Raw genomic sequence first — 57,671 nt, 5'->3', positions numbered from 1 at the left:
GATAACTTTTCACTGAATCTCAATACAGTACGCACCGTCAGGTCATATACAAACATAACAACCATGGATTGATGCACACTGCCTTTGTAAGTATAAATAACTTACCCATGAGTCAGTAATGTAATCCGCCGTCCAAGTAGCGTCAAGCAGCGATTCCTGTTGCGTCCGAATAGAATCTTGAACGGAATAATAAAGTCTTATATATCAATTAATAGTCAAACAATAAAATCTTGAACGGTCGCGACCTCACTGTTGAACCTAATTAGCAATGCTCATTAAATTAAGCATCCCAAATATAGAGGCTATTATGCCTATCACGCATATTCAGCTAGTTTTGAAATAGTTGCAGCACTTACATTTGCAATTGATCTTCAGCTACTTTGCCGAGCAACTTCAATCATTACAATCGCTTTGCGACAGAATGCAAAAATCAGTAGATCAAACATATGAATTTCGGAACAGACTGCAGACATATAACAGCCTACCTTTAGAAAAAATAAAGAAAGCCCTTCAACTTGCGAGGAAATTTATAAGCAATATACCCCGCAGTAGTAGGGCATCAATGTCCATTGTTAATACAATACTCGTGGAATTAAAATTGACTGGGCAAGCCCGTGTCCTGAGCGTACATTTTACAAAGCGGGCAAGGTCTACAGGCTAAGAACTTCACGCCAAGGCCCGATTGGCAAACGAACCTGCCTCTCCTGCTACAGCCGATTTCACTTACGTGTGGACTGGCGAAGGCTGGTTGTTTGTCGCGGTCGTCCTGGACCTGTATTCGCGCAGAGTTGTAGGCTGGTCGATGCAACCGATGATGACGGCGCAACTGGTGATGGATGCCTTGCTGATGGCCGTCTTTCGTCGAGGACGACCGCGGGCCGTGTTGCATCATTCCGACCAATGCTCTCAATACACCAGCGAGGACTTCCAATGTTTGCTTGAATCCCACGGCATCATTGCAGCATGAGCCGCCGTGGAAACTGCTGGGATAACGGCGCAATGGAGAGCGTCTTCTCGACACTCAAGACTGAACGCCTGAGTAAAAAGCATTACCGCACACGAGATGATTTACGTGCGGACGTGTTCGATTACATAGAAAGGTTTTACAATCCACGTCGGGGGCATTCCACTATCGGCTATCTCAGCCCAGTACAGTTTGAAAATCTAAAATCTGCCTAACGGAGATGTCCGTGACGTTGGGAGAAGGCCAATCCCCGCCCAGTTCAAGGATGTTCTTTCCCATGACGATGCCGAAGCGTTTGCGTAGCAGGATTAGATAAGTAGGAAACAGCTAATTTGATTTTCACACAGTTACGAATTGCTTAACATAAATAAATACTCAAGAGGTTCCGAAACGACTCAATCAGCCTAGTTCATTTCTGTACCAAGTATTCCCAGTTGAGTTGCAATCAATACAAGCTCCGCAAAAGAATTTGCTTGCATTTTTTCCATAATACTACTTCGTTGGGCTTTGATAGTACGTTCTGAATTTCCAAGTTGAAAAGCAATCTGTTTATTTAACAGACCACGTACAACCATATGAAAGACAGTGATTTCACGCTCTGTTAAATGATCATAACGTAGTCTCAACTCATTTAGATTGCTCCGAGCTATTTGAACATTCATATAACGCCGATTGGCCTCTTCAATCGCATTGACCAATTCGTCTTTAGATACTGGTTTACTTAAAAAATTTTCCGCACCTGCTTTCATTGCTCGTACGCTCATCGAAATGTCTCCATACGCAGTCAAAAAAATAATAGGTATGTGGCTATTTTTTGCCTTCAATTGCTCCTGCAATTGTAGGCCGCTAAAACCCAGCATATTGACATCCAATAATATGCAACTAGGCTCATCAGGTACAGAACACTCTAAAAATTGCGTGCCAGATTCGTAAGTAAACACACGGTAACCACAAGCAAGCAACAGTAAAGATATCGCTGTACGAACCGAGGTATCATCGTCAATTACATGAACAAGAAAAGCCGACTCAGTACTCATTTCAGCTCGCTTTGAGATAACGGCAGTTTAAAGCGGACAATACCCCCCTCTGTTGCATTCTCAGCCCAAATCTGACCGCCGTGAGCCTGGACGATTGCATCGGTGATAGAAAGCCCCAACCCCATTCCTTCTGGTTTTGTCGTAAAAAATGAATCAAACACTCTCGCAACGTTGTCATTAAAACCTGTCCCCGTATCTGCAATTGAGACCAATACTGCGTTTTTTCCAGAGATCTCCGTATGAATTGAAATGCGGCGTACAAAACTATCTTTTTCATGTATCGCGTCCATTCCATTGAGCAAAATATTCACAATTACTTGCTGCAGTTGTGCCACGTTCGCGGAAATAACAAAAGCCCTGGGAGCTAGGACCTCATTCAATTGCACATGACGGATTTTTGCTTCACCGGCGAGAAAATTTAAAACATTTCTTATTACTTGATGTATATCGATATTAATAACTTCTGATTCTGATTTCTTTAGTAAACCACGCATACTCTTGATTAAATCACTGGCACGAAGATCATCGCGTTGGATATTAACAAGTATCTGCCGCACCTGATCCAAAGATGGGGAATCGGCTTGCAAGAACATTTGTGCAGCTTCCACGTTACTCAATATAGCGGCTAAAGGCTGAATCAATTCATGAGCAATCATTTCAGAATAAATCGAAGCAGTAATTTTCCGATTCATATGTGCTACTTGTGCCAATCTTTGACGCGACTCCTCTACAGCTTTGGATCGTCGCTGACGCTCAATCAACAAAGCGATTAAAAGACCAAATAAAATCGTAATAACTGCTACTGTCGTCAAAATCTGCCAGCGGTAAAGTACCCAAACCGGGGGGGTATAAAAACGCACCTCACTTCCAGGAGGAAGTTTTTTTTCATCTACGCCCCATCGCTCTAACTGCCGCCAGTCAAGCAAAGCGGTATATTGGGAATTACTTACGCGAATATGCGAAATATCACTCCCGTTTAGGACCTTGCTTACCAACTGTGCAGTATCTTTCCCTTCCTTAATTGGATCAAAAGATGTTACGGCTAAAGGTCCTTGTCCTATGGTCGTTGGATCGTCAGTCAATATCGGACGGTTCGCGATATGGGCGATTTCTTCGAGCGCTTCAGCATGATCAATTCTTTTCTGCTGCTTGCTGTCATAAGTGAGTGTCGTAAAATAAATAACACTATCCTCGGGCAATGCTGAGACTAATTGCCTCAATTCCTCAATAGGCCGGCCTCGTAAATCGACGATATCGATTTGTCCTGACATACGTGCTATTTGCTCAGGCAGATAGGTTCTGTATATATCGAGAGACGGAACATTGCCAACCAAAGCGATGCGGCGGGTATCAGGTAAAACTGATTTTGCCAAACTGACGATATTGGCAAAGTCTGCCCTGATTGTTTTACCGGTCACATTGGTTGGCAAATGAATTTTAGTTATTTCCACATCGCTGGCCAGCGTGAAAAGGACTGGCACATCTGGCCATAGCGGTTTTTCATTTCTAAGCAAATAATTCAATGCTGTATGACCGATCACTACAACAACATCAATTTTTGTATGCCTGTATTTTTCTTTCAGCCACTTTCCAAGATTCGTTCTGTAATCGTCCTGATTGAAACGAGACAGATCTAAGTTCTCTGTATAGACAATGACCGATTCTGAGCGTCCTTTATTAAGCTGTGTTTTAAATGCGGAGTAAAAATCGTATAAATATGTGACATTGATCATATCCGGACTCAAAACAAGTACGGACTGCGGAGAGCTAGCGAGCGCTGCAGTCGAGGAAAAGCATAAACAATATAGCATCGCTATGCCGATCCAGTATTGTTGAAAAGTACATGGGCCAACGATTTCTTTGAACATAAATCTTGAATATGTAACTCGCTTAATAAGTAAACTCAATACACATCTTACTTATTCTTGACTACTTTATTAGTAGAGAAGTGGAATTGAAGGATCAGATATTTTCTAAAAAAAAAGAAAATAGGTGACTAAAATTTGACTGCGTCCCATCTTTCTAGTGAGACCGATCATCTCGGAAATCATGCCTTTTTGCGCACAGTAAAGAGCGAATTTAGGTATTGCTACAGGCTGTAGCATAGCAAGTTTCCCCGAATTTTCCCTTAAAAAATCATCGCTGTTAAAGATAGGGCAGTAACTTCACCGTGCCTGCTTATACTCGCCTCAATTTTATTGGATTCTTAACGGATCATCATTTCAATTCAATCGTCAGGTTTAAATAATCATCAAAAATTGCACCAAAGGACAATAGACATGAGTTGAGCCAAAGATGAATATACGGTCTAAATTTTTTATATTAGGCAGCACCATATCTTGGTGATTATTTTGTCAATATTTAAAAACGCCTTTGTTAATTTGAAATTTCACGGTCAAATAAATTTGATGGCCAGGTGCCGTCATTTAGCAAATAAGTGGCAACGGATCCGTGCTCATCAAAAATTTTCTATGAATAGTAAAAAACTCTTAATATCACTTGTAATTACAATGTTGAACGGATGTGGAGGTGGTGGTGATTCATTCATTGCACCTCCACAAACTATAACCCCAACACCGGATGGCGACCCGACTCATATTGTTCCTCCAGAAACACCTCCAACAGTGCCACCGGTCGTTGAGCCACCAGTCGTAGTCCCACCGGTCGATGTTCCTCCGGTCGTAGTTCCGCCAGTGGTAATTCCACCAGTCGAGGTTCCACCGGTCGTAGTTCCACCAGTCGTAGTTCCACCAGTCGTAGTTCCACCAGTCGTAGTTCCACCGGTCGTAGTTCCACCAGTCGTGGTTCCACCGGTCGTAGTTCCACCAGTCGTAGTTCCACCAGTCGTGGTTCCACCGGTCGTATCACCTGTTGCTCCTAACGATGCGATTGCGTTCGCTATGAAAAACGGAGATGTCTCCGGCCTTGATAGCAGTGCAAAACTGACTTTGCTACAACAAGCAAAAAAAATCGCTCTAGATGTTAGAAGTTTACAAGTGGGGACTCTAAGTAACATTTACAAACAAAATGGTAAGGATCTTGATCAGAGCCTTACCTTTACCAACAATAGCATATCGGTATCTCCGCAAAATTCAACTGCTGGAGTGAGTTTTCTCGCTTCAGACAGTGGTAACGGGATGGCTGTACTCTCTCAGGTTGGAAGCGGTCGAGCGATGGGGTATGGTGCAGACGTATTAAGCTGGATGGCGGGAACGACAATCCAACAGCAACACTTACCACTCTTTACGCGCGCGTTCACCTGGTTGGTTACTGGTGACACCAATGCGGCATTGCCAGCGACCATTAAATTTTCTCAAGCAGGATACAACGCAAATACAGTCAAAACATTTATCTCCCGTATTGGACGCCAATCACAGGAGCTTATTTGCGACCTCACAGACACGAAAAATAGTTGTTGGCAAAATGCTGATTTGCTCGTTTTTGGTGGGGGAACCAAGGACAACGTTAACCTAACTTCACTTGTGCAAAAGTATCTGGCAGCAGGTAAGCCTGTAATTTACATGGCGCCGAGTTGGGTGGAGTCTGCAGCAGGACGAAAAGTACTCAATGCCATGGGTATGGAATTAGGTGGTTACCCCGGCAACTACTATCAATCTGCGGCAGGCTTGTCTATTAGTGCTACCCGTACAGCAACTGATAGTTTGAATCGTGCCGACAAAATGGGAGCGCTAATTGGCACTATTCAAAAACTAATGGATGACAATCTGGATTGGGACTTCAAAGCAGATGCCACTCCAATCACACCTATTTCACAAATTCAATACGAATTGGGTACGCTTCATAGTAAAGGCCTCAATCTCTTCGATCAAAGTACGATGGATTTGCATAAGACGTTAGTCTTATGGGCGGATTTGTGGCGTCCTAGTATCGATAAGTACGGAAAAATGCCCCCAGAACAACGGTCAACAGCTAAGGATTTTTTGCGTGCTTATGCGTCAGATTCCTGGGTTGTGTTTAACAGAAAAAATACGACAATAGCACCTTTAGGTTATGGCGATTTCATGCCTAAAGAAGCAAAAAATATAGATGTAAGCTCTGATTTCGAGGGCATCGATGTCACCATCGCGCAAGGTAGTGGCATTACCTTAATTGGTCGCGCAGCTATTCCAGGGAAGACAGTTACTATACAAATAGTAGACGCTGCCGGTGGAACTATTGGTGTGCAGTCGGGCTATGCACGCACTTGGGGAAATCCACTCACCGATGGAACAAAATATAGTCGTCCACGTAATCCCATATCTTTTAACGTCCCGCTTAAAGCCGGCGTTGACAACCTGTTTATTACTCCTTTCGGAGGCCCACTGTATCTCAGCTATAGTGGTTTAGCTGCAGGAAAACTTGTGAAGTTGAAGATCAAGGGTGCCGCTAAATATGGACATTTTGATTTCACCAAAGAAATGAGTCAGGCTGAAATTGATGCTGCGTCTGCGGCTATCAAAGCAAAGACATTTGGATGGCAAACAAATAAATTTACCGGCGGTGAAGTACATCAAACAAATGCTTATGCTTTAAGTGTTATCGGGAACACCGAGCCTAAAGAATACATTCTTGGCAACTTAAAAGCGAGGATCTTTGATTCAAACCACGTCGCCAATGGCTATAGCAACATGGCTATGTCAACCGTTGTCAGCGATGTATGCGCCAAACTCTCATGGACGTGCGACGGGACTATGCATAAAGCACCGAACGTGCAACATTTTGTCGGCTGGATTGCGACCTGCGGTTTTTTGTGCTCAGGTAATCCATCAGATGGTTATGCAGGCATTTCCGCTGGCTGGGGATGGTGGCATGAACTAGGTCATAACACGGTACAAAGAGTGCATCACATTGTTCCACCTGGCACAACCGGTTGCGTAGTGGAATGTGACAATAATATTCTGTCGAGCGCATCCGCGTTGCGACAATATAGCTTGATCGGCATTGACGTAAATGGTGATCGGATTGATCACAAGGGCTTATACAAATTAATAAAAGATAGTCGTGCTACCGGAAAAACGAATGAAGCCTTGCGTCTGGAAATGCAAAACAAGCTTTGGAATGGCGATCAAAACGCCATGCGTGCTGTTCATTTTCAATTAAGTTTTTTATATACGAAGTATCGGCGTGGAATGAGCTCGCCGACACCTGATGCGAGCATCGAGTATCTGACTTTGTTGACGAAAGGTGACCGACTAGTATCTAAGGATTGGACTGTGACAAATGCGGCTAAATATGGCATGGGACGTTATAAAACGAACACCATCACCAATCACGATTTGCTGTACGTTCTAAGTTCAAAAATTATCGGTAAAGACATGCGAAAATATTTTGCAATGTATGGTATACCTCTTGATCAAACTGCTCTTGATTCTATCTCAGATTTAAAATTAGAAGTCGCACCTCTAATGTTTTATGCGCTGGCCCCAGGAAGGGGAAATCAGTTGAATACGGGTGTTTGGTTGGAGGTCGAATCGACATCCCCAGCTTATCCGTATTAATTTGGTTAACTAAACACGTTCTCTTTATATTTTACGAGGACGTGTTTCATTTATTTGTGACACGCCGTCGATGATGCTGTCGCAACTCGCGTTATACAAACTAATTTCATGCATGCGAAGAATATATTTAACTACCATTTTATGGTCGCAATGACTAAGTCAGTAAATTCAGTATCGAAATCGAATGTTGTACCTCAAGATAAAATGATCCCACCACATGAGTTTGTTTTTATTTATCAAGAGCAAGGTGTAGATAGCGCAAAGTGGACTGATTTTCAAAAAGCAATCCAAAGTCGATTATCGCTATGTAGTTATGGATTCCTCATTTTAGATATACAACAAGAACAGGGACAGAAAAGTATTGCAGTTACACATAAGGACGGACACAGAATAGTCCAGTCTATGATGTACGAAGGAGTTATTTGTGAGTTCAATCTTCAGCAAGTGCTTAAATTTGGATTCGCCCCTGTATTTATGCACTACATTGACTTATTGGATGCACTAAATACCCTTGAATATGTTTTGAAAAATGGTTATTGATTTCAAAAAATGTATTTGACTTTGACCTCACGCCAATGCGTGGCCTAAGTGAATTTATGACGGTCTACAAATCGGAAAAAATACCGCTATCAATAGCAGTATTTTTTGGTTTTCCAGCAAGGGGATTTCTTCACTAACGGTGAGACTTGTTTTTCATTTAGTTTGAGTCCCTAAATTTAGAAACAAATTATCCAGAAAAACAGGTCAATTTTAAGTACAAATTAACACTAATTGATTCAAGAATATATTCGGACGACACAGCGATTCCTGTGCATCATGCAAGAAAGGCAGCGGCAAAACCAGGCAAATGCGACAAAACTCCAAACTCTGCACTTAAAATGATGAACTGACGGCATCACCTGCATGCGGGTATTAGCCGTTCTACCAAGCGCAACGCCATCGCACTCTGGCTCATTAATCATTGGATGTCTAAGCAAGTATGAAAAGAATTCACGGTCGCAAGCCAACACGCGCAAATTCAGAGAATGCTGTTAACGCATTCCGCAGAACAATATCCGGCCAGTCCGCCTTATCCCCAAAAATGGATGCGATCCATGCAGTGTCGTGATGCTTGCGGTGCATGCTGTATCGCACCGTCGATTTCCAGCCCTATTCCTGGCATGCCTGAAGGGAAGCCTGCGGGCGTTAAATGTATACAACTGGCAGATGATCTGCGATGTCTGATTTTTGGGAAGCCTGAACGACCGGCCTGCTGTTCGGGCTTGCAGGCGTCGACTGACATGTGCGGAACAAATCGCGAACACGCAATGTTATGGTTGCATGAACTGGAAAAAGCGACCGCACCACAATGAACATCATGCAAACGCTGAACCCCGCATTATTCTTATTTCTGTGCCTTTACGATGCGGTTGCGTCCACTGTTTTTAGCCCGATACAGCGCTGCGTCGGCCTCCGCTAAAATGCTCTCTGGGCTGCCATTCAGTGGCGCGATACCTCCGCTCAAAGTGATTCTGATGATATGGCCTTCACCGGAATTGATCTTGCTGTCTTCCAGAGCAATACGTAAACGCTCAGCGACCATCATGCCGTCTTCAGCGCTGGTGTTCGGTAACAGCACAGCAAACTCCTCGCCCCCCAGACGGCCAGCCAGATCGTCTTTACGCATGGTATTGCCGTGCAGAAGACCGGCCAGATAAACCAGCACTGCGTCGCCGGCAGCGTGACCAAAGCTGTCATTCACATGTTTGAAGTGATCAAGGTCAAGCATAATCAGCATGCCGCCTTTTCCGCCTTGAGCGATCAATGTCAGCTCTGCCTGCAGACGCGCCATAAAGGCGCGGCGATTCGCCAATCCCGTGAGCGCATCCGTGGTCGCTAAATACTCCAGATTCTGCTCATGGCGTCGCCGCTCGGTGACGTCACTGACGATCATCAGGCGACCAATATTATCGTCGCCGTTTTTCAGCGGAATCAGATTAATTCTGATGGTGCGGCCATCCGGCAAACTGTATTCGCCATCTTCGACAGATTCTTCAAATATATCCAGAATGTCTTGCGAAATCATTTTGCGAAAGGCTTCCCGGTTGATCCCGGTCAGCGCCACAGGAGGCGTCTGCACCCCCAGAAGATCACAGATCACGCGGTTCGCCACAACAACGTCACCATTCTGATTTTGCGCCAGAACGCCACCCGGAAAATGTTGTATGACTTCAAATAAGTGCGCGCGGGTACTGCGTAATGCATCCTCTATCCGCCGGCGCTCGGTGGTATCCACCATGGTCCATATCAGATCACCCTCAGGGTTATCGGGATCCAGCAAACTGCCACGGACCGCAAACCAGCGCAACTCACCACCAACGATAAACTGTTGATAATCAATATTGATACCGCCATCCTGCCGCACCATTCTGTAATAGCCGCCAAAGGTATCAAAAGAATCGTCATCAGGATGGATGATACGCATACTCCTGCCGGTTAATGCCAATCCATCTTCAGAAAACGTATCAATCGCACGCTGATTTGCCAGACGGATAATGCGCTGCGGGGTAGTCACAAACAAAGCCGCCGCCGCATTATCGAGCAAGGCACGGCGCAAGGTTGTATCGGCCATGCGCTGACTGATGTCCGTCTGCGTTCCTATGACCTGTTGTCCTTTGCCATTGAGTTCCTGCGTAATCTGGCCGCGTATTTCTACCCAACACCAATCACCTTGTGATGTCAGCAGACGGGTTTCAACATGAAACGGCTCACTGCGCTCTATTTGTGCCTGTAATTGCTGTAGCACGCTCGTTCTGTCGTGCGGATGCAGCCACAGGCTCCAGTCATCAAATTGAATAGTGTCATCGTGTGCCGGATAACCCAGCATTTCGTGACAACGTGCATCCAGTTGCATCTGGCCACTGCCGATATCCCAGTTCCAAAGACCATCCTGCACCGCCAATACGGTCAGGCGTAAACGTTCTTCGCTTTGTTGCAATGCCTCATGCTCTGCATGCTGTTTGGTCACGTCTTGTATATAACCGTGCCACAAGGTATTGCCGTCCGCTTCACGCTCAGGATTAGAGCATCCGGCTAACCAGCGTATCTCACCGTTATCACGGACAAAGCGATATTCGTTGAACCAGGGTGTCAGCGCGCGGGCGGATTCGTCAATACTGGCGCGTAGTTGCGGCTGATCCTGGGGATGAACGTGCTCAAGCAGAAAAGTAATATCCTTTGCCGCTTCTTCCGGCGTCGTATCGTAAATATCCACGATATGCGGGCTGGCATACGGAAAATAGCCGCTACCGTCAGGGCGTTGACGATATTGATAAACGACACCCGGTACTTGCGCCACCAGTTTGGTCAGGCGTTGCTCTAATTCTATGCGCGCAGCCTCGACTTCACGACGCGCGGAAATATCGGTAAAAATACCAAACACCTTGCGTGCCCGGCCATCTTCATCATGCAGAATCACCCTGCCGCGCGCACTGATCCAACACCATCCGCCATCGCTACGCAGCATTCGATGTTCGTTCTCAAAGTTATCGGTTTTACCGTGGCGTACCTGTTCCAATTCGGCATACACCGCTGGCCAGTCATCCGGATGAATCAAACGCCGTATACCATCAATACTCTGTTCAAGGTCGTCCGGAGTAATACCCAATATGAAATGAATGCGAGTGTCGATGTTCATATGGTCGTTACTCAGATCCCAATCCCAGACACCGAATGCACCGCCTTCCAGCGCCATCTCGAAACGCTGCATATTCTCTTGCAGCAAAATCTGTTTGCGACGCACACGCTCGAATAAAGAAACAATCCACGACACCGCAGCCAGAATAAGAAGCGTACCCAGCGCATTTCTCCAGCGACTGTCAGAAATCGCCTCATGTAAATTCTCCAGTGCACGCTCACTATCGAGACCGACGCTGACCACGAGCGGATAGTTTTTCAAGCGGTTCCAGGCGTAGTAACGCTCAACACCATCAACCTTCGCCTTGACATGATATTCACCCTGGTTTTTTTGTGGCATCCGCACAAACTCACGTTCCGGCGCGACCCATTGCGTCATCGCCTTATCCTGCATGACCGAGCGCGCCAGATAGCTGCCATCGTTGCGCACGACAAATGCGACATCGCTGCCGCCAGAAAACACCTCACGGAAATAATTGGAAATGTAATCTGGTGAAATGGAGAGCACCAACACACCGGCAAATTGACCCGCACGCTCCACCGGATAAGAAAACTGAAGCGACCATTTACCTGAAACGCGCCCCATGATCGGACGGCTGATAAATAATTTTGCGGGGCCACCATGCGTATGCGCCTGGAAATGTTCACGGTCTGCAATCGACACTTTAGGTACAGCGCCCTGCGGGTCGGACAAACTCGAATAAACGAGATTTCCACTGGCATCAGCAACGGCAATTTGCAAGATGCTGTCACGCGGAAAAGTTTTGAGTGCGGTCTCAACTGAACGCGGAAAATCTGGTGCACGGTCAGTCACGAACTTCGTTGCGAGCGTGTGCGCCAGATATTCGAGGCTGGCGATCGACGAGCTGACCTGCGTCACCATCGCCGCCGACATTTGCACTGCCCGCAAACGCGTCTGATATTTATTGTCCTCTAATTCAGATGCCTGATAACGCAGTAACTGCGCCCAATACAACGCGCACAGCAGTAATGCCAGCGCAATCGCAATGAAGGGACGTAAAAATGCACGGTGACGGGGGAAAATTCTGCTGGATATCATTTTAATCATGCTTTCAACTACCGGGCATTCATATCCGGTAGCTTTCTGTTTCGCACGCGTTGACCTCAACACGTGCAACTAAGTTCAGAATAAGCGATTTGCTGACGAAACAGAACAGAGCAAAAACTCTATCTTTGCGGAAACTCAGGCTATATCAAACCATTGACACAATGATTGACATTTAGTCGTAAAAAATAGACGGAAGATTGATTCGGATTCAACATCTGCAAAAAAATGCATCGTCAAAAATTGACGATGCGCAAGGGGAATAATGCGATGAAGCGAAATAGTCCGATGACGCAATATAGAAAATGAAATTACAAGAGCGGTAGCTGTGCCGCAGGTCACATCAGGCGCATACGCATGGTGTCGCCATTCAGAAAGCAAAGAGAAACGCCGTCATCGTGCGCTTTCACCAGATCGACCTGTTGTTCGAGTACCGTTGCATAGATTTTCTTGCCATCCGCACGAAAAATTCCGAACCAGCATTTGCTATTGGAAATCAACTTAGATACTGAACGTGCCGCCAGAAATAAATACTCACTACCGCGCACATTCATGCTGGCGCTCAGTATCTGTCCGCGCGCAAATGGTGTTGGTAAATGTGCCGAAATAATCCGCGCGCCCTGATGATCAACTTCCATCACCGCACCTTTGGTCGGCCGGGATGGTTTCACTACAAATTGATACGGCCCCATATTTGTTGGCACCTTCGCCGCAATTTCTGCGGTTTCCGGAAAATCCTGAAAATACGACCCCGAATTTGCTTGCTGCTTCAGGGAAGCGCTGGTTTGTATGCCGGATTTTTGCATGGTGATATCTCCTCTGCTGGCAATGATGTGCAGACATCTGCATTCGTTTTCCATCTCATCACTCAACAAAGCAATCACGATGGATGTGCAAAGTATCTTTAAACCACACAAGAACAACAATAATTTTTAATTAAGTATTAAATTCCGATACCACCCGTAGCAATATCTGCACGGCATTGGTTTCACTGCCCCAACTGGGCGACACAGGCAAAAATATACTCCCCCCAGTATCTAAAATAGCCCAGCAAATACGCTGAGCTTAGGCGTATTTTTCAAAAATAGGGGGGGAGTATGTATCTCTGGCCGTATTTCCCGGGTCGCGGGCGGCAAAAACCGAAATTGAGTCGCGTCTGGCATGTTAAGCTTCGTGCCTGCTAAAACTGCGGTTTCTGTCCGGTTCAACATTGCCCGGTTCAACATCGATTACACAAGTGACAAACGCTATGGATTTACTGCTCGCCGTTAAAGTTATCATCATGGGCATCGTCGAAGGTCTGACGGAGTTTTTGCCTATCTCTTCCACCGGTCACCTGATCCTGACCGGCAGCCTGTTGAATTTCACCGGCGAGACGCAAAAAGTATTTGAAATCGTGATTCAAGCCGGTGCTATTTTCGCCGTCTGCTGGGAATACCGCGCCAAAATTGCCTCGGTGTTGTCTGGCCTCGGAAGCGACCCCAAAGCGCGCAAATTCACGCTCAATTTGCTGATCGCCTTTTTCCCGGCCGCGATTCTCGGCCTGCTGTTTTCCAAACACATCAAAGCTGTCTTATTTGCGCCGGTGCCAGTAGCGCTCGCCTTCATCATCGGTGGCCTGATTATTTTGTGGGTAGAACGTAATCAGAAAGGTGCCGATACGCATGACGACAGCCATGCAAGGATACAGACAGTCGATGACATGACACCACTCGATGCACTCAAAATCGGTATCGCACAAGCCTTTGCGCTGATCCCCGGCACCAGCCGTTCCGGTGCCACGATTATCGGCGGCATGCTGTTCGGACTGTCACGCAAAGCGGCAACCGAATTTTCTTTTTTCCTGGCGATACCAACCCTGCTGGGCGCCACGGTTTATTCGCTGTACAAAGCCAGAAACGAATTGTCGATGGCAGATTTGCCGATGTTCAGTCTTGGCACAGTAGCAGCGTTTATTTCTGCTTTCTTTTGCGTACGCTGGTTGTTGCGCTACATCAGCTCACACAATTTCAATGTGTTCGCGTGGTACCGCATCGCGTTCGGCATCATGATTCTGATCACCGCATATACCGGCATGATTCAATGGGTTGATTAAGCAGTGTCATCAGCAAGTTATCCCGCCAATACGGTTGATCAGGCGCTGCACCTGCTACAGACCGTATTTGGCTATCCCGCTTTCCGTTCGCAACAAGGCCAGATCGTAGAACATGTCGTGCACGGTGGTGACGCACTGGTACTCATGCCCACCGGCGGTGGCAAATCGCTGTGTTATCAGATTCCGGCACTGATCCGTCACGGCGTTGGTATCGTGGTGTCACCGCTGATCGCGCTGATGCAGGATCAGGTCGATGCACTGGCCGAAGTCGGCGTGCGCGCAGCATTTCTGAATTCCACCCAGAGTTTTGACGAGATCCTTGCGGTTGAAAAAAAGATGCGCGAAGGCGAGCTTGATCTGGTCTACATCGCTCCCGAACGTTTGCTGACACAGCGCTGCCTGGAATTGCTGGAAGTCGTCGATATCGCCTTGTTCGCGATTGACGAAGCGCATTGCGTATCGCAATGGGGACATGATTTCCGTCCTGAATATATCCGTCTGTCGATACTGCACGAACGCTTTCCACATGTACCGCGTATCGCGCTGACGGCCACCGCCGATCAGCAAACCCGCGATGAAATAATCCATCGTCTGCGCCTGGAAAATGCGCTGCAGTTTGTGTCCTCATTCGACCGCCCGAATATCCGTTATCAGATCGTCGAGAAAGGCAACGGGCGTAAGCAGTTGCTGGATTTTATTCAGGCGCAGCATGCGGGTGACGCCGGTATCGTGTATTGTCTGTCGCGCAAAAAAGTCGAGGAAACTGCCGAATTTCTCAATGAAAACGGCATCACATCCCTGCCCTATCATGCCGGTATGGACATGACTGAGCGCAGCCGCAATCAGGCGCGCTTCCTGCGCGAAGACGGCATCGTCATGTGCGCCACGATTGCGTTTGGCATGGGGATAGATAAGCCAGATGTCCGTTTCGTCGCGCATCTGGATCTGCCAAAAAGCGTCGAAGGTTATTATCAGGAAACCGGGCGTGCCGGGCGTGATGGCGCCAGCGCGAATGCCTGGATGGCGTATGGCTTGCAAGACGTGGTACAGCAGCGCCGCATGATCGATGAATCAGAAGCCAACGACACCTATAAACGCGTGCAAGGCGTCAAGCTTGATGCCATGTTATCACTGTGCGAAACTCTGAATTGCCGTCGCGTACATATCCTCGATTACTTCGGACAAGCATCCGAACCCTGCGGCAACTGCGACACCTGCATCAACCCTCCGACCTCGTTTGATGGCACGATCGCGGCACAAAAAATTCTGTCCACCATTTACCGCGTCGATCAGCGTTTTGCTGCTGGTCACATCGTCGATATCTTGCGCGGCATCGATACCGAGCGCGTGCAACAGTGGCGCCACGAACAGTTGTCAACGTATGGCATAGGATCAGACAAAAGCGAAGCCGAATGGCGCGCGATTCTGCGTCAATTGATTGCACTCGGCCTGATTGCCGTTGACTATGAAAATTACAGCTCGCTGAAACTGACCGAAGCATCGCGCGCTGTCTTACGCGGCGAAACCAAAGTTCAGTTGCGGCAATACAAAAAAGCAGAAAAAGCGGTGAAACATAAACGCCAGTCTGCGAAAGATTATGCCGAAGCCGAACTGGGCGCGGAAGAGCAGGCATTATTCGATAAACTGCGCTGGTGGCGCGTCGAAACAGCACGCACGCACAATGTTCCGGCGTATGTGATTTTCCCCGACGCCACGCTGCGTGAAATTGCCCGCAACGCACCGCAAACACTGACCGCGCTGCGCGCGATTTCGGGGGTCGGTGATAAAAAACTCGACAGTTATGGCGCAGAAATTTTGCAATTGATTGCAGAACTGCACGCGACCTGACATGACAATGGAGCATCTGGATATGCCCCCGTTTCAATCGGATCAACAACAGCGCTTTTCTGAAGCTGCAGCTATCCTGCTCCAACGCAGGCGTAATGGCAGCAAAGGCGAACGATTACCAGAGTCCTGCCGCCCGCAAAATCTGGATCAGGCACTGGCGATACAAACAGAAGTCAGTGCGCAATCTGGTGACAAAATAGCCGCATGGAAATGCGGAATGCCGGGTGCAAATACGGTGGTGCTCGCACCGATTTATGCCAACACCGTTTTTCAAGAAGCTGATACCTGTCCGGTCTGGAGCGATCAGCAATGCGCACGCATAGAACCGGAACTGGCCTTCATACTCGGACGTGATTTACCGGCTCGCGCAGAGTCTTATACGGTTGCCGAAATCGATGCGGCTATCCGGGAAACACGACTGGCGCTGGAATTGATAGGCACGCGTTACAGCTATCCCGACGCGGCTACTTTTGCCGAACATCTTGCCGATGGATTGTTTAATCAGGGCTTATGTCTTGGCCCGGTTATTCATACAGACATTCACACCGACATTCATACCGACGATGCGGCAAACTTACAAACGATGCCGATAAAGATCAGTTGCGCCGGACATACGCCACAAGAATTTTCTGGTGTGCATCCGGCAGGTAACCCGCGTGCACCGCTGTATTGGCTGGTGGAGTTTTTGCGCAACCGTGGTCAGGGCTTGCAGGCAGGTCAGGCCATTATTACCGGCTCTTATGCCGGCAGCCCCGATGTTCCGTTGCATGAAGATATCAGCGTCAGTTTCGGGCTGCTCGGTGAATTGCATGTGCGTTTTATCAGTAAAACGTCAGCATAAAAAAGGCAGCTCAGATTCACTGGCTGCCATTATTTAAGCTACTGCTGATATTATTTTTTACGGAACACCAGATCCCAGACGCCATGCCCTAAACGCAGACCACGGTTTTCAAATTTGGTCACCGGACGATAGTCAGGACGTGGCGCATAGCCATCTGCCGTATTTTCCAGCGCAGGCTCGGCGCTCAACACCTCAAGCATCTGCACGGCGTATTCTTCCCAGTCAGTCGCACAATGCAGATAACCACCAGACGCCAATCGTGACGCCAATAATTGCACCAATGGTCCCTGTATCAGGCGGCGCTTATTGTGACGCGCCTTGTGCCACGGATCGGGAAAGAACACGTGCACACCATGCAAAGACTCTGGCGCAATCATATTGGTTAAGACTTCGAATGCATCATGCTGAATAATGCGCTGGTTTTGCAAGCCCATCTCATCGGTCAGTTTCAGCAGGCTGCCCACACCCGGCGTGTGTACTTCAACGCCGATGAAATTTTTCTCAGGCATGCTGGCAGAAATCTTGGCACTGGTTTCACCCATGCCAAAACCAATTTCAAATACCGTCGGCGCATGACGGCCAAAAGCCGCGTCAATATCAAGTTGCTCTTTTTTATACGGAATACAAAAACGCGGCCCCAGAGTTTCAATCGCACGCGCCTGCGCATCAGACAAACGTCCGGCGCGGGTCACAAAGCTGCGGATGCGGCGCTCAGTGGGGTCATAAAACAGCGGTTTGCTGCTGTCAGCAGGCTTGGAATCAGGCATACGGGAAATCAAAGGAAGAATTTACTGGAGCGGGTGAAGGGAATCGAACCCTCGTATGAAGCTTGGGAAGCTGCCGTTCTACCATTGAACTACACCCGCGAAACCGCCATTTTACGCGGGTTTGACTATCCTTGGCAAACCGCCAGCCGCCGGGCTGACTGCCTCAGAATCCGGAATGATGAATGCGAGCGATGTCTTGTCTTCACCGCAGCAGGTTCCGATTCCATGCATTAAGACGTGCTGGCGGCTTGGACATTCAACTTAGAAAGCAGCCGAAGATCGCCTCTGAACGGCTAAACGACTACAATCACACTTTACGTCTTTTTCAACATCCCCATGGCTCGCCTGCAATTGCATTTCCCTGAAGACCAGTATTACTATTCCACTCAGCTCACCGTTCGCGTCACTGATATCAATGGTGCCAATCATCTTGGTAACGATTCCATGATCTCGATGATTTCTGAAGCGCGTGCCCGTTTCTTGTTTGAGTTCGGCATCCGGGAAACGGCTCAGGATGGTATCGGCATTATCGTCACAGACTTGGCGACAACCTATAAAGCCGAGGGACATGCGCGAGACCAGTTGCTGTTTGAAGTCGGCGTGATGGATTTTAATAAATACGGCGGCGACATTACTTTCCGCATCAGCCGCCCAGCAGATCAGGCGCAGGTTGCAATGGCAAAATCAGGTTTTGTGTTTTTTAACTACCAACTGGGAAAAGTCGTTCCTATGCCGGAAGAGTTTAAAAACAAATTTAATCGCGTTAACTGGCTGGACTGATGCTCAAAAATGCAAGATCCGTTATGATCATCATAATTAATAATATAAAAGGAGCATCTGCATGTCTTTAATCGGAAACGTCATCGTTGGGCTGGTTGCGTTATTACATGTCTACATTCTGATACTGGAAATGTTTTTATGGGAAAAACCAGCGGGACTGAAAGCCTTCAGGCAAACCAAAGAATCCGCCGCTGCCACCAAAGTGCTGGCAGCAAATCAGGGTTTGTATAATGGATTTCTCGCAGCTGGCTTATTTTGGGGACTCAGCCTCGGCAGCGCCGGACTTGATGTGAAGGTGTTTTTTCTCGCTTGCGTTCTGCTCGCTGGTTTGTACGGTGCGGCAACTGCCAGCAAGAAAATTCTCTACATCCAGGCATTGCCCGCCTTGCTCGGTCTGATACTGCTGAATGTCGCCTGAACCTGCAGTTTCGTCATTCATCTCAAAAAAGAGCCCGTCAGTTATCAACGACGGGCTCTTTTTTTATCAACGCCACTCGACCAGGGAAATACCGAGGCCAAACCGGTTTTGCCGGAAATTGTAATCAATCAGACTTTCGCCATAACCACTGAATATCTGGGCATATCCATGCAAACCAGCAACCAGCGGAAATGCCCATTCCAGTTGAACGGAACCACGGGATTCTTTTCCAGAACGCAAACTATGCCGTCCCTGAAAAGTAAAAATATGCTCGCCGGTTTTGCGGGTCAATAACAACTCACCCCGGCCAATATAATTTTCAATACCAGGATTATCATCTGCACCAGCCGTCTCCTTGATACGCCACCAGGGACGCAGACTGAGGCTCCAATCACCACGCTCAGCAGCGACTTCACCAATCACACGATTCCAGCTGCGGGATAAAGGCAGGGAGCGGCCATTCGACTGGTGGTTTAAACTGACCGAAGCCATGCGTCCATGCCATCCCATCAGTTCAAACGGTGTGAAAAATACCCCCATCAGTTCCGGTTCATAATTCGTTTCACGAAATGGTCGCGACAAATCGTCGTTGTACACCTGCCAGCGTGAGGATTGCGTATAGCCGCCCCAGATCGTCGCGCGGTCGCCAAATAACCCGTCAATAATCTTGGACTTAAAACTCAACTGGAATTTTGCTTCGGCAGGGCTCAGTCCCATCGCATCGGACTGATGCCCAGGTGTCGGCGAGAATGGCGCCTTGTTGATCCGACTACTGTAGGTCGCTGGCAAAATGTACACAGGTTTATACAAACGCGGTAAAAACCGTGGATTTTTATTCGATGGATCAAGATCCCAGCGCTCGGTCAATCCGTCGACCCGCTCGCTCAGAAACGAGCGCGGCGCCTCACTTTCTGCAACAACGGCAACCGGTGCAATAGGTGAAACGACGGTTTCCGCTGTCATTGCAGGCGCAAGATTAACGGCATTTGCACCCGCCACACTCTTATTCCTGTTATGCAATTGATCGTAACAGACGAGTCTCTCTGCGTCGTTTTCCAATTGAACGCAGTGAGTCTGTGCCACAGCGTTCACACTGTGCATGACCAGCAACAGCGCGCCCATCGGCCATATCTTCTGACACGGCTTATTTGATTTATTCGTTTTATTCTGTTTCATTGCATTTTTTCTTGTCTGGCATCATCACTGGCGGACATTTCTTGTCCTGTGATTACAAGTACAACATGCGTTGCCGTTCGTCTTCAGAAGGCTCGATATCGCGTGCTTCGTAGAAGGCAAAAATCGCATCGACAATATTTGCGGGCTCATCAATCAGATGCACCAGATTCAGATCCGACGGCGCAATCATGCCATTGCCAGCCATCTGTACCCTGATCCATTCCAGTAAGCCGCTCCAGAAACTGGTGCCCACCAGAATCACGGGTATATGCCGCGTCTTTCCGGTTTGTATCAGTGTCAGGACTTCGCTGACTTCATCCATCGTGCCAAAGCCACCGGGAAACACGACATACGCATCGGCATATTTAACAAACGCGACTTTACGTGCAAAAAAATGGCGAAAACTCAGGCTGATGTTTTGCCACGGATTCGTACGCTGCTCATGTGGCAATTCGATGTTCAGTCCTACCGATGGCGAGGCACCTTCATAGGCACCTTTGTTCGCGGCTTCCATAATACCGGGGCCGCCACCGGAAATAACTGCAAAACCCTGATCTGACAAGCGGCGGGAAAGGTCAACACAGAGCTGATAGTATTTGTCTTCTGGTTTGGTTCTGGCTGAACCAAAGATAGTCACCGCTGGCCGTATCGTTGAAAGCCGCTCGGTGGACTCGATAAACTCTGCCATAATCGTGAACATATGCCACGATTCACGCGCTTTTAAGGCAGTTGCCTTATCTCTGTCGATAATCTGGCGCAACCTCGTTACATCTTTTCTGTTTCCGTTTCCGTTCATATGCAAAATACCCTGTTATTAGTCGATGGCTCAAGTTATCTGTACCGAGCCTTTCACGCCATGCCCGATCTGCGCAATCCGCAAGGAGAGCCAACCGGCGCCATCTACGGCATCATCAACATGCTACGCCGTTTGCGCAGTGATTATCCGGCAGCATACATGGCATGTGTATTTGATGCAAAAGGCAAAACTTTCCGTGACGATTTGTATCCCGAATACAAAGCACAGCGTGCTGCCATGCCTGATGATTTGCGCCTGCAGATAGAACCGATACACGAAGCCGTCAAAGCCATGGGCTGGCCTATCCTGATGGTCGAAGGCGTCGAAGCCGATGACGTGATCGGCACACTCGCTGTCGAGGCAACGGCACGCGGCCTCAATACCATCGTTTCTACCGGCGACAAAGATCTTGCTCAGTTGGTGAATCCCCACGTCACCCTGATCAACACCATGAGCAACGAAAAGCTTGACGAAGCAGGCGTGTTGGCAAAATTCGGCGTACCGCCTGAGCGTATCATCGATTATCTGACGCTGATCGGCGATACCGTCGATAACGTTCCCGGTGTGACCAAATGCGGTCCCAAAACAGCGGTCAAATGGCTGGCCGAATATGACAGCCTGGATGGCGTGATCGCCAATGCAGACAAGATCAAAGGCGTGGTCGGCAATAACCTCCGTGCGGCATTAGACTGGTTGCCGCAGGGGCGCGTACTGATCACCGTCAAAACGGATTGCGATTTATCAGCACATCATATTTCTATCGATGAATCGCTGGTCGCGAAAGAAGAAAGCAAAGAAGCGATGCTCGCGTTCTACAAACGCTATGGTTTTAAAACCTGGCTACGTGAATTATCCGGCGATGCAACGGCGGGCGCGACGCCGTTAAGTTCAACAGCAAAAACCACTGCTGGTTCAGGTAATACGCCAGCACAGGCTGGATTATTCAATGATGACGATGCGGCACCATCCACTGTCATCAGCAACTATGAAACCGTGTTAACCGAAGCCCAGCTTGATGCCTGGATCGCACGTATCAATGCTGCCGACCTGACCGCTGTCGATACTGAAACAACCTCGCTCGAACCGATGACAGCGCAACTGGTCGGGATTTCTCTGTGCTGCGAAGCAGGTCATGCCTGCTACATTCCTGTTGCACACCAATATGCCGATGCACCGGCACAACTGTCGCGCGAATCGGTATTGGAAAAACTCAGGCCGTGGCTGGAAGATGACAGCAAAGCCAAGGTCGGACAAAACCTGAAATACGATACGCATATTTTTGCAAATCATGGCGTCGCTCTGCGCGGCATCGTCCATGACACCCTGCTCGAATCTTACGTCTTCGAGTCGCATAAATCGCATAACATGGACAGCCTTGCGCTGCGCCATCTCGGTAAAAAAACTATCAGCTTTGAAGACGTCTGCGGCAAAGGTGCGGCGCAAATCTGTTTCGATCAGGTCGAGCTGCAACGGGCGACAGACTATGCCGCGGAAGATGCCGATATCACGCTGCAATTGCATCTGGCGATGTGGCCAGAAATCGAAACAGACGCCAGCTTGCAACGCGTCTATCACGACATAGAATTACCGACTTCGGTCGTCCTGCAAAAGATAGAACGCAACGGCGTCCTGATCAATAAAGATTTGCTCAATGCTCAGTCAAATGAAATCGGCAAACGCTTGCTGGAACTGGAACAAAACGCCTACGAACTCGCAGAACAACCGTTCAATCTGAATTCCCCCAAACAACTCGGTGAGATTTTCTTTGGCAAACTGGGTTTGCCCGTCGTCAAAAAAACGCCCTCCGGTGCGCCGTCGACGGATGAAGAAGTTTTACAAAAACTTGCGGAAGATTACCCGCTGCCCAAAGTATTGCTGGAATACCGCGGCCTCGCAAAACTCAAATCGACATACACCGACAAACTGCCGAAAATGGTGAACGCGCAGACGGGTCGCGTGCATACCAACTATGCGCAGGCCGTTGCGGTGACTGGGCGACTCGCCTCAAACGATCCGAATCTGCAAAATATTCCGGTACGCACGGCAGAAGGCCGGCGTATCCGCGAAGCCTTTGTCGCAGCACCTGAGCATGTAATTATTTCCGCTGATTATTCGCAAATCGAATTACGCATCATGGCGCATATTTCCGGTGATGCCAGCTTACTGAAAGCCTTTGCCGATGGCGAAGACGTGCATAAAGCCACCGCCGCTGAGATTTTTGGTGTTGCGCTTGATGATGTCACGAGTGAGCAACGACGCTACGCGAAAGTGATTAATTTCGGTCTGATCTACGGCATGAGTGCGTTTGGCCTCGCCGGCAATCTCGGCATAGAACGTGCTGCGGCACAAAGCTATATCGACAAATATTTTCAGCGCTATCCCGGCGTTGCGCAATACATGGCCGATACCCGCACCAAAGCCAAGGCACACGGCTATGTCGAAACCGTGTTCGGACGGCGACTGTGGCTGGCAGAAATCAACAGCCCGAATGGCCCGCGTCGTCAGGGCGCCGAACGTGCAGCGATCAATGCGCCTATGCAAGGCACTGCTGCCGACCTGATTAAACTCGCCATGATTGCAGTGCAAAACTGGCTGGAAAACGATCACTTGCAATCAAAAATGATCATGCAAGTCCACGATGAACTTGTGCTCGAAGTACCGGAATCTGAACTCGAACTGGTACGCAAAAAATTGCCAGAACTGATGGCGAATGTGGCGCAGCTGCACGTTCCTTTGCTGGCAGAAGTCGGTATAGGAAAAAATTGGGAAGAAGCACATTAAAGTGCATTAATTTCCGCGACACCTCCGTTATATATGCGGCTTCTGGCATCGTTTCGTGCCAGCAGCCGCATATTTATTCAACATAGCCAACGATAATAGTTGCCCATAATTGCAGACTTTTGATACCGCGTCTGGTGCGAACGCATTGTTTAGCTCAAGTCACCGACAGCACGCCCATTTTGTCTGATTAATGTCATACGTTAAGCCCTTCGTTTACCGTAAAACGTTAATTAAAGTTAAGTCAGTCAGTCCTTTTTTGCAGCAAATAAGATCCGTTCCTGCCTGTAAAACAGCCAGATTGGCACTGATCACACCCATCCTCTTGCAACTGCATTTAACTTTGCACGTCAATAGCGACGCAATAAATTGCGACGTATCCACTGAGCAACTTTCCTTTTACCGGCAAAAAATTTACTTATTGTCAGCTATATTTTCTTGGCGTAGAGTCGAAAACGAGCAATTCTTGATCGCTGAATATGTTCCGCACTCTGACATTCTGAGTGCTTTTTTTAATGCATATCACCTGCTTAGTTATTCTGATTTTTGACATTAACCTGTAAGTCACATCGTTCTTTTTTTATCAAATACGCAGAGTGATATTGAATGTTTCAATGCATCTCAAGCTGCACAAAGCAGTACTGAGAATTTATGTTGAACCAAACAGGATGCGGAGATTCCAGCCGCTCAGATCATGAAAGAGGAATACCATGCGTTTAAATATGCCTGTCAGTCAGAATGAACATCCGATCAGTGATACAGAATCAATTGTCTCGACCACCGACTTACAAGGAAACATTACTTACGCCAATCCTTATTTCATTGAAGTCAGTGGTTTTACAGCAGATGAGCTGATAGGTGCACCACAAAATATTGTTCGTCACCCTGACATGCCCGTTGAAGCCTTTGCCGACTTATGGAGCACAGTCAAATCCGGCTTACCATGGACCGGTATCGTAAAGAATCGCTGCAAAAATGGCGACTATTACTGGGTCTGTGCGAATGTCACACCGGTGATTGAGGATGGTAAGCCAGTCGGCTATATGTCTGTACGTACCAAGCCATCGCCCCAACAAATCAGTGATGCAAAAAAATTGTATGCAGAGCTGAAAAACGGCAACCCGAATAACATCCGCCTGCATCAGGGTGGAGCCCGCAGTAATAATTTTATTGCCCGGCTACGTTCTCGCTTCAGGTTCTCCATCAATCATCACCTCGCCCTGACCGCGGCTCTGATGGTCACTTCTTTTATTTTTACGCTGATCTGCAATTTTGTGACGATAAACCCGGCTACTGAAAGTCAATGGCTGACAGGACTGCTGTTTCTGTCCACTTTCAGCGCGCTGTCATCGTGGTACAACTTTCACCGGGCCGTCACGATTCCCAGCCGACGGGCGCTGGAAGCCTGCAAAATTATGGCGGGCGGCGATCTGACCGGCGAAATCAATACCAGCCGTACCGATGATCTGGGACAGGTATTACGAATGCTGAGGCAGTTACGAATTAACCTGCATTCTATCGTCGGTGATGTCCTCAAGAATGCAGAAAAAATAGGGCTGGCAACCAAAGAGATTGCGGCAGGCAACCTGGACTTATCCAGCAGAACTGAATCGCAGGCATCCTCGCTTGAAGAAACCGCCGCCAGTATGGAACAGTTTGCATCCACCGTATCGCAAAACTCTGACAATGCAACACAAGCCAGCACCATGGCGAACGAGGCCTTACATATCGCTGGCAGTGGTGGAAAAATTTCTGATCAGATGGTCGCGACGATGGATGACATCAGCCATTCCTCCAAACGCATGATAGAAATTACAGGCATCATCGAAGGTATCGCATTTCAAACGAATATTCTGGCGTTAAATGCTGCGGTCGAGGCTGCCCGCGCAGGCGAACAGGGACGCGGCTTCGCCGTCGTGGCGTCAGAAGTGCGTAATCTGGCGCAACGCAGTGCGTCTGCATCAAAAGAAATCAAAGAACTGATTGATGAATCCATGCAAAAAATTCAGACAGGTTCATCGCTCACCAGTAATGTCGGCGGTGCCATGCGGGAAATTATCACCACAACGGAAAAAGTAACGAGCGTCATGGGAGAAATTGCCTCAGCCTCACAAGAGCAACGTGCAGGCATATTGCAAGTCAATGATGCGGTTACGCTGATGGATGAGGTGACACAGCAAAACGCTGCATTGGTAGAAGAAGCGGCAGCCGCAGCAGCGAGCCTGGAAACCCAGACCACAACGCTGGTCAGTGCATTATCAGTTTTCAAGCTGACTCATCGTTCGTCGCAGACATCAGCAAAACACGTGTCATATGCTCAGCAATCACGCACAAAAGCAGTACCGCGTTCCACATCTGTGAAAAATCGTCAACCTGTTGCGCAGATAGAACAGCTAAGCTGAGCAACGCCTCCCCTGGAAAACCCGCGTCTCAGGACTGATCTGGCGTGGGTTTTCCTTTTTTCAGGTGTAACAGCATGCGCCATCTCCCTGAATAACTCACAGACGCATTGATCGTCACTACTTAGTAATGTAAACGACATCGACCATCGACGCTTTTGAATTGTGAAAAAATGCAGAGAGCGGGAAAAGTGAAAATCAGGTCTATGTAATTCCATCAAAATACGTCAATATGATGATCAATAGCGATCAATATTTATCTCCAACCATATCTGCATGACGATCCGTAGTACAAGCAACATCACTGTGCGTTTTTTGCGTTTGCTGCTGTTGTTCGTTTTTATCACTGGCAACAGCCTCGCGGCTGCGAGGGCTGAAACGATCACATTGATTGGTGAGGATGACTGGTACCCATACTCCGGGCTAAAAGATGGCAGGATTCGCGGCTTTGCCGCCGACATCATTGAAGCCGCGTATGCCGCTGCTGGTATTCAGGTCAAATTTACATCGGCACCCTATTCACGTTGCCTGATGCTGGCACAAACTGGTCAAGCACTCGGCTGCTTCGACAGCTTGCAAGATGCAAAACTTGCGTCGCTGTTTATCTTTCACAAAGAGCCAATATTCAAAGCTGTCATCGGAATTTATGCCAGAGAAAACGATAAGCTGCCACCCATAACCAGACTGGATCTACGCGGACATCAGGTTGGCGTCACCCACGGTTATACCTACGGCAGCGACATCGAGAATGATGCTGGAATAATCCGGGAAACCGCACCGTCTGATCTGTCAAATTTACGTAAATTATTACGCGGAAGGTCGGATTATTCACTGGTCTATACCAGAGTTGCCGATCACCTCCGCGTCACTCATCCGCAAGAATTTCAGGGGAAAATTAAGCAGGTCGGTGTTGCGCTGGAAGACAAGCTGTTTGTCAGCTTTTCAAAGTCCTGGCCAGGTGCCGCCCGCTACGCACAGTTACTCGACAGTGGCTTGGTTACGATCAGGGCAAACGGAACGTACGCAAAGATAGAACAACGGTGGCAAACGCCACCGCCCTGACGCCGATGCTGGAGCGGATATTGATGTGATATTTTGATCCAGCCTATGCGAGCCGTTCAAAAGATAGAGCTGCGCTGCTATCCCACAGCTTTTATTTTAACCAGCCGCGACGACGGAAATACCAGAACGGTGTGATCGCTGATGCCAGCATCAGCAGCAGAGCGAATGGATAGCCAAGCTCCCAGTCCAGTTCCGGAAACCAGCCTTTGAAGTTCATGCCGTAAATACTGGCAATCAGCGTCGGCGGCAGGAAAGCCACACTGGCGACCGAGAATATCTTGATAATCTTATTCTGATTGATATTGATGAAACCAACTGTGGCATCCATCAGGAAGTTGATTTTATCGAACAGAAATGAGGTGTGACCATCGAGAGATTCGATATCGCGCAAAATCTGACGCGCTTCCTCAAACTGATCTGCATTCAGCAACCGGCCGCGCATCAGAAAACTGACGGCACGGCGCGTATCCATCATATTGCGGCGGATACGTCCATTCAGATCTTCCTCTTGTGCGATCGAATTCAGCGCCGCAGCGGCGTCCTGATCGCTGAAATCTTTTTGCAGCACAGCGCGGCTGACATCTTCCAGATTCTGATAAATACCTTCCAGCGCATCCGCAGAATACTCCGCATCGGTCGCATACAAATCCAGCAGCACATCTTTGTAATCGTTAATAGAACCGGGGCGTGAACGGGCACGCATGCGGACCAGACGGAACACCGGCAAATCGGTATTGTGTACAGAAAAGAGAATATCGCGCGCCAGAATAAACGCGACTGTCACCGTGCGTGCTGGTTCATCGTCTTCGTTTTCATCGATCAAAAAATCGGTGCGTAAATGCAGATCACCGCTATCAGCTTCGTAATAACGCGCAGACGCTTCAATGTCCTTAACTTCGTCTTCGCCCGGCAAAGTCACGCCGTAGATACTTTTGACCCACTCGCGCTCTTCTTCATTCGGGTCTGTCAGATCGACCCACACCGGCAAGGTATTTTCGAGATCGGCACGATTTTCGATATTAATCTGACTCAGCCGTCCATTGTGTAAAACGAAAACATTAATCATGGGCAATTCCGGTAAAACCTGCTAAGGATGGGGCCGGGCGGGCAGTGCACTGATCACCACAGTTGCGGAAAATTACTGCAAGACCCGGCCTGACTTAAAATTTTTTCGTTCGCGTACATCCTGCGAACAGCTCGCAAACAATAAAAACATGCGCGCTACATTTGCGCTGCGACTGTCAGCGCTGTGCCTTTTGCAAGGCTTTTTCCAATGCTTTCAATCGCAAGTCTTGCTCAGCATTACTGGCGGACGCTTCCTCAACCGGAGGCGGAGGTTTCACGAATCCCTTAGCATCATTGAGCTTGATATTTGTACTGGTCGGATTACTGTCAAGACAGGCGGTATCTGAATATACGGTTTTGCCATCAATGGTACAACGACGCACGCCAGATTCAACCGTGGCTGCCTGGCGGACACCGCTGCTATTTTGCCCCGGCAGACTGAGTTCCTGTATGCCCGTCACATTTTTCAATTCATTACCAATCACATTCGCCGACTTTCCCCATTTCGACCAGACATCCTGCATCGGTAAATGTCCGTAACGTATCGTGTATAAAAAGCCCATCGATACTAAGCCCAGTAACATAAATAAAACAGAAACCCAGATCAGGCTCAGGCCGCGTTGTCGTTGTAAATTCATGGCACCTCCGCGTAATTCATACGTTTTAAAATTAATTCAGTCCTTCTCTGTAAGTATCCGGACCCCTGATTTTTATCAAAGTAGCGGGGCTTCGGCAGCATCACCGCTAACCGCGCCGCTTGTGCTGGCCCCAGGTTGGCCGCACTGGTGCGGTAATAATGCTGGGCTGCTGCTTCGGCACCAAATACACCAATGCCCCACTCGACCGAATTCAGATAAATCTCTAATATCCGGCGCTTACTCATGCAGGCTTCGAGCATGTAAGTAATGACCAGCTCCTGTCCTTTGCGCAGATAACTACGCTGACCCGATAAGAACAAATTTTTTGCGAGTTGCTGTGTGATCGTGGAACCACCGGAAACCACCTTGCCCTTTTTCTGATTCTTTTCGTAGGCCTTTTGCATGGCTTCCCAATCGACACCTTCATGATCCACAAAAGTATCATCTTCCGAGGCAATCACCGCGCGTTTCAGATGCGTGGAAATGCGGTTATACGGCACCCATTTATGCTGTAACTGCGCATCCGGATTTTTTTCCTGCAACACGCTGAGTTGCTGGCGCATGAAACTGGTGGAAGAAGGATTGAAATTAATCCACCAGCAAATCTGCAACAGAAAATACGCTTGCAGCAAAATCACCAGCAGCAGCGGCACCGCAACCAGCCAGAGCAGTAACCTGCGGAATAATTTCATTACGCCTCCGCAGTGGCATTCAATGCTTGTCGCAAATCAGCCAGCACCGTTAATGTGTCCGGCCGCACTCCGCGCCAGATAAAAAAAGCTTCCGCCGCCTGCTCTACCAACATGCCAAGACCATCGCGACATTGCGCGCCGTGTATCGCCGCAAAACGCAAAAATGCCGTTGGCTGCGCGCCATACATCAGATCGTAAGCCAGCGTTCCGGTATCAAACAAGCTGCCCGCCAGTGGCGGCACATCGTCATGCAAACTGGCAGAAGTCGCATTGATGATCACATCAAAACGACCGTCAACATCGGTAAAAGTCTGGGAGGAAACCGGAATCTGAGGCAAATATTGTTGTGCCAGTTGCTGCAGCTCCTGCGCCTTCGATAAGGTGCGGTTGGCGATCACCAGTTCTGCCGGCAATTGCTCAAGTATAGGCAATAAGCTACCGCGGGCCGCGCCACCTGCACCGAGCAAGAGAACGCGCTTGCCCTGCAGAGATACGCCCGCATTACGCACGATGTCGGTCACCAGTCCGATGCCGTCCGTGTTGTCGCCAAGAATTTTATCGCCGTCAAAGCGCAAAGTATTGACGGCACCTGCGGCAGCGGCACGGGTCGTCAATTCAGTTGCCAATGCGCAGGCGTCCAGCTTGAATGGCACGGTTACATTCGCACCTTTGCCACCCTGCTGCCGGAACGTCTGCACACTGGCGGCAAAGCCATCCAATGGTGCCTGCAAACGCTGATATTCCAGCGCCTGTGCAGTCTGCGCTGCAAATGCTGCGTGGATATACGGCGACTTGCTGTGCGCAACAGGATTGCCGATCACGACATAGTGATCTGGTGTTGCGGTCTGCGTCATTTTTTACCTCCACGCAATTCTGTTTCTAACTGCTGATCGCGCGTGAATTTGAAGCGGGTGATGACCACCCATAAATCGTCTTTATCGTCCGAGCGCATGTTTTGCGGAAACTTGCCAAACGGTGCCGCACTGCGCACGATACGCAACGCGGCTTTATCGAGCGCTTTATTGCCAGACGATTTTTCTATGCGCGGGCCGCCTTCTTTTTCATAAATGGTGCCATCCTGAAAAATCGGGATATACACTATTAATTCGCCATAGAGTTTCTTCCCATCCTTTTGTGGGAAATTCAGGGTGCCGAAATCTTCTATGCGTTTTTGCAGCTCTTTGTAATACATTGCATAGCCAACTTTTTGCGTACTTGGCGTGATGAAGGTTTTACGCGGACGTTTATTCTGATCTTCAATGGTCTGCGAAATCTCTGCAGCCATCCGGGCTAACGCTTTGCTGGTATCGAGATCGTCGCTGCCTTTATTCGGTGTACGGCTGTCATCGAGGCGACGTTTTTCTTGCTGCGGCAAGCGGAAATTTTCTTTACGTTTAGCCTGATCAAGCAATTGCTGTTGCTGCTGTTCCAGCTCTTCTATGCGTTTGGTGGCGGTACGGATATTGTCGCCATCTTCGCTTCTGTTCATATCCGGCAACGGCGATTTACTGCGACCGCTGTCATGGGCGCCACCACCGTCAAGATCGGCTTGTGCCAGCGCATCCGCTTTCAACGGCTTGCGGTCATGTTTGGAATTGACCAGTATCACTTCCAGCCCGGGGTCTGCGGCCTGCGTTTCTGCAGGCTTGGGTGCGACGAAATGAACCAGCAGCAATGCCGCATGAACGACCACGGAAATGGTAACCGCAATCGTGAGTATCAAATTATCAAACACGGATTTCATGGGCATGCTATCTGTCTTTTCTGTCGCGCTATTCATTACTCGGCTTGTGGCTGAATGTTGTCACTATCACTGCTGTTGTTGCTACTACTGTCTGCATCTGACACGGCTTCCTGATTGCCGGTTGCAGCGCTACCATCATCCGGCAATGCATCGACCGCATTTTCCAGTGCATTTTCAAGTTCGGCATCCATTTCAGCTTCGAGCACTTCATCTTCACCGATCTCTGTGACGGTTCCCAGCACTTCGAGTATGCGTGCCTCAACGCTGAGATCGACTTCATCCCAGCGTAAAATATCGAGTCGGACTTGCGCGCCACGGGCAGTCTGCGGCATGCCTGGCAAGCGGATCACCAGCGGAATCTCAACCAGACGCAGAATCTCGTCTTTCAACACCACCGCATCGACCTGACGCGCCTGTTCCTGCTCCAGCCAACGCAGGCACCAGTAACGTTCCATATTGGTCTGGAAATCGTTGTACGCAGAATACGCTGCATCAAAGCCGGAAACGATCGCAAACAAATCGGCATCTTTCGGTTTGAACGGTGCCACCAGCGGCGCAGTCACACCGTGTTGTACGCAAGCGATGATCTGCCACTGGTTCACCAAATCCGTGTAACGGCGCAATGGTGATGTACTCCATGCATACTGATCCACGCCCAAGCCCTGATGCGGTGCCGCGTGCGTCAGCATACGGACTTGCATGCGGCCAGCCCAGCCGCCCTGACCACGACCGCCCGCCACGCCCTGCGCGCGATAAATGCCGGGGATGCCGTGATCCGCCATCAATTTACCCCAGGTGCTGTTGGCGAAAATCATCAGCTCCGCGACCATCTTGTCGAGCGGCGCGCCGCGTTTGCGACGGACAATGCTGACGACATCGTCTTCGACATAAAAATTGAAATCGACGCGATTGGTTTGTTCCGGCTTCATGCCGAAACTTTCACGCTTCGCCATACGTCCCTGTTCCAGCACCAGCGCCCATTTCCAGATCTGCGCAATCTCGGCTTTATGCGGATAGTCACCCGCATCGTTCGCCAGATTTTCTTCGGTCACCAGCGCATCGAGATCGTTATGCCGCAAATTCGACGCCATAGGCACCGCTTCGACTTTAGTTTCCGTACCGATGACGGACCAGTCGGCGGTATCCAGCGTCGCGTACAACGACAAAGCAGGCCGGGTTTGCCCGGCACCAAGCGTGTAGGTGTCGACCAGCTCATCTGGCAACATGGTGATTTTGTCGCCCGGCATATACACGGTGGACATACGCGCCCGCGCCAGCTGATCAATCGCGTCGCCGCGTGCCACGCCTAAGGCCGGTGCGGCAATGTGGATACCGACGCGCAACTTGCCGTCACCCAGATCAACGACGGAAAACGCATCGTCAATTTCAGTCGTCGTCACGTCATCGATAGAAAATGCCTGCACATCGGCGACCGGTAAATCGGTTGGTAAGGCCGGTATCGTAATCGCCGGAAAACCCAGACCTTTGGGGAAATGCTCGAAATAAAATTTCGCCAGATGCAGCTCTTTCGGACTGCGGATGCCGCCGGTCGCCAGCATCAGGCGTGAGGCCGACATTTGCAGCGCATCGCAGGCTTCTGCCAGCGCTTTGTATTCGATGGTGTTTTTATCCGGTTTGAACAAGAGTTGCAAAGCGAGTGGTTTCATCGCTTCCGGCAAACGATGCTGCTTCAGCTCATCCACGTAGCCAGCTTGTATCAGCAATTGCTGTTTTTTCTTTTCGATACCGGCGAGTGCGGCTTTCAGCGATGCTTCCGGCGCAGCCTTGTAACGGCCACGACCTTTTTTGTAGAAATACACTGGCGCGGAATGCAATGCAAAAATCAGGCTGGCGGCTTCCACTGGCTGCGGTGCATGGCCGAAATATTCAGCGCCGAGTTCAGCAAAGCCGAATTCTTCCTGACCGGCGACTTCCCATAAAAATTCGAGATCAATATCTGCCGCGGCTGCGCGTGCCTGTTCAATCAGCGTGACCGGATCAGGTGCAGCAAATTGCAACAACACATCCTTGGCTTTGATTTTGCTGCGTTTACCGCTCGCCAGTTCGACCTGATAGGCCTCGCCTGCCTGCGACATCATGCTGCCCGCTTTAAAATCGCCCGATTCTTCAAAAAATAAATTCATGCAAGACTTCTTTTCTTCATTTTTACGTCTGTATTTTTATCAATCGGGGGGAGTATCTTGTATTTTCAGCCTAATGTCTTTGTATTTAAAAGGCTTTTTAAAATACTCCCCCCAGTATATTTTTCCGGTTTTTCCCCGTTTCCCGCTTCACGCTTCAGCGCAGTTTGCGCACTGTTTCCGGCAACTTGTGCGGCAATGTCAGCACTGCGGGCAAAAACACCTCAGTCACCAGCAGGCAGGCACCTTTACGCCAGAATAGGGAACGTCGCGCCGTCAGACTGCGTTCTGCCGACAGCCGCGGCAATACCCGCACGATGCGACGCATCAGCGGATGCGTCTGATGCAAGCGAGCATACGATAATGTGCCGCGCACCACCTGCGGATCATTAAACAAGGTGCTGCCTAAAGAACGCTCTCCCAACCCCTGAAACAAAGGCCATTGCGTTGCCGTTGCACTCAGCGGCACCACGGTATGGCCGTAAATCATTGCTTCGCCATCGCAGCGCAGTATCACTTCGCGCACATGCACCTGACTCCGTTGCGGTAATCCGATCACAGCGTACTCATCCGGCAGACACAACGCCTTGTGCTGCGACAAACGCTGCACCCGGAATTGCGTACAACGTGCGGTCAGTCTGGCCGTCAGCGAATCGCGGTTGGTCAGCCAATCCTGCATCGCCGGCCGCCGGTCGATGGTGTTGACATGCTCAACCCAGTGCGCCAGCGTCGCATGGCGGAATGCAGGAATCAGAGCGCTTGCGCCAGAATCACGCACCGTCAGACCTCATCATCACAAAAAGCCATGACCAGACCGAGGTAATCAGCGAACTCCGCAATGCCGTGATCGCTGCCTTCGATAATTTTCTGTTTTGCTCCCGGATAATGCGCAAGCATTTCACGCCAGTCGAGTACTTCATCGCCGGTCGCCGCCAGCAAAAAATAACGTTCAGGCCGGGTAATTTTTTCGACTGCCAATGCCCGCAATTGCGCGACGTATTCCGCTTTGAACTCAAACACTTGGTCGCTGTGATAATACGTCGTCACACCGACATAACTTTCCAGATCGCGTGGCGGTTTGACAGCCGGATTCAGCAGCACGGCTTTACAAGCATATTTTTCCGCCAGCCAGGTCGCATAGAAACCGCCTAACGACGAACCTATCACTGTCAATTTTGCGCGTTGCGCCGGATCAGCTTTGGCAATGATGGCTTCCGCCTGCGCGATTGCTTCCGCCGGTGATGGCGATAATGCAGGGCAAAAAAATTCATGCGCGCGTCCCAGTGCCTGCATATGTTGCTGCATCATCCGCGCTTTGTAAGACTGCGGTGAGGAACGAAAACCATGCAGGTAGAGAATCATGCTGCGGCAACCTCAGCCTGCGCGCGGGCTTTGAGCGCATCGAGTAATTTTTGATGCACACCGCCGAAGCCACCATTACTCATGATCAGCACATAATCACCGGGCCGCGCCTGACGGACGATCGCTTCAACCAACTCGGGGATCACGGAAAAAGTCGCCAGCTTGTCACCCAGCGGTGCCAGCGTTTCTGCTAGATCCCAGCCGAGCGCATCTTTGCCTTCATGCGCACCGAAACCAAATACCAGATCAGCTTCTGCCAGACTGCCGGGCAGCGCTTGTTTCATGGTGCCGAGTTTCATGGTATTCGAACGGGGTTCGAGCACAGCCAGAATGCGGGCGTCGCCCACTTTGCGGCGCAATCCGGCGACCGTCGTCGCCACTGCGGTCGGATGATGGGCGAAATCATCGATCACGGTAATGCCGTTTTCGACGCCGCGCACTTCCATGCGTCGTTTGACATTCACAAACTGCGCCAGCGCTTCAATGGCAATCTCAGGCTTCACACCGACATGGCGGGCGGCAGCAATCGCAGCCAGGGCATTCTGACGATTATGTTCGCCATTCAGTTGCCATTGCACCGTACCCTGACATTCATCATTGAAAAAGACGTCGAAATCTTCACCGTCTTTCAAGACGATGCGCCATTCCTGTTCGCTGCCGAAAAACTCTTTCTCGCTCCAGCAACCGCGCTGCAGCACGCGTTGCAGAGACGCATTCTGGCCATTGACAATCAGACGTCCGACACCGGGAACAGTGCGCACCAAATGGTGGAATTGCGTTTCTATCGCGCCGACATCAGGGAAAATATCGGCGTGGTCGTATTCAAGATTATTCAGAATCGCCGTCTTGGCGTGGTAATGCACGAACTTGCTGCGCTTATCAAAGAACGCGGTATCGTATTCATCGGCCTCAATCACGAAAAAATCTGAAGCATGATTGCCTTGCAAACGCGCGGAAATGCCGAAATTCAGTGGCACGCCACCGATCAGAAAACCCGGCGCGTAACCGGCATATTCGAGTATCCAGGTCAGCATTGCCGAGGTCGTGGTTTTGCCGTGCGTGCCAGCTACCGCGAGTACCCACTTATGGCGCAGGATATGATCGCCCATCCATTGCGGGCCGGAAACATAGGGCAAGCCGCGATTCAGAATTTCTTCCATCAAAGGATTGCCGCGCGACACGACGTTACCAACCACGTACAAATCCGGCTCCAGCGCGATTTGCTCGGCACCGAAGCCCTGCGTGAGCGTAATGCCCTGCGCTTCCAACTGTGTGCTCATCGGTGGATAAACGTTGGCATCACAGCCCGTTACGGTGTGTCCGGCTTCCTTTGCCAGCACAGCCAGCCCGCCCATGAACGTGCCGCAAATACCTAAGATATGAATGTGCATAATTTAACTAAATTTCAGAATCCCGCAATTCTACCTGACTGCGCCCGTGTTTCCCTATGCACAAAGGCGCAGATGTTAGGTTATGATGCCGCCATGATGATTCACACTCCCAACGAAGCCGAAGCCCTGCGGGCTGAAATCGCCATGCTGGCGGCACGCATGATCGCTGAAGACGGCGCAGACTATGCGACCGCCAAGCGCAAGGCTGCCAAACAGTTATTGGGGAACCGCAAAATCAAGGGCGATGTGCTGCCAGACAATGCGCAGATCGAGCAGGAAGTCCGTGAATACAATGAACTCTTCTTTGGCGACACGCAGCCGCAAAGGCTGCTCCATTTAAGACAACTCGCTGCCGGACTGATGGAAGAGCTGGCGCGCTTTCATCCGTATCTGGTGGGCGCGGTACTGAATGGAACGGCGGGCAACCATACCGACATCTATCTGCATTTATATACAGACAATACCAAAGACGTCGCTATTTATCTGCTGAACAGGGATATTCAGTTTGAAGTCTCAGAGCATTTCAATAATCGCAATGAAAGCGTAGAAACCCTGAGTTTCCTGCATGAAAATGAAGGCGTACACCTCGTCTTGCATGACCATGATGCGATCCGTAACGGTGGCGGCAAGAGCCTGGAACGCGCCAATTTGCAGGCATTAAAAGCACTGATGCAGGAAACTGCGGACCAATCTGTCGGAAAGAAAGACCTGATATGAATAAACGATTTATCTCCATCGCCCTGCTTTGCGGCACATTATTCGGCGCGCTGGGCATTTACGCCGGAAATCTGATGACAGCGCCCGAAACACCGCAAGGCGATGCCGTCAAACAATTAATGGCAAAGACTTTGCCAGACAGCAATGGCAAGCAACAATCCTTAGCACAATGGAATCAACGCCTGCTGGTGGTGAATTTCTGGGCAACCTGGTGCGCCCCCTGCGTACAGGAAATGCCGGAATTATCGGAGTTGCAGCAGGAATTGAAAGGCAAACCGGTACAAATTCTTGGCCTTGGCATAGACAGCCCCACCAATATCAGCGAATTCGCAAAAAAACTGAACGTCAGCTACCCGCTGTATGTGGCTGGACTCGATGGCAGCGAATTATCGCGCCAACTCGGAAATAAAGCGGGCGGCCTGCCATTTACGGTGCTGATTTCCGCTGATGGCAAGGTGCTGAAAAGCTATCTGGGTCGCCTGAAGATGAATGAGCTGCGCGCCGATATCGCCAAATTTTCTGCGGAAAAGGCCAAGTAAGTTGATTTTTCCTTGCCAATTTGCTGTCATTAGCGGCAAAATGCGGCCATCTTCGTCAAATTGAATGTGACTATGGCGCGCAAACTATTGCTGCTGAATGGCCCCAATCTGAATTTACTCGGCACCCGCGAGCCTGCCGTTTATGGCTCGACCACGCTTGCCGACATCGAATCCGCGGCACAGGCACAAGCCGCCGCCGCTGGCGCTGAACTGATCAGCTTTCAAAGCAATCACGAAGGTGCGCTGATCGACAGAATACACGCCGCGCGCGCTGAAAAAGTCGATGCGATTGTCATTAATCCCGGTGGACTGACCCATACCAGCGTTGCCCTGAGGGATGCGCTGGCAGGCGTTGCCATTCCTTTCGTCGAAATTCACATCTCGAATATTCATCAGCGCGAGAGCTTCCGTCACCATTCTTTTCTGTCCGCCATCGCCAAAGGAGTGATTTGCGGCCTTGGTACCGACGGTTATCGACTGGCTATTGATTTTTCTCTAAAAAATATCTAATTTCGCTCTTCTTCGTGCATTTAACGAATATTTTCGTTTAATTTAATGTACAATCACTTTTTTTCCGGCATTGCAGGAACGTCAGAAACGTTCTATATTGCGCGCTCTCATTAATTCAGAACTACTTTTTTCTAGGGGATTCCACATGGATTTAAGAAAACTCAAAACCCTGATTGACCTCGTTGCAGAATCGGATATCGCCGAACTCGAAGTCACAGAAGGTGAAGGCAAAGTCCGTATCGTTAAATCTTCGGCATTACCTCAGAATCAAGTGGTCATGATGCAGCAGCCACAACAGCAACAGATGGCACCAAGTGCAGCGCCAGTTGCTGCCGCGCCAGTCGTCGCAGCGGCACCGGTGGTACCGGAAGGCAATATCGTGAAATCCCCGATGGTCGGTACTTTCTACCGCTCATCCGCTCCTGGCGCCGCACCTTTTGCAGATATCGGCAAAAGCGTCTCCAAAGGCGATACGCTGTGCATCATCGAAGCAATGAAATTGCTGAACGAAATCGAAAGTGACTTTGAAGGCACGATCAAGCAAATACTGGTGGAAAACGGCCAACCAGTTGAATTCGGCCAGCCTCTGTTCGTCATTGGCTAATTCCGGCAACGTGCCAGATGTCACTGCACTCATAGCAGCAACCATTGCCACAGCAAAGTTAAATCATGTTTGAAAAAATTCTTATCGCCAACCGTGGTGAAATCGCGCTCCGTATTCAGCGCGCCTGCCGCGAGATGGGCATTAAAACCGTGGTCGTGCATTCCGAAGCCGACCGCGAAGCAAAATACGTCAAACTCGCCGATGAATCTGTTTGTATCGGTCCTGCCGCTTCCAATTTAAGTTACCTCAGCATGCCAGCGATTATCAGTGCCGCTGAAGTGACTGATGCGCAGGCAATCCATCCGGGTTATGGCTTCTTGTCAGAGAATGCCGATTTTGCTGAACGCGTCGAGCAATCCGGTTTTGTTTTCATCGGCCCACGTGCCGAATCCATCCGTCTGATGGGCGATAAAGTATCGGCCAAGCACGCGATGATAGAAGCGGGCGTTCCCTGCGTTCCGGGTTCAGAAGGCGCCTTGCCTGATGATCCGAAAGCGATTGTGCAGACGGCCCGTAAAGTGGGTTATCCAGTCATCATCAAAGCAGCAGGCGGCGGTGGCGGACGCGGTATGCGCGTTGTCCACACAGAAGCCGCGTTGATCAATGCAGTGGCAATGACGAAAACCGAAGCTGGTGCTGCATTCGGCAATCCTGAAGTGTATATGGAAAAATTCCTGGAAAATCCACGCCACGTGGAAATCCAGATTCTGGCCGATCAACATGGTAACGCGGTCTGGCTGGGTGAGCGCGATTGCTCTATGCAGCGCCGCCATCAGAAAGTGATAGAAGAAGCGCCTGCACCTGGCATTCCACGCAAGATTATCGAAAAAATCGGCGACCGTTGCGCTGCAGCCTGCCGCAAGATAGGCTACCGTGGCGCTGGTACATTTGAATTTTTGTACGAAAACGGCGAGTTTTATTTCATCGAAATGAATACCCGTGTGCAGGTTGAACATCCGGTAACCGAAATGATTACCGGCGTGGATATTGTGCAGGAACAAATCCGCATTGCATTCAATGAGAAGTTGCGCTTCAAACAAAGCGATATCACGCTCAAAGGCCATGCGATCGAGTGCCGTATCAATGCAGAAGATCCATTTAAATTCACACCATCACCAGGTCGCATCACATCCTGGCACGCGCCGGGTGGCCCTGGTATCCGTGTTGATTCTCACGCGTATGCAGGCTACTTCGTGCCGCCTTATTATGATTCGATGATAGGCAAAGTCATTTCTTACGGCGAAACACGCGAACAAGCGATCCGCCGTATGCAGATTGCGCTGTCGGAAATGGTGGTGGAAGGCATACAGACCAATATTGCCCTGCATCGTGAGTTGATGATTGATGCGCGCTTTATCGAGGGTGGCACCAATATTCATTACCTCGAACATAAACTGGCAGATATGCCGGATCTGGCAAAGAAAAATCAATAATCATCACCACGGATCTTGCGTTATGAAAATGGCGCAAGATCTTTTAGAAAGAGCAATATGGGTTGGATAGAAGTTGTTATCGAAGTGGCACGTGAACATGCGGAAGCATTATCAGACGCGTTGATGGATACTGGCGCATTGTCGGTTTCTGTCGAAGATGCAGACGAAGGCACTGCGGACGAAAAACCATTGTTTGGCGAACCGGGTATGGAGCCTGAAGAAGCCGCATGGGATCGCAGCCGTGTGGTCGCACTCACCGATACCGACAGTGATCATGCTGCGATAGTTGCCGCCGCAGCGCAATCCATCGGACTACCTTCGACACCGTCCTACACCACTCGCTCAGTGGAAGAACAAGACTGGGTGCGCTTGACGCAATCCCAGTTTGCACCGATTCATATCGGCAAAAATATCTGGGTCGTCCCTAGCTGGCATGATGCGCCGGATGCCAATGCACTGATACTGGAACTCGATCCTGGGCTGGCATTCGGTACTGGCAGCCATCCGACAACACGACTGTGCATGGAATGGCTGGAAGCACATGCACCGGCAAACCTGACGGTGCTTGATTACGGCTGCGGCTCGGGCATTCTGGCGATGGTTGCAAGCAAACTCGGTGCTGGCAAAGTCATCGGCGTTGACATCGATCCGCAAGCGATAGAATCTGCGAATTTCAATGCTGAACGTAATCATTGCAACATCGAATTTGCGCTGCCAGAAAAATTTGGCACCGAACATCCATCAACTGAAAAATTCAATGTCGTCGTGGCGAATATTCTCTCCAGCCCGTTGAAACTGATGGCACCGATGCTGGCGGGACGCGTTGCAGCAGGCGGCTCACTGGTGTTGTCCGGCGTGCTCGCACGTCAGGCAGAAGAAGTGGCGGCCGCTTATGCTCCGTTCATACAACTCAGCGTCTGGGCAGAGCACGAAGGCTGGGTCGCGCTCTCAGGACAATTGCCAGGTTAATCTGTCATGGCTCTCGCCACACGCTGCCCTCACTGCCTGACCATCTTCCGCGTGGCGAATGACCAGCTGAAGCTGCACGCGGGGCTGGTACGTTGCGGCTCTTGCCAGCAGACGTTTAATGGCGTTGAACATCTGGTACCGCCGCATGAATTAACAAAACCGGTTCAACCTAAGCCCGACGTCGCCGCAAACAGCGCGACGGCGCAAGCACAGCCTCAAGTTCAGTCTCAAGGACAGCAAGCTGAAGTAGCGGCAGAAATACCTGCCGAAAAAATGACTATTCAGCCTGAATCTGTCGTTACCCCAGGTCCGGTTGAGATCATCATCGATGAAGCGGCGTTAAAGAAAGCAGCATTTCCTCCAGCTGCAAAAACACCGGTAGCGCAGGCAGTCGTTGACGATATTGAGATTCGCGAAAAAACGAATGAATTGCCGGAAGACCTGGAAGCGGTTCTGGCAGCCACAACGACGCGCATACCGGAAGAGCCGGTTGTTCCTTCGCCTGCGCCAACACCGGTACCAGCGCCAACACCAGCGCCGGAATCATCCGCGTCACTGGATTTTTTCTTTGGTGAAGATGATCCTTTTGCTGAAATAACAGCCACTCCCCCGGAAACAGTCTCGGCTCAAATCCAACTGGAAGCAAAAGCAGCAATGCTGGAAGAACCCAGCATAGACTGGTCAGTGGCGGATGAAGTCAGCACCACCGGTGCCGGACAAATCTCAGAACCGGACGCAGATGAACCAGCGGAGCCCGTACCGACCACGATTGTGGTGGATACGATTCAGGAACCATATCTGCCAGATACTACGGATGATGTTGCGATTGCCGAAACAGAAGCGGCATTAGAACAACTGGCAACGGCAGCAGAAGACTCCGTCAGCGATACCGGTACAGGTGTCAGCGAAGACGATAAGCCTGAATTTGTCTTGCAGGCAGAAAAAGCAGAGAAACGCGGGCGACTGTATAGCATAGTCATGATCTTGCTGAGCCTGATTTTGCTGCCGGCACTGATAGTACAATCTGGCTATGTCTTCAGAAATCAGATCGCAGCAGCTTACCCGGAAACTCGTGCCGTACTGGAACAAGCCTGCCGCATTCTGCATTGCCAGATTTCACTTCCGGCACAAATTGACTACATCACGATAGAGTCAAATGAATTACAGACACTGTCACCGGAAAAGAATACGTTTTCGCTGGTGATGCAGTTGCAGAACCGCAGTAATACCGTGCAATCATGGCCAATGGTTGAGTTAGTACTGAATGACGCGAAAGATAAACCAGTGTTACAGAAAGCCTTCGCTCCGAAAGACTATCTGAGCGAGCCAACTGAGATAGCAAAAGGTTTCTCACCAGTCTCAGAAAAAAACATCACACTGTATTTTGAATTGCCCAAGCTGAAAGCGTCCGGTTATCACGTCAGGGCCTTTTATCCATGACATACACTGGTAGTCATCGCGGATGACTACCAGTACCAATGCAGCTGGATGCAATTTATCTGTATCAGGATTTTTTATGCGCGGCCAGTGCGTGCGCCAGTTGCGCTCCGACTTTTGCATTATTTTTCACCAAAGCGATATTGCTGACCAGACTGCGACCTCCAGTCAACTCCTTAATTCTTGCCAATAGAAACGGCGTCACAGCTTTGCCGCTGACACCTTGTTGCGCAGCTTCCTGCAATGCTTGCTGAGTGATGCTCTCGATCTCTGCGCGCGGCATCGCATCCGCGACAGGAACCGGGTTCGCAATCACGACACCGCCACGCAAACCCAGCGTCCACTTTGTAGCGATAAAATCAGCCTGCTCAGCGGCGCTATCGAGTTGAAAATCCGCGTGAAAACCGCTGTCGCGGGTAAAGAACGCGGGGAATTCAGCCTGACCAACGCTGACAACAGGAACGCCGTGGGTTTCCAGATATTCCAGCGTCAGACCAAGATCCAGTATCGATTTAGCGCCAGCACAGACAACAGCAACCGAGGTCTGCGCCAGTTCCTGCAAATCGGCAGAAATATCGAAACTGGTTTCTGCGCCACGATGTACGCCACCGATTCCGCCCGTCACAAACACCGGAATAGCAGCCAGCTCGGCACAAATCATCGTCGCGGCAACCGTTGTTGCACCCAATTTTTTAGTAGAAATCACATACGGCAAATCGCGACGACTGACTTTCAGCGCATCTGCCGATTGTCCCAGCAATTCCAGTTCTGCGTCTGACAGGCCTATGTGTATCTTGCCATGCATAATCGCAATGGTGGCAGGAACCGCACCGTGTTCGCGAATAATGGCCTCAACCTCACGCGCGGTCTGCACATTTTGCGGATAAGGCATGCCATGCGAAATAATGGTGGATTCCAGCGCCACCACAGGTTTGCCAGCGACTCGCGCGGCGCGTACTTCTTCAGAAAAGACTAAATAGGATTGCATGATGGTTCCTCATTGAAAATTGTTGTATACGGTGTTTGCAATACACTGGTATCGGTTTGTATGGTCAGCGCCGCCAATTGCAAACCACGCTGACAGGCAAGCAACATATCCTCCGGAGCATGACGTAAAGACCCGCATACGGCAGCAGAAAAAGCGTCGCCAGCGCCCGTTACGTCAACGACCTCTACCTTTGGCGCTGGTAAGTATTGTGCCAGTGCGTTGTGTTTAGAATCTGTAAAAACGACACCGTCCGCGCCGAGGGTAACGATAACGTCAGTCACACCTTGCGCCTGCAGTTGCGCACACGCTTCAATAATTGCTCTGGTATCAGTGAGTTTAGTCGCTAGCCGCTGTTCGAGTTCGGCCTGATTCAGAATCAATAAACGCACTCCTTTTAAGCTTGCAGGAAGACGCGCCATTTTCGGCTGGGAAACGGCGACGATCACCAGTGGTTTGTTATTTAAGACTGCCTCATTCATCAGTAACAGAATACTGTCGGAGGGCAGATTCATGTCCGCGACGATCATCGCAGCAGCATTCAGTTGCGGTCGGCACCCAGCCAGATAGTCACGATCAAGCAACTCACACAATTCCATATGAGCCAGCGCCAGCACCAATTCACCGGCATTATCCAGAATCGCCGTGTAGGTTCCGCTGCAAGCGCCTGAAACGTGTAAAGAACCACTGGTGTCAATTCCTGTGCTGTCTGCATGCGCCATCAAACCTTTGCCGCTGACGTCATCACCAACCGCGCAGATTAATGCCGCGGGGATGCCCTGCCGCGCCAGATTTTCGGCAATATTGCGGGCAACGCCGCCGTAAGACTCGGTCTGACTGGCCGGATTTGACGTGCCCATTTGCAAAGCCGCCAGCGTTCTTAATTTGCGGTCGATATTTGCGCCGCCAATGCAGAGTATCGCGCGCGTCCCGGGAAACGTATATGCCCGCCCGAGAATACGCCCTTCCCTGATCAGGGCGGCGATATGACCTGCAATCGCAGATCGCGATAATTGCAATACGTCTGCCAGCTCTTGCTGCGACACATAAGGATTCGCACTCACCAGCGCAAATAATTGCTCTTTTTTTGACAAAGGCTTACTCACGTCATTTTCCCCACCAACACTTCCCGGCCAGAATAGCTGCCCGGCATCAGATAAATAGCGATCAAGCTGTAGCCAACTGTAGTCATATATCGCCGCGTTAAAAAGCACAGCAACATGCAGCAACCTACAACAACGATATGCAGCAGCAACGCACAAATCAAATACCAAGATCAAATTCAAAAATCAAATACATAGCTCAAACAAAATAAACAAATGTCCGACAAAAAAAACATTTGTTTTAATTTTAAATATTAACACATCCGACTGTCGCCATTTATTGATTCAGACCGCGTTGAAACCCTGGTGTCGTCTGCAATTCCGATTTGACAGCAGTTACTATCCACAGCACAATCTCGCTCGGCATTAATCAATATCAAAAAAATAAAACAAATCACTGCTCGGCCTCAAGGTTTTGCCTGTCCGGAAATTGCATAAAATTTCATCAAAATTTGAGAATGCGCTTGACTAGCAGAAGTAGGCCATAGTTAAATACGAAATCGATTGCGCAAACGATTGCGCATCATTATTTTATCGAGAAAAAAGCATCATGAAGCCACGCATTACCGTAGTCGGCAGCGTCAATATGGATTTAGTTTTCCGCACGCCGCGTATGCCCGCAGTGGGAGAAACCTTGCTGGGTCATGAATTCCGTCAGATTCCCGGCGGCAAAGGTGCGAACCAGGCGGTGGCCGCTGCACGTCAGGGTGCCGATGTGAGCTTTATCGGTGCAGTCGGCGATGACGGTTTTGGTGATTTTTCGCAGCAGTGTCTGGCGAAAGAAGGCATCAACATCAACCACCTCGCGCGTGTTGCCGGTGTTGCCACCGGTGTGGCTGGCATATTGGTGGAAGACAATGGCAGCAATAGCATCGTGCTTGCGGCCGGTGCAAATGCGACGCTGAACGTCAATCAGATTGAGGCAGCGACAAGTGCAATAGGTGCGGCACAATTATTGCTGTGTCAATTGGAGACACCGATCGCGACGGTGACCCGCGCCATCGCAATCGCGCATGCTCAGGGTGTCAAAGTGGTGTTAAATCCGGCTCCGGCACAACAGCTGGACCCTGCATTATTGAAGCAAGTCGATTACCTGATCGTGAACGAAACAGAAGCGTCGCAACTCAGCGGCATCAGCGTGACCAGCCAGGCCAGTGCACGACAAGCATCAGAACGCTTACTGGACTTGGGTGTCGGTACTGTGTTGCTGACCATGGGCGGCGACGGCGCGTTGATCACACAAACTGGCAGTAGCGAATTTATTCCGGCGATTAAGGTCGATGTGGTTGATACCACCGCTGCTGGCGATACTTTTGTCGGCGCGTTTGCAGTTGGTATCGCGAATGGGCTCAGCGTCTCAGACGCCAGCCGTGAAGCACAATATACTGCCGCACTGACCGTGACGAAATTGGGAGCACAGACTTCGATTCCCCATCGACATGAAGTTCTGGATTTCATGAAAGCGCGGAAAGTCGCCTGATTGCGATTGAATACGAATACAAGATGGCAGGATTTGATAGAATTTTGACCTTACAGCCAGACTCGCTGGTGACGCGTGGTAGTCTGATGTCAGTAAGTGCCGATAAATAATGAGTGATGCCACTTGCGACTTGCCGTCAGCGAATAGCGATCACGAACGCAATCACACAAGATATACGAATAAGGAAGCTCTCATGAAACTCAAACAACTCTGCCTGACTCTGGCTGGCTTGCTCGTTGCAGGCGGCGCTTATGCTGCAGACCCGAAATTTGCCGTCATCTACGATGCTGGCGGTAAGTTTGATAAGTCTTTCAATCAGTCCGCTTCTGAAGGCGCAGAGCGCTTCAAGAAAGAAACTAAAATCGGCTTCATGGAAGTTCAGGTCGCCAGCGATACGCAAACGGAACAAGTGCTGCGTAATCTGGCACGTAAAAATGTTGATCTGATTGCCGCAATCGGCTTCGGACAAGCGCAGGCAGTGCAAAACATCGCCAAAGAATTTCCGAAAACAAAATTCGTGTTGATTGACGGCGTTGCCGCTGGCAACAATGTCAGCTCAGTATTGTTTAAAGAACAGGAAGGCTCCTATCTGGTCGGTGTCGCGGCTGCTCTGACCAGTAAATCCAAAAAAATTGGCTTTGTCGGCGGCATGGATATTCCGCTGATCCGCAATTTCTCCTGCGGTTATACACAAGGGGCGAAAGCCACCGATGGCAAAGTCGAAGTGATCCAGAATATGGTTGGCACCACAACCGCAGCATGGAACGATCCGGCCAAAGGCGGCGAGCTCGCACGTGCGCAGTTTGAACGTGGCGTCGACGTGATCTTTGCAGCAGCAGGTGGCAGCGGCATGGGCACACTGCAGGCCGTGAAAGAAAAAGGCAAACTCGGTATCGGCGTTGACTCGAATCAAAATTATATGCATCCGGGCAATATGCTGACATCGATGGTCAAGCGCGTTGATCAGGCGATTTATGACAGCTTCATGCAATTGAAAAATGGCAAATGGCAAGGCGGTACCATCTACAAAGGTCTGAAAGAAGGCGGCGTGGACTGGGCGCTGGATAAAGACAACCGCAGCGTTGTCAGTGCCGAGGTTGAAAAACGCGTCAATGCAGCGAAACAAGACATCATCAACGGGAAAATCAAAGTCGTCGATTTCCGTGATGCAAATAAGTGCCCGATTTAAGATAAAACTCACCATGATCGGGGCGCCAACATCGGCGCCCCGAAATTTTTACCCCTATTCCTGACTCGATCACACCGAGAATCCCGAACGTATGCAAGCTGCCGTCGAATTTCAACACATATCCAAACGCTTTGGCGCAGTGCAGGCGAATCGCGATGTGAGTTTTTCCATTGCACCCGGTTCCATCCACGGCATCATCGGCGAAAATGGCGCAGGCAAATCTACTTTGATGAGCATTCTGTACGGTTACTACCGTGCCGACGGCGGTCAGTTACTGATCAACGGCACGCCACAGCAAATCCGTAACAGTCAGGAAGCAATCGATCTCGGCATCGGCATGGTGCATCAGCATTTCATGCTGGTGGAAAATATGACCGTGCTGGATAACGTCATGCTCGGCTCGGAAGGCGGCTTCCGCCTCGCCGCTCATCGCAAACAAGTCGAAGCCAGCCTGCGTGAGATTTGTCAGCGTTACTCGCTCGACGTTGATCCACTCGCCAAAATTCAGGATTTATCGGTCGGCATACAGCAGCGCGTTGAAATTCTGAAACAAATATACCGCAGTGCGAATATCCTGATTCTGGATGAACCAACGGCGGTGCTGACGGTGCAGGAAACCGCTTCGTTGTTTGAAGTCTTGCGCCTGTTCAAAGAGCAAGGCAAAACCATCATTCTGATCACCCACAAGCTGCAGGAAATTCTCGACATCACTGACGAAGTGACAGTGATGCGCGCGGGTACCGTCGTCGGTTCTGTGCAGACCGCAAACACCAATAAAGAACAACTGGCGGAACTGATGGTCGGTCGCCCTATCGAGACGCATCTGCCACGTGCGCCGTATGCGCCGGGTGAAACGGTGCTCGATGTGAAGGGACTGAATCTGATCAACGCCCAGCAAGTCAGCTTGCTTAAAGACCTGAATTTCAATATCCGTGCCGGAGAAATCGTCGCCATTGCCGGCGTGTCGGGTAATGGTCAGAGCGAGTTGCTCGAAGTGCTCAGCGGTATGCGCTTACCCAGCAGCGGTGCAGTGACGATGCAAGGAAAGCCACTGCCATTTGCCGGGCGTAAAGATGCCGATGGTTTGCCCGCGACGTTCCGCGAACTCGGCATCGCGCATGTGCCGGAAGACCGTTTGCGTGATGCCGTTGTGAAAAATTTCTCGGTCATGATGAACAGCTTTCTCGGCTACCAGAAAAAACTGGGCAAAGCCTTTGGCCTGCTCGACTACAAAGCCATACTGAAAACCTGCAACGAGTTGCTGAGTAAGTTTGACGTGCGTCCGGCCGATCCGCATTTGCGCGTCGCCCTGCTCTCTGGCGGCAACCAGCAAAAAGTGGTGATGGCACGTGAAATAGCGTCAGAACCCAAACTGATGTTGGTCGGACAACCGACACGCGGCGTGGATATCGGCACCATAGAAAGTCTGCACGCACGCTTGCTGGCGATGCGCGATGCCGGTGTCGCCATACTGTTAGTGTCAGTGGAGCTGGAAGAAGTGCGCGCCCTGGCTGACCGGATACTGGTGATGTCGGGCGGCTGTATCACTGGCGAGCTGAAAGTAGAAGAATTTGATGCGACCCGCATCGGCCTGCTGATGGGTGGATTACACAAGCACTAATCAAGCAGCCGGAATACAAAGCAAACATAAGCGAAATAAGCGAACAAACAAGCGACGAACCACGTATGAATCAAGCCGATCTTCCCCGCTGGGCCACCGCCTTTGCCCTGCCTTTACTGAACTTGCTGTCCGCCCTGCTGGTGGCAGCCGGTGTGATTTATCTGCTGGGTGAAAGCCCGCTGGAGTCGCTGGGCATACTACTGAATGCTGCCGTTTTCAATCCTGAAGGACTGGGCTACACCCTGTTCTACGCCGCCACATTTATCTTCACCGGACTGTCGGTGTCAATTGCGATGCAGGCAGGTTTATTCAATATCGGCAGCGAAGGTCAGATGTATCTGGGCGGGCTCGGGCTGACACTGGTGCTGCTCGCTTTTGATTCCAGCTTACCGGCATGGCTGTTGATTCCGCTGGCGATTGCCGGCAGCGCGATCTTCGGCGCGGCATGGGCTTTTTTGCCGGGTTATCTGCAGGCAAAACGCGGCAGCCATGTGGTGGTGACGACCATCATGTTCAATTTCATTGCGGCCAGCCTGATGAACTACATCATCGTCAGTTTTCTGATTCCTGCCGGTGAACAAAACACCGCCAGCCGTGTATTTGCCGATAGCGCATGGCTGCCGAAACTGAATGGCATCCTTCCTATCCTTGGCGAAACACCGCTGAATATCAGCTTCATCATGGCCTTGCTGGCCTTAGTTATTTACGGTGTTGCGGTCTGGCGCACAACCTGGGGTTATCAGTTACGCGCGACTGGTCTGAACCAGCATGCCGCGCACTATGCGGGCATTTCCATCAGCAAAACCATCATGATTGCGATGATGATTTCCGGCGCACTGGCTGGTCTGGCGTCCGTCAATTCCGTCATGGGATCAACCCATTATCTGGGCTTGAATTTCCCCGCAGGCGCAGGCTTTATCGGTATTGCCGTGGCATTGATGGGGCGTCAGCATCCGATAGGTATCTTGCTGTCGTCGATACTGTTCGGCGCGCTGATACAAGGTGGCTTTGATCTGTCGCTGGAAAAACCGAATATTCCGACCGAGACTTTTATTTTCATTCAGGGCCTGATCATACTGTTTTGCGGTGCGATGGAAAATCTGTATGCCCCGGCGTTATCCGCCCTGCTCAAACGTAAGGAAAAATGATGTTTGATGATTTTCAATTTTCCAGCATTCTGGTTTCTACCATCCGTAATGCACCTGTATTAATGTTTGCAGCGATGGCGGGTCTGTTCGCTGAACGCAGCGGCGTGGTGGATCTGGCACTCGAAGGCAAAATGCTGGCAGCGGCGTTTGTGTCAGCAGCAGTCGCCTTTGCGACGCAAAACCCGTGGTTCGGCATCCTCGCCGGTGTCGGCATTTCTGCTGTCATCGCTTTATTGCAGGGCTTTGTCAGCATCACGCAAAAAGGTAATCAGCTGGTAGCCGGTATTGCGTTGAATATCACCCTGAGCGGCCTGACGTTTGTGCTTGCCCAGTTTTTCTTTATGCAGGGCGGACGCACACCCGACCTCGGCTCCGCCCGCCTGTTCGATATTGTTTTACCGGGTTCAGATGCGGTGGCAGGTATTCCGTTTCTGGGCTGGTTTTACACCAAACTGATCGGCGGTCACAGCGCGCTGGTGTATCTGGCGTTTGCCCTGATTCCGCTTGTGCACTGGGTCTTGTATCACAGCCGTTTCGGTCTGCGTCTGCGCGCTGTTGGTGAAAACCCGCACGCGGCCGATGCGGCCGGCATCAATGTCGAACGTACCCGTTTTATGGCGATGCTGTGCGCCGGTGTGTTGTGCTCATTCTCCGGCGCTTATCTGTCCATCGTGCAAAGCGGTTTTTTCCTGCGCGATATGTCGGCCGGTAACGGTTATCTGGCGCTGACGGCGCTGGTGTTCGGTAACTGGCGGCCACTGCAAACGGCGCTCGGTTGCCTGATGTTCGGTTTTTTCACTGCTCTGCAAGTCCAGATCGAAGGCGTGGTCTTCCCTGGCTTGGGCAAAGTACCGGGATCATTGATACAGATGATTCCGTATGTAGTCACCGTCGTCGTTCTTGCGGGCCTGATGGCGAAATCCGTCGCGCCGAAGGCGATAGGCGTGCCGTTTGTAAAGTCACGATAAAAGACTATAAAACCTGCCGGTCGTCCGTATGGGCTTGCCCCGTACTGGCTGCCGGTGATTTATTTTTTAAATCGACAACGTTAATAACGGCCTCCTTGAACCAGGTCAAACACAACAAATTGCTTCAAACTGGGTTCTGTTCAATGGCCAGTTGAAGTTAATTCCTGGAGTATTTCCATGCAAGCAAAACATAAAGTCATTTTCGATACGGACCCTGGCGTTGATGACGCAATGGCCTTGTATTTCGCGCTCGCCCATCCTGATATTGATGTCGTTGGTATCACCACTACTTTCGGCAATGTGTATGTCGAACAAGCGACTATCAATGCGCTCTATTTGACCCGCATCGCTGGCCGCACTATCCCGGTCGCGCAAGGCGTGAACGTGCCGTTTGCGAAAGCCGCCGGCACACCGCCAGATTTCATCCACGGTGCAGACGGTCTCGGCAATCTGCCTTCCCGTATCGAAGTCGGCGGTAAAGCTGAAGTGGAAAGCGCGGCAGAATTCATCGTCAAGATGGCACGTCAGCATCCGGGTGAAATCACGTTGGTTGCAGTCGGTCCACTGGGCAATCTGGGTCTGGCACTGAAAATGGAACCGCAACTGCCTAAGCTGCTGAAAAAAGTCGTGCTGATGGCGGGTGCCGTCGATGAGCCGGGCAATGTCTCGCCAGTCGCAGAAGCCAATGTCTGGAATGATCCAGACGCAGCCGATCTGGTCTTCACTGCAGGCTGGGATCTGACCATGGTTGGTCTGGATGTCACGCATCGTGTGGTCTTGCCATCGAGCTTCTTTGCGCGTCTGGCTGAACAACATAAACACGTGGCGATGGATACGCTGTCGCACGCCGTGAATTTCTACGCCAACTTCTACCAAAGCATACGCCCTGACCTAGGTCACGCTTGCTATGGTCATGACGTGTTGGCTTTTGTCTGGCTGGTCGCACCAGAAATCTTTGAAACACAAAATGGTCGCGTGCGCGTTGCCAAAGAAGGCATAGGCAATGGTCAGACCATGATGGCGAAACTGGCGATTCCTTACCCACAAGCGGGTTGGGAAGCCAGCAAACCAGAAACCCGCGTCTGCATGAAAGTGGATGCCGAGGCTTGCGCTAAACTGATCGACCAGACCTTGTCCGGCGACTGGCTGAAACCAGCACTGGCAAAATAAGGGGAACCGTCATGTTGATACAACCAGTTGATTACCGTGATCCGGATGCTGCAAGAAAATTCACCGAAAGCCTGCACAACACCGGCTTTGGCGTACTGACCAATCATCCTTTATCGCAAAATCTGCTCAATACCATTTATCAGGAATGGTACGAGTTTTTCCAGACCGATGCGAAAAACAAATACGCGTTTACGGAAAAAATGGACGGCTATTTTTCGCCGAAAATTTCTGAGACCGCCAAAGGCTATGCCAAGCGCGACCTGAAAGAGTTTTACCACGTCTACCCGTGGGGACAATATCCATCCGAAGTCTCCAAGGCTGCGCTGGAATACTACGAACACGGCAACAAACTCGCCACTGAATTGCTGCAATGGGTAGAAGATCACACACCGGCAGACATCAAGGCCAAGTATTCGATGCCCTTGTCAGACATGATCACCGACAGCGATCTGACCCTGCTGCGCGTGCTGCACTATCCACCGCTGACGGGTGATGAAGAGCCTGATGCCGTGCGAGCCGCAGCGCATGGCGACATCAACCTGCTGACCGTGCTGCCAGCCGCCACTCAGGCCGGTTTGCAGGTATTAGGCAAAGACAATGCGTGGCACGATGTGCCCTGCGATTTCGGTATGCTGATCGTCAACATCGGTGACATGCTCGATGAAGCCTCGCAAGGGTATTACCCTTCGACGATTCACCGCGTGCTGAATCCGACCGGCGAAGAAGCGAAGAAATCCCGCATTTCACTGCCGCTGTTCCTGCATCCGCGTCCAGATGTAGTGCTGTCTGAACGTCATACGTCCGGCAGCTATCTGCAGGAACGTTTGCGCGAACTGGGCGTGAAAAAATAATCTCCCAAACCTGCTGCGCCTTTCAGGGCAACAATGCGCTGAAAGGCGCAGCAGATATAAGGGATGAACCTGAACAACAAAGAGGCATGCTGACCGGCGTGCCTTTTTAAATGGAGAAAGACATGAACACGCAGGAACTGATCATTGAAGCAAAACTGGCACGCGAACGTGCATACGCACCGTATTCCAAATTCAAAGTCGGCGCGGCAGTGCTGACCAAAGATGGCAAAGTTTTCCACGGCTGCAATGTTGAAAATGCGTCGTACGGCCTGTGCAACTGCGCCGAGCGCACCGCCTTATTCAGCGCCGTCGCCGCTGGTTATCGCCCCGGTGATTTTCAACAAATTGCCGTCACCGGCGACACCGACGGCCCGATCGCCCCTTGTGGCGCCTGCCGTCAGGTCATCATCGAACTAGGCGGCCCGGAACTCGAAGTCGTGCTGACCAACACCAAAGGCGACATCAAAACCACCACCGCCGGCGCACAATTGCCGGACGCGTTTTATCTGCAACCGGAATAAATTTCAACCTAATAAAAAAATCCCCGACAGATCATCTGATTTGTCGGGGATTTTTTATTGTTGTAGCAATGTACGGCAATGTGAATGGCGCGACAAATGCTTGCGTTGTAGAAGAAGTAATAATGTACTTGGCGTAAACGATGCGCATAAACACCTGCGAGTCCAGTTTGCCTAAGCTCTATCTCGTTGATAGATTGGTTAGGGCGATTCGTTTCAACGAAACTCGCCTAGTTTATATATGGTTTTTCTAAGGAATGTCGATATATTCATCAAATCTGAAATACAACCGCCTTTGAAACCGCCTTTTTCATAAGGATAGCGAGCTTCAATGAATGAGTTTGCGAACTTAGCTAGGGCACTTTCAAATGATGGAAAGCTTTTACCTAAAATACTGGACGGAAACTCTTCTTCGATTTTGCTTTTAATGTGAGTTGGAATTTTAGAGTACAAAACATCGAATTTATGTTCACGTGTCAGGCACTTTGTGAAACCTTGGTAAGTTGCACTACCGTCGTCGTGAACCAAGAAAGGAATTAAATCATCTTCTGCAAGATACGACTTCAAGTAGAGCTCAATAGATAGCGCCATATTGACAACGAATGGATATGGCCACTCGATTCCTTCTGGCATCGTGTCAAACAGAATCTTTCCTGTTTCTGCAAAGGCATTGGCCGTAGTTACGACAGCCATTTTGGGGAGAAAATCACGCGCCATTTTTAACCCTAATTTGTTTTAAAGTAAAACTTGAAGTTAACATGTCAATGCAAAATTAGCCACACTATTCCTAACTTCTCAACAGCCAGATATCTTCCATATTCCCTTGAGCCAGCAACGGCAAAATACATAGCGATTCGCTTCATCGCTACATTCGGCGTCAAAAACCCTTCAAACAGCCAAAAATATACTCCCCCCAGTATGTTTTAAACCCCTTTATTCTTGCTGAGATCAGGGCGGTTTTTATTAAATAAGGGGGGAGTATATTGTTTTTGGGCGAATGTCCGGCTTTGATGCGATAGTGTTTGATCAAGTGCGCTACATCAAGAGCACGGCACGCGCAAAGTGCTATGTTAAGGGCAACACTGGTGAGGCAGGGACGGAAGAAACGTCCGCGCGCATTCGCCTTCCGCTACTGTTAGCGTCAACTGCAAGGAGATTCAATTGAAACTGTCATTTCACGGTGCCGACCTCGGCGTCACCGGTTCCTGTCATCTGATTGAGTGTGCGGGAACCCGTATTTTGATCGATTGTGGTCTGTTTCAGGGCGGGCGTGAGCTGGATGAAGAAAACGAAGCGCCGTTTGGTTTCAATGCGGCAGATATCGATTTTGTGTTGCTGACTCATGCGCATCTCGATCATTGCGGGCGTTTGCCCTTGCTGGCAAAACGCGGTTTTCGCGGCACGGTAATTTCCACCTCGGCGACCCGCGATCTGGCGCGCATTGTGCTGCTGGACTCTGCGCACCTGCAGGAATCAGAAGCCGAATATCACAATAAAAAAGGAGCCCGGCGCGGCGAGGAAAAACATTACGCACCGCTCTACAACACGCACGATGTACTGCATTCGCTGGATCAGTTTACACAGATCGTCCGCTATGATCATCCTGTCCAGATCGCGTCCGGCATTACGGCAACGTGGATAGATGCGGGACATATTCTGGGTTCAGCATCCATCGTGCTTGATCTGAACGAGGCGGGTAAACGCTGCCGTCTTGTTTTTTCGGGCGACCTTGGCAGCGATGGCAGAAAACTGCTGCGTGATCCGGCAATTCCACCGAAGGCAGATGTCGTCGTCATGGAAACAACGTATGGCGACCGCCTGCACAAACCGCTGGATCTGTCGATTGATGAACTCTACGGTGCCATCGTTGATACTTTCCGGCGCGGTGGTAATGTGGTGATTCCTACGTTCGCGCTGGAGCGCACTCAGGAGATTCTTTACTACTTGCATGAAGGTGTGACGCAAGGCAAGCTGCCGCGTTCTATGCAGGTATTTCTCGATTCGCCAATGGCGATTTCTGCGACGGAACTGTTCCGTCAGCATAGCGACTGCTGCACAGAAAATGCGGCTGCCCTGCTTCAGGGCAAAGCCGATCCGTTTCAGGTGCCGGGGCTGCATTTCTGCCGCGATGCGGCTGACAGCATGGCGATCAATCAGTTTTCCGGTGGCGCTGTCATCATGGCGGGTGCAGGCATGTGTACCGGGGGACGCATACGGCATCACCTCAAGCATAATTTATGGCGTCAGAATGCGAGTATCGTTTTTGTCGGTTTTGCATCGGTCGGAACGCTTGCCAGAAAAATCATTGACGGTGCCCGTACCGTTCGCGTGCTTGGTGAAGATATTGCTGTCAAAGCGAATATTTATACGATCAACGGTTTTTCCGCGCATGCTGATCGTGACGAATTACTGGCCTGGCATAATCATACTCACGCAACGCATACGTTTCTGGTGCATGGCGAAGAAGAAGTCATGCGCAGCTTTGCGCAATTGCTGCCAGCAGGTAAAGTCAGCCTGCCACAGACGGGCTACAGCGTTGATCTGGCAACGTATTGCCATCCTAAGAAAACAGCGAAGCACTGAAAAAAAATCCCTGCGCACAGCACGCTGTGGCAGGGATTTTTTTTATACTACAGGGACAATCGCCCCTATCGTTTGTAATGCGTCTTGGGACTTACGCAATTTGCCCCAGCAAGGCTAAAAGGCTTTTTTCTGCTTTGGGAAACATCGCTGGTAAGCGATGTCCGTTTCGCCAGCAGGCAACATGTTGCCTGAAACCCTGGGCTACACCATGGCGACGAAGACAGTACGAATAGTACGGCTAGGAGCCATAACGCCGCTGGGGCGGTTTTGCGTAAGTCCTATTAATGTACCAGTGAAGTGAACGGTGCAACGTAGGCTTGCATAAACACGAAGAAGCCAACCAGCACCGCCAGCGCCAGACTGTGGAAAAACACGAAGCGCAGAATCGTGCCTTCATGTCCATACCAGCGTGTGGCGGTACTGGCGACCACGATACTCTGCGCATCGACCATCTTGCCCATCACGCCACCCGAACTGTTGGCAGCAGCCATCAGCACCGGGCTTAAACCCAATTGCTCTGCCGTGGTTTTTTGCAAGCCACCAAACAACACATTGGCTGCCGTATCCGAGCCTGTCAGCGCCACGCCCAGCCAGCCGAGCAACGTACCAAAGATAGGGTAGAAAGCACCAGTGTGTGCAAACACCAGACCCAGCGTGGCATCAGTGCCGGAATAGCGTGTCAGATAACCCAGCGCCAGCATCAGCACAATGGTCAGCAGCGAATAACGTACCAGCCAGATCGTGCGGAAATAAATTTTGACCAGATCAATCGGTTTGTATTTCATCAGCAAGCCGCTAATGATGGAGGCAAGGAAAATCCCGGAACCTGTGGCCGACAACCAGTTCAGCGTATACACCGCTGCTTCTTTATGCGGCTTGGCGACGACAGGGGCGACCTTCTCGACCATGTTATGCAAACCGGTAAATGGAATCTTGAACACAGAAATACCATCGACCCATTTTTTGAATTCAGGTATGCCCCAGATAAACACTAACGCCGTTAAAATCACCCACGGCATCCATGCCAGCACCAGCGCACGGGTATCGTGTTTTTTGAAAATCGCTGCCGCGGCATCGGCTTCATGACCATGCGGTTTTTCACTTTCCAGATCCGGTTCGCCGGAATCGGTTTCATGTCCGTTGAGTGAAGTCGACGTCCAGATTTTTTTCGGTTTCCAGACTTTCAGGAACAGGATCAGGCTGACCATAGACACAATCGCCGCGACCACGTCCACCAGCCACGGGCCATGGAAGTTCGACACCAGATATTGCGGAATCGCGAAGCTCAGACCGGCAACCAGAATCGCTGGCCAGATTTGCAGCATGCCTCGAAAACCGGCAAACGCCCAGATCAACCAGAACGGCACCAGCAAAGAAAATAAGGGTAACTGGCGACCGATCATGCCGGACAACTGCATCAGGTCGATGCCTGTCACTGCCGCCAGTGCGATGACCGGCGTGCCGAGCGCACCATACGCCACCGGCGCGGTATTCGCGATCAGGCACAGGCCAGATGCCGCCAGCGGAGAAAATCCCAGACCGATCATGATCGCTGCTGTGACGGCAACCGGGGTACCGAAGCCAGCCGCGCCTTCAAAGAAAGCGCCGAAGCA

General features: G+C 50.2%; 48 protein-coding genes, 1 tRNA gene and 1 pseudogene (1 of these 50 only partly in view). 28 read left to right on the top strand and 22 right to left on the bottom strand.

Annotated elements, in window-relative coordinates; genetic code table 11:
• Positions 1–709 precede the first annotated feature (709 nt).
• Positions 710–1,179 (top strand): annotated as a pseudogene (locus Undi14_RS03840) (IS3 family transposase); the annotation flags it as partial.
• Positions 1,180–1,368: 189 nt separating this feature from the next.
• Here Undi14_RS03840 and Undi14_RS03835 read toward each other — a convergent pair.
• From Undi14_RS03835 to Undi14_RS03825, 3 genes are all read right to left on the bottom strand, one after another.
• Entirely contained in the window at positions 1,369–2,001 is a 633-nt protein-coding gene (locus Undi14_RS03835) for a response regulator transcription factor (protein ID WP_200177962.1), read from the bottom strand.
• Positions 1,998–3,734 (bottom strand): sensor histidine kinase, encoded by a 1,737-nt coding sequence (locus Undi14_RS03830; RefSeq protein ID WP_200177961.1) that lies wholly within the window; start codon positions 3,732–3,734, stop codon positions 1,998–2,000. The genes Undi14_RS03835 and Undi14_RS03830 overlap by 4 nt, the downstream gene beginning before the upstream one ends.
• 829 nt (positions 3,735–4,563) lie before the next feature.
• Positions 4,564–4,869, bottom strand: a complete 306-nt coding sequence (locus Undi14_RS03825) for a hypothetical protein (RefSeq protein ID WP_200177960.1) — start codon at positions 4,867–4,869, stop codon at positions 4,564–4,566.
• A 32-nt stretch (positions 4,870–4,901) separates the two neighbouring features.
• On the opposite strand from Undi14_RS03825, the gene Undi14_RS03820 reads away from it, so the two are divergent.
• From Undi14_RS03820 to Undi14_RS03810, 3 genes are all read left to right on the top strand, one after another.
• A complete protein-coding gene (locus Undi14_RS03820; RefSeq protein ID WP_200177959.1) occupies positions 4,902–7,499 on the top strand; it encodes an ImpA family metalloprotease in 2,598 nt (865 codons plus the stop codon).
• A gap of 204 nt (positions 7,500–7,703) precedes the next feature.
• Positions 7,704–8,039: a hypothetical protein gene (locus Undi14_RS03815; protein ID WP_200177958.1), complete on the top strand. Its 336-nt coding sequence runs from the start codon at positions 7,704–7,706 to the stop codon at positions 8,037–8,039.
• 545 nt (positions 8,040–8,584) lie between these two features.
• Positions 8,585–8,851, top strand: coding sequence for a YkgJ family cysteine cluster protein (locus tag Undi14_RS03810; protein WP_200178225.1), 267 nt, complete (start codon positions 8,585–8,587; stop codon positions 8,849–8,851).
• Positions 8,852–8,883: 32 nt separating this feature from the next.
• Here Undi14_RS03810 and Undi14_RS03805 read toward each other — a convergent pair whose 3' ends face one another.
• Together Undi14_RS03805 and Undi14_RS03800 are read right to left on the bottom strand one after the other, a co-directional pair.
• Positions 8,884–12,234, bottom strand: a complete 3,351-nt coding sequence (locus tag Undi14_RS03805; RefSeq protein ID WP_200177957.1) for a PAS domain-containing protein — start codon at positions 12,232–12,234, stop codon at positions 8,884–8,886.
• Positions 12,235–12,578: 344 nt separating this feature from the next.
• Complete coding sequence (locus Undi14_RS03800; RefSeq protein ID WP_200177956.1) at positions 12,579–13,046, bottom strand: hypothetical protein; 468 nt, start codon at positions 13,044–13,046, stop codon at positions 12,579–12,581.
• A gap of 443 nt (positions 13,047–13,489) precedes the next feature.
• On the opposite strand from Undi14_RS03800, the gene Undi14_RS03795 reads away from it, so the two are divergent.
• Genes Undi14_RS03795 through Undi14_RS03785 form a run of 3 tightly spaced genes read left to right on the top strand, consistent with a single transcriptional unit; the run spans position 13,490 to position 17,024 of the window.
• Positions 13,490–14,335, top strand: a complete 846-nt coding sequence (locus tag Undi14_RS03795) for an undecaprenyl-diphosphate phosphatase (protein WP_200177955.1) — start codon at positions 13,490–13,492, stop codon at positions 14,333–14,335.
• Positions 14,336–14,338: 3 nt separating this feature from the next.
• On the top strand, positions 14,339–16,183 hold the full coding sequence (gene recQ, locus Undi14_RS03790) for a DNA helicase RecQ (protein WP_200177954.1): 1,845 nt from the start codon (positions 14,339–14,341) through the stop codon (positions 16,181–16,183).
• Positions 16,184–16,205: 22 nt separating this feature from the next.
• Positions 16,206–17,024 carry a fumarylacetoacetate hydrolase family protein gene (locus Undi14_RS03785; RefSeq protein WP_200177953.1) on the top strand — a complete coding sequence of 273 codons (819 nt, stop codon included), beginning with the start codon at positions 16,206–16,208 and terminating at the stop codon, positions 17,022–17,024.
• A 50-nt stretch (positions 17,025–17,074) separates the two neighbouring features.
• On the opposite strand, the gene trmB is transcribed toward Undi14_RS03785, so the two are convergent.
• Both trmB and Undi14_RS03775 read right to left on the bottom strand, forming a co-directional pair.
• Positions 17,075–17,791, bottom strand: coding sequence for a tRNA (guanosine(46)-N7)-methyltransferase TrmB (gene trmB / locus Undi14_RS03780; protein ID WP_200177952.1), 717 nt, complete (start codon positions 17,789–17,791; stop codon positions 17,075–17,077).
• Between the two features lie 25 nt (positions 17,792–17,816).
• Positions 17,817–17,890, bottom strand: a tRNA-Gly gene (locus Undi14_RS03775).
• 237 nt (positions 17,891–18,127) lie between these two features.
• Between Undi14_RS03775 and Undi14_RS03770 the strand changes: the two genes are divergently transcribed.
• Both Undi14_RS03770 and Undi14_RS03765 read left to right on the top strand, forming a co-directional pair.
• On the top strand, positions 18,128–18,571 hold the full coding sequence (locus Undi14_RS03770) for a thioesterase family protein (RefSeq protein ID WP_186884965.1): 444 nt from the start codon (positions 18,128–18,130) through the stop codon (positions 18,569–18,571).
• A gap of 61 nt (positions 18,572–18,632) precedes the next feature.
• Entirely contained in the window at positions 18,633–18,989 is a 357-nt protein-coding gene (locus Undi14_RS03765) for a DUF1304 domain-containing protein (protein ID WP_200177951.1), read from the top strand.
• A gap of 66 nt (positions 18,990–19,055) precedes the next feature.
• On the opposite strand, the gene Undi14_RS03760 is transcribed toward Undi14_RS03765, so the two are convergent.
• The gene (locus tag Undi14_RS03760; protein ID WP_200177950.1) at positions 19,056–20,165 is read right to left on the bottom strand and encodes a phospholipase A; all 1,110 of its coding nucleotides are present in this window, start codon (positions 20,163–20,165) and stop codon (positions 19,056–19,058) included.
• 52 nt (positions 20,166–20,217) lie between these two features.
• Positions 20,218–20,961 (bottom strand): TIGR00730 family Rossman fold protein, encoded by a 744-nt coding sequence (locus Undi14_RS03755; protein WP_186884830.1) that lies wholly within the window; start codon positions 20,959–20,961, stop codon positions 20,218–20,220.
• Here Undi14_RS03755 and polA point away from each other — a divergent pair, their 5' ends adjacent.
• The 3 genes from polA to Undi14_RS03740 all read left to right on the top strand — a co-directional run bounded on the left by polA (position 20,962) and on the right by Undi14_RS03740 (position 27,200).
• Positions 20,962–23,742: a DNA polymerase I gene (gene polA, locus Undi14_RS03750; protein WP_200177949.1), complete on the top strand. Its 2,781-nt coding sequence runs from the start codon at positions 20,962–20,964 to the stop codon at positions 23,740–23,742.
• A 707-nt stretch (positions 23,743–24,449) separates the two neighbouring features.
• Positions 24,450–26,141 carry a PAS domain-containing methyl-accepting chemotaxis protein gene (locus Undi14_RS03745; RefSeq protein ID WP_200177948.1) on the top strand — a complete coding sequence of 564 codons (1,692 nt, stop codon included), beginning with the start codon at positions 24,450–24,452 and terminating at the stop codon, positions 26,139–26,141.
• A 273-nt stretch (positions 26,142–26,414) separates the two neighbouring features.
• Positions 26,415–27,200, top strand: a complete 786-nt coding sequence (locus Undi14_RS03740) for an ABC transporter substrate-binding protein (RefSeq protein WP_200177947.1) — start codon at positions 26,415–26,417, stop codon at positions 27,198–27,200.
• 91 nt (positions 27,201–27,291) lie between these two features.
• On the opposite strand, the gene corA is transcribed toward Undi14_RS03740, so the two are convergent.
• From corA to mpl, 9 genes are all read right to left on the bottom strand, one after another.
• Positions 27,292–28,266: a magnesium/cobalt transporter CorA gene (corA, locus tag Undi14_RS03735; RefSeq protein ID WP_186884826.1), complete on the bottom strand. Its 975-nt coding sequence runs from the start codon at positions 28,264–28,266 to the stop codon at positions 27,292–27,294.
• Between the two features lie 175 nt (positions 28,267–28,441).
• Entirely contained in the window at positions 28,442–28,903 is a 462-nt protein-coding gene (locus Undi14_RS03730) for a hypothetical protein (RefSeq protein ID WP_200177946.1), read from the bottom strand.
• Positions 28,900–29,595 (bottom strand): monofunctional biosynthetic peptidoglycan transglycosylase, encoded by a 696-nt coding sequence (mtgA, locus tag Undi14_RS03725; protein WP_200177945.1) that lies wholly within the window; start codon positions 29,593–29,595, stop codon positions 28,900–28,902. Before mtgA ends, Undi14_RS03730 begins: the two co-directional genes overlap by 4 nt.
• On the bottom strand, positions 29,595–30,449 hold the full coding sequence (gene aroE, locus Undi14_RS03720; RefSeq protein ID WP_200177944.1) for a shikimate dehydrogenase: 855 nt from the start codon (positions 30,447–30,449) through the stop codon (positions 29,595–29,597). The genes mtgA and aroE overlap by 1 nt, the downstream gene beginning before the upstream one ends.
• Positions 30,446–31,339 (bottom strand): TonB family protein, encoded by an 894-nt coding sequence (locus Undi14_RS03715; protein WP_200178223.1) that lies wholly within the window; start codon positions 31,337–31,339, stop codon positions 30,446–30,448. Before Undi14_RS03715 ends, aroE begins: the two co-directional genes overlap by 4 nt.
• Before the next feature lie 35 nt (positions 31,340–31,374).
• The gene (locus tag Undi14_RS03710) at positions 31,375–33,483 is read right to left on the bottom strand and encodes a ribonuclease catalytic domain-containing protein (RefSeq protein ID WP_200177943.1); all 2,109 of its coding nucleotides are present in this window, start codon (positions 33,481–33,483) and stop codon (positions 31,375–31,377) included.
• A 154-nt stretch (positions 33,484–33,637) separates the two neighbouring features.
• Positions 33,638–34,258: a chorismate lyase gene (locus Undi14_RS03705; RefSeq protein WP_370589876.1), complete on the bottom strand. Its 621-nt coding sequence runs from the start codon at positions 34,256–34,258 to the stop codon at positions 33,638–33,640.
• A gap of 2 nt (positions 34,259–34,260) precedes the next feature.
• On the bottom strand, positions 34,261–34,842 hold the full coding sequence (locus Undi14_RS03700) for a YqiA/YcfP family alpha/beta fold hydrolase (RefSeq protein ID WP_200177942.1): 582 nt from the start codon (positions 34,840–34,842) through the stop codon (positions 34,261–34,263).
• Positions 34,839–36,233, bottom strand: coding sequence for a UDP-N-acetylmuramate:L-alanyl-gamma-D-glutamyl-meso-diaminopimelate ligase (mpl, locus tag Undi14_RS03695; protein ID WP_200177941.1), 1,395 nt, complete (start codon positions 36,231–36,233; stop codon positions 34,839–34,841). Before mpl ends, Undi14_RS03700 begins: the two co-directional genes overlap by 4 nt.
• A 93-nt stretch (positions 36,234–36,326) precedes the next feature.
• On the opposite strand from mpl, the gene Undi14_RS03690 reads away from it, so the two are divergent.
• The 7 genes from Undi14_RS03690 (at position 36,327) to Undi14_RS03660 (ending at position 42,445) form a co-directional block, all read left to right on the top strand.
• On the top strand, positions 36,327–36,950 hold the full coding sequence (locus tag Undi14_RS03690; RefSeq protein WP_200177940.1) for a hypothetical protein: 624 nt from the start codon (positions 36,327–36,329) through the stop codon (positions 36,948–36,950).
• A complete protein-coding gene (locus Undi14_RS03685; RefSeq protein WP_200177939.1) occupies positions 36,947–37,489 on the top strand; it encodes a TlpA disulfide reductase family protein in 543 nt (180 codons plus the stop codon). Before Undi14_RS03690 ends, Undi14_RS03685 begins: the two co-directional genes overlap by 4 nt.
• A gap of 72 nt (positions 37,490–37,561) precedes the next feature.
• Positions 37,562–37,999 carry a type II 3-dehydroquinate dehydratase gene (gene aroQ / locus Undi14_RS03680; protein ID WP_186884817.1) on the top strand — a complete coding sequence of 146 codons (438 nt, stop codon included), beginning with the start codon at positions 37,562–37,564 and terminating at the stop codon, positions 37,997–37,999.
• A 145-nt stretch (positions 38,000–38,144) separates the two neighbouring features.
• Entirely contained in the window at positions 38,145–38,603 is a 459-nt protein-coding gene (gene accB / locus Undi14_RS03675) for an acetyl-CoA carboxylase biotin carboxyl carrier protein (protein WP_186884816.1), read from the top strand.
• Positions 38,604–38,668: 65 nt separating this feature from the next.
• Positions 38,669–40,036 carry an acetyl-CoA carboxylase biotin carboxylase subunit gene (gene accC / locus Undi14_RS03670; protein ID WP_186884815.1) on the top strand — a complete coding sequence of 456 codons (1,368 nt, stop codon included), beginning with the start codon at positions 38,669–38,671 and terminating at the stop codon, positions 40,034–40,036.
• 57 nt (positions 40,037–40,093) lie between these two features.
• Positions 40,094–41,005, top strand: coding sequence for a 50S ribosomal protein L11 methyltransferase (prmA, locus tag Undi14_RS03665; RefSeq protein WP_200177938.1), 912 nt, complete (start codon positions 40,094–40,096; stop codon positions 41,003–41,005).
• A gap of 6 nt (positions 41,006–41,011) precedes the next feature.
• Positions 41,012–42,445, top strand: a complete 1,434-nt coding sequence (locus Undi14_RS03660; protein ID WP_200177937.1) for a DUF3426 domain-containing protein — start codon at positions 41,012–41,014, stop codon at positions 42,443–42,445.
• A gap of 64 nt (positions 42,446–42,509) precedes the next feature.
• Here the strand turns inward: Undi14_RS03660 and Undi14_RS03655 are convergent, their stop codons facing one another.
• Both Undi14_RS03655 and Undi14_RS03650 read right to left on the bottom strand, forming a co-directional pair.
• Positions 42,510–43,430 carry a pseudouridine-5'-phosphate glycosidase gene (locus tag Undi14_RS03655; protein WP_200177936.1) on the bottom strand — a complete coding sequence of 307 codons (921 nt, stop codon included), beginning with the start codon at positions 43,428–43,430 and terminating at the stop codon, positions 42,510–42,512.
• A complete protein-coding gene (locus Undi14_RS03650; RefSeq protein ID WP_370589875.1) occupies positions 43,415–44,533 on the bottom strand; it encodes a PfkB family carbohydrate kinase in 1,119 nt (372 codons plus the stop codon). The genes Undi14_RS03655 and Undi14_RS03650 overlap by 16 nt, the downstream gene beginning before the upstream one ends.
• A gap of 547 nt (positions 44,534–45,080) precedes the next feature.
• On the opposite strand from Undi14_RS03650, the gene rbsK reads away from it, so the two are divergent.
• From rbsK to Undi14_RS03610, 8 genes are all read left to right on the top strand, one after another.
• Positions 45,081–46,010 carry a ribokinase gene (gene rbsK / locus Undi14_RS03645; RefSeq protein ID WP_200177935.1) on the top strand — a complete coding sequence of 310 codons (930 nt, stop codon included), beginning with the start codon at positions 45,081–45,083 and terminating at the stop codon, positions 46,008–46,010.
• 193 nt (positions 46,011–46,203) lie between these two features.
• Positions 46,204–47,199, top strand: coding sequence for a BMP family protein (locus tag Undi14_RS03640; protein ID WP_200177934.1), 996 nt, complete (start codon positions 46,204–46,206; stop codon positions 47,197–47,199).
• A 91-nt stretch (positions 47,200–47,290) separates the two neighbouring features.
• Entirely contained in the window at positions 47,291–48,820 is a 1,530-nt protein-coding gene (locus Undi14_RS03635) for an ABC transporter ATP-binding protein (protein ID WP_200177933.1), read from the top strand.
• Between the two features lie 65 nt (positions 48,821–48,885).
• The gene (locus Undi14_RS03630; RefSeq protein WP_200177932.1) at positions 48,886–49,968 is read left to right on the top strand and encodes an ABC transporter permease; all 1,083 of its coding nucleotides are present in this window, start codon (positions 48,886–48,888) and stop codon (positions 49,966–49,968) included.
• Entirely contained in the window at positions 49,965–50,936 is a 972-nt protein-coding gene (locus tag Undi14_RS03625; protein ID WP_200177931.1) for an ABC transporter permease, read from the top strand. Before Undi14_RS03630 ends, Undi14_RS03625 begins: the two co-directional genes overlap by 4 nt.
• A gap of 177 nt (positions 50,937–51,113) precedes the next feature.
• Positions 51,114–52,106, top strand: a complete 993-nt coding sequence (locus Undi14_RS03620) for a nucleoside hydrolase (RefSeq protein WP_200177930.1) — start codon at positions 51,114–51,116, stop codon at positions 52,104–52,106.
• Between the two features lie 11 nt (positions 52,107–52,117).
• The gene (locus tag Undi14_RS03615) at positions 52,118–52,957 is read left to right on the top strand and encodes an isopenicillin N synthase family oxygenase (RefSeq protein WP_186884804.1); all 840 of its coding nucleotides are present in this window, start codon (positions 52,118–52,120) and stop codon (positions 52,955–52,957) included.
• A gap of 122 nt (positions 52,958–53,079) precedes the next feature.
• On the top strand, positions 53,080–53,478 hold the full coding sequence (locus tag Undi14_RS03610; protein WP_186896403.1) for a cytidine deaminase: 399 nt from the start codon (positions 53,080–53,082) through the stop codon (positions 53,476–53,478).
• Positions 53,479–53,691: 213 nt separating this feature from the next.
• On the opposite strand, the gene Undi14_RS03605 is transcribed toward Undi14_RS03610, so the two are convergent.
• A complete protein-coding gene (locus tag Undi14_RS03605) occupies positions 53,692–54,192 on the bottom strand; it encodes a hypothetical protein (RefSeq protein ID WP_200177929.1) in 501 nt (166 codons plus the stop codon).
• A gap of 444 nt (positions 54,193–54,636) precedes the next feature.
• Here Undi14_RS03605 and Undi14_RS03600 point away from each other — a divergent pair, with 444 nt between their 5' ends.
• On the top strand, positions 54,637–56,058 hold the full coding sequence (locus Undi14_RS03600; RefSeq protein WP_200177928.1) for an MBL fold metallo-hydrolase RNA specificity domain-containing protein: 1,422 nt from the start codon (positions 54,637–54,639) through the stop codon (positions 56,056–56,058).
• Between the two features lie 281 nt (positions 56,059–56,339).
• Here Undi14_RS03600 and Undi14_RS03595 read toward each other — a convergent pair whose 3' ends face one another.
• Positions 56,340–57,671 carry the 3' portion of an L-lactate permease gene (locus Undi14_RS03595; RefSeq protein ID WP_200177927.1) on the bottom strand. Its footprint extends 366 nt past the window's final position, so only the last 1,332 of its 1,698 coding nucleotides appear in the window; its start codon lies off the right edge, out of view; it ends in the stop codon at positions 56,340–56,342.

This window comes from Undibacterium sp. 14-3-2 (assembly GCF_016595265.1).
In the GTDB taxonomy this organism is placed as follows: Bacteria; Pseudomonadota; Gammaproteobacteria; order Burkholderiales; family Burkholderiaceae_D; genus Undibacterium; species Undibacterium aquatile.
Note: the sequence above shows the minus strand (reverse complement) of the source record. Positions and strands in the feature narration are given on the sequence as shown.

Bases quoted from the DNA above. Each gene is read 5' to 3' on its own strand.
- accB (WP_186884816.1), top strand. From the start codon at position 38,145: ATGGATTTAAGAAAACTCAAAACCCTGATTGACCTCGTTGCAGAATCG.
- Undi14_RS03630 (WP_200177932.1), top strand. From the start codon at position 48,886: ATGAATCAAGCCGATCTTCCCCGCTGGGCCACCGCCTTTGCCCTGCCT.
- Undi14_RS03635 (WP_200177933.1), top strand. From the start codon at position 47,291: ATGCAAGCTGCCGTCGAATTTCAACACATATCCAAACGCTTTGGCGCA.
- Undi14_RS03710 (WP_200177943.1), bottom strand. From the start codon at position 33,483: ATGAATTTATTTTTTGAAGAATCGGGCGATTTTAAAGCGGGCAGCATG.
- Undi14_RS03700 (WP_200177942.1), bottom strand. From the start codon at position 34,842: ATGATTCTCTACCTGCATGGTTTTCGTTCCTCACCGCAGTCTTACAAA.
- aroE (WP_200177944.1), bottom strand. From the start codon at position 30,449: ATGACGCAGACCGCAACACCAGATCACTATGTCGTGATCGGCAATCCT.
- Undi14_RS03810 (WP_200178225.1), top strand. From the start codon at position 8,585: ATGCGATCCATGCAGTGTCGTGATGCTTGCGGTGCATGCTGTATCGCA.
- aroQ (WP_186884817.1), top strand. From the start codon at position 37,562: ATGGCGCGCAAACTATTGCTGCTGAATGGCCCCAATCTGAATTTACTC.
- Undi14_RS03815 (WP_200177958.1), top strand. From the start codon at position 7,704: ATGATCCCACCACATGAGTTTGTTTTTATTTATCAAGAGCAAGGTGTA.
- Undi14_RS03640 (WP_200177934.1), top strand. From the start codon at position 46,204: ATGAAACTCAAACAACTCTGCCTGACTCTGGCTGGCTTGCTCGTTGCA.
- Undi14_RS03615 (WP_186884804.1), top strand. From the start codon at position 52,118: ATGTTGATACAACCAGTTGATTACCGTGATCCGGATGCTGCAAGAAAA.
- Undi14_RS03620 (WP_200177930.1), top strand. From the start codon at position 51,114: ATGCAAGCAAAACATAAAGTCATTTTCGATACGGACCCTGGCGTTGAT.
- Undi14_RS03800 (WP_200177956.1), bottom strand. From the start codon at position 13,046: ATGCAAAAATCCGGCATACAAACCAGCGCTTCCCTGAAGCAGCAAGCA.
- Undi14_RS03660 (WP_200177937.1), top strand. From the start codon at position 41,012: ATGGCTCTCGCCACACGCTGCCCTCACTGCCTGACCATCTTCCGCGTG.
- Undi14_RS03820 (WP_200177959.1), top strand. From the start codon at position 4,902: ATGAAAAACGGAGATGTCTCCGGCCTTGATAGCAGTGCAAAACTGACT.
- accC (WP_186884815.1), top strand. From the start codon at position 38,669: ATGTTTGAAAAAATTCTTATCGCCAACCGTGGTGAAATCGCGCTCCGT.
- mtgA (WP_200177945.1), bottom strand. From the start codon at position 29,595: ATGAAATTATTCCGCAGGTTACTGCTCTGGCTGGTTGCGGTGCCGCTG.
- Undi14_RS03835 (WP_200177962.1), bottom strand. From the start codon at position 2,001: ATGAGTACTGAGTCGGCTTTTCTTGTTCATGTAATTGACGATGATACC.
- Undi14_RS03785 (WP_200177953.1), top strand. From the start codon at position 16,206: ATGCCCCCGTTTCAATCGGATCAACAACAGCGCTTTTCTGAAGCTGCA.
- Undi14_RS03625 (WP_200177931.1), top strand. From the start codon at position 49,965: ATGATGTTTGATGATTTTCAATTTTCCAGCATTCTGGTTTCTACCATC.
- Undi14_RS03690 (WP_200177940.1), top strand. From the start codon at position 36,327: ATGATGATTCACACTCCCAACGAAGCCGAAGCCCTGCGGGCTGAAATC.
- mpl (WP_200177941.1), bottom strand. From the start codon at position 36,233: ATGCACATTCATATCTTAGGTATTTGCGGCACGTTCATGGGCGGGCTG.
- Undi14_RS03805 (WP_200177957.1), bottom strand. From the start codon at position 12,234: ATGATATCCAGCAGAATTTTCCCCCGTCACCGTGCATTTTTACGTCCC.
- Undi14_RS03755 (WP_186884830.1), bottom strand. From the start codon at position 20,961: ATGAACGGAAACGGAAACAGAAAAGATGTAACGAGGTTGCGCCAGATT.
- Undi14_RS03610 (WP_186896403.1), top strand. From the start codon at position 53,080: ATGAACACGCAGGAACTGATCATTGAAGCAAAACTGGCACGCGAACGT.
- Undi14_RS03745 (WP_200177948.1), top strand. From the start codon at position 24,450: ATGCGTTTAAATATGCCTGTCAGTCAGAATGAACATCCGATCAGTGAT.
- rbsK (WP_200177935.1), top strand. From the start codon at position 45,081: ATGAAGCCACGCATTACCGTAGTCGGCAGCGTCAATATGGATTTAGTT.
- Undi14_RS03730 (WP_200177946.1), bottom strand. From the start codon at position 28,903: ATGAATTTACAACGACAACGCGGCCTGAGCCTGATCTGGGTTTCTGTT.
- Undi14_RS03830 (WP_200177961.1), bottom strand. From the start codon at position 3,734: ATGATCAATGTCACATATTTATACGATTTTTACTCCGCATTTAAAACA.
- Undi14_RS03770 (WP_186884965.1), top strand. From the start codon at position 18,128: ATGGCTCGCCTGCAATTGCATTTCCCTGAAGACCAGTATTACTATTCC.
- Undi14_RS03655 (WP_200177936.1), bottom strand. From the start codon at position 43,430: ATGCAATCCTATTTAGTCTTTTCTGAAGAAGTACGCGCCGCGCGAGTC.
- Undi14_RS03760 (WP_200177950.1), bottom strand. From the start codon at position 20,165: ATGAAACAGAATAAAACGAATAAATCAAATAAGCCGTGTCAGAAGATA.
- Undi14_RS03765 (WP_200177951.1), top strand. From the start codon at position 18,633: ATGTCTTTAATCGGAAACGTCATCGTTGGGCTGGTTGCGTTATTACAT.
- Undi14_RS03685 (WP_200177939.1), top strand. From the start codon at position 36,947: ATGAATAAACGATTTATCTCCATCGCCCTGCTTTGCGGCACATTATTC.
- Undi14_RS03740 (WP_200177947.1), top strand. From the start codon at position 26,415: ATGACGATCCGTAGTACAAGCAACATCACTGTGCGTTTTTTGCGTTTG.
- trmB (WP_200177952.1), bottom strand. From the start codon at position 17,791: ATGCCTGATTCCAAGCCTGCTGACAGCAGCAAACCGCTGTTTTATGAC.
- polA (WP_200177949.1), top strand. From the start codon at position 20,962: ATGCAAAATACCCTGTTATTAGTCGATGGCTCAAGTTATCTGTACCGA.
- Undi14_RS03605 (WP_200177929.1), bottom strand. From the start codon at position 54,192: ATGGCGCGTGATTTTCTCCCCAAAATGGCTGTCGTAACTACGGCCAAT.
- corA (WP_186884826.1), bottom strand. From the start codon at position 28,266: ATGATTAATGTTTTCGTTTTACACAATGGACGGCTGAGTCAGATTAAT.
- prmA (WP_200177938.1), top strand. From the start codon at position 40,094: ATGGGTTGGATAGAAGTTGTTATCGAAGTGGCACGTGAACATGCGGAA.
- Undi14_RS03795 (WP_200177955.1), top strand. From the start codon at position 13,490: ATGGATTTACTGCTCGCCGTTAAAGTTATCATCATGGGCATCGTCGAA.
- Undi14_RS03715 (WP_200178223.1), bottom strand. From the start codon at position 31,339: ATGAAATCCGTGTTTGATAATTTGATACTCACGATTGCGGTTACCATT.